Raw genomic sequence first — 55,959 nt, forward strand, 5'->3', positions numbered from 1 at the left:
CATGCTCGGCGCGCGCATGGGCCACCTGAACATCCTGGTGCCCAACCCGCGCGACATCCCCGGCTTCATCGAGACGCTGCGCGGCCACAAGATCCATATATTCCCGGCCGTCAACACGCTGTTCAACGCACTGGCCAACGAGCCGGGCTTCTCGCGCCTGGACTTCTCCGAGCTGGTCATCTCCAACGGCGGCGGCATGGCCGTGCAGCAGGCCACGGCCGAGAAATGGCTCAAGGTCACGGGCTGCCCGGTGGTGGAAGGGTACGGGCTGTCCGAGACCTCGCCTGCCGCGACCATCAACCCGCTGGACCTGCGCGTCTTCAACGGCAGCATCGGCCTGCCGGTGCCGTCCACCGAGATCGCCATCCGTGACGACGACGGCCGCGACGTCCCCCTCGGCGAGCGCGGCGAGATCTGCATCCGCGGCCCGCAGGTCATGGCCGGCTACTGGAAGCGGCCCGACGAAACCGCCAACGTCATGGATGCCGACGGCTTCTTCAAGAGCGGCGACATCGGCATCATGGACGAGCGCGGCTACGTGCGTATCGTCGACCGCAAGAAGGACATGATCCTGGTCAGCGGCTTCAACGTGTACCCGACCGAGATCGAGCAGGTCGTGAACCTGCATCCGGGCGTGCTGGAGTGCGCCGCCGTCGGCGTGCCGGACGCCAAGTCCGGCGAGGCGGTCAAGCTGTTCGTCGTCAAGAGCGACCCGGCGCTGGCGGAGGAGGACCTGAGCAGCTACTGCGCCGCGCAGATGACGGCCTACAAGCGGCCCAAGTTCATCGAGTTCCGCGACGACCTGCCCAAGACCAACGTCGGCAAGATCCTGCGCCGCGAGCTCAGGACCAGTACCGCCTGAATCTTCAGGTCGCCGCAGGCAGGCCACCCCGCCAGCAGCAGCCGTGGAACTGGCTTCGCCAGGCCGCCGGCTGCGCCCCCTTGAGGGTGAGGCGCGTCAAACGCCTCGGGGGTGGGCTGAATTAAAACGGGTTGTTGCGTGCGCGCGAGAGCGCCAGCGTGCCGACGCGCTGCTGCGCGCTCGGGCTCAGTGTCGTGTCGCCGGCCCACAGCCACTGCGTCACGTTCGCGTCGGTCTGCAGCGTGTCGGTCGTGCAGTCCTGGATCGCGACGTCGCTGCGGCAGGCCGCCTGCGTGACGTTGGTGTAGCTGAAGGCGCTCGGGAACCGGACGATCTGCTGGATGTTCTCGTCAACCAGCACCAGGCCGATCAGGCGGCCGTCGTTGAGCAGGTTCAGCCGCATCTCGGTGTTGAACGCCGTGCTCAGGTCGTTCAGGAACAGCGCGCGGTCGATGTCGGTCTGCTGCAGGCGCTCGTTCTGGCCGAAGGGCGTCAGGCCCACGTCGAAGATCGTCGAGACCAGCACGCGGCCGTTGGCGTTGGCGATGCGGTTGGCCTGGCTGGCCAGCAGCTTGCCACGGGCCTTGGCCTCGTTGATCAGTGCGTCGCGGCTCTGCGCCGGGAACTGGCGGTAGAGCTCCAGGATGTCATTGACACCGACGCCGATCGCCACCAGGTCCTTGGGACCGAAGCGGTCGTTAGACAGGAACAGGTCAATCTTGGCCTGCACGTCGGCCACCTTGGCGCCCGCCTCGGCGGACATGATGCCCTGAGGCAGCGCGATGTAGTCCAAGTTGCACTGCTGGAACACCATGTTGAAGCCGCCGGCCAACACCTGACTCCAGACCGGGTTGATCCGGCAGTCCGGCTGCAGCGTCTCAGCGTTCTTGCCATTGATCGTGTACTTCTTGCCGCTCTGCAGGATGACGCCGCTCTCGTCGCCAAAGATGATGGTGCGGGTCGGCGCGAACGGGTCGATCTGCGCGGTACCTCCGCCGCCGCAGCCGGCGATCAGCGCGGCCGCCGCCACCGTGGCCAGGGCCAGGGCGCGTTTGAATTTCTGGGAGACAACACGTTGCATGACGATCAACTCAGGACAGGAAAACTCAATCGGCGAAGGCGGCGGCGGCCCGGCTGAGCCGGTCCCGCACACCATCCCAGGCCGTGTCGCGCGGTGGCGCCTCGACCCAGATCTCATGGGCGCCGGCCGCATCAAAAGCCCGCAGCACCGCAAACAATTCGTGGGCCGCTGCCGCGGGGTCGCCCGGCAGGGCTTGCCATTGGCAAACCAGCCCGGCCGGCGGTTGGGCGCGTGAATATACCGCCAGCCCTTCCAGGCCCCCGCCGGCGGCCACTGTGCCCAAACGTAAAGCCAGGGCGGCTGCGTCCAGCAGGCGCACGCGGGCATGGGGTGCATAGTGTGCCGCCAGCGTGCCCGAAGCCTTGGGCGCGGCGGCGTCCGGCTCGGCCAGCGCCTCACCCAGGGCGGCCTCGATGCGCGCGCGGGGGATGAGCCCGGGGCGCAGCAGCGCAGGACGCTCGCGGCTGCAATCGACGATGCTGGATTCGATGCCCACCTCGCAGGAGCCGCCATCCAGGACCATCAGTTCGGCACCGAATTCCTCCACCACATGGCGGGCCCGCGTCGGGCTGACACGGCCGAAGCGGTTGGCGCTGGGCGCCGCCACGCCCTGCACGCCCAGCGTGCGCGCCGCCGCCAGCACGGCGCGCGCGACCGGGTGTGCGGGCGCGCGCAGCGCCACCGTGACCTGCCCACCCGCCGCGGCCTCGGCCATGCCCGGCTTGCGCGCCACGATGACGGTCAGCGGGCCGGGCCAGAAGGCGTCCATCAGCCGGCGCGCGGCGGCGGGCAGGGGGTCGGCAAACGGCGCGGCGGCGGCGGCGTCCAGCACGTGGACGATCAGCGGGTGGTCACTGGGCCGGCCCTTGGCGGCGAAGACCTTGGCGACGGCGGTGTCGCTGTCGGCCCGCGCGGCCAGGCCGTAGACGGTCTCGGTCGGCAGGCCCAGCAGTTCGCCAGCGGCCAGGCGCTCGGCAGCGGCCTGGACGGCGTCGGGATCGGTGCCGGGCAACAGCATCAGAAATCGGTGGGCAGGCCCAGGATGGCCGCCGCCTGCAGGGCCACGTCGTGCGCGCCCTCGGGCGTGTCGGCCGTGATGTTCAGGTGGCCCATCTTGCGGCCATGGCGGGCGGCGGCCTTGCCGTACAGGTGCAGGTGCGTGCCGGGCAGCGCCAGCACGCGGTCCCAGGCCGGCGTCGTCGGCCCGCCTGCATCGCTGAACCACAGGTCACCCAGCAGGTTCAGCATGACGGACGCCGAATGCTGGCGCGGCTCGGACAGCGGCAGGCCGGTCAACGCCCGCACCTGCAGCTCGAACTGCGACACGTCGCAGCCGTCCATCGTCCAGTGGCCGGAGTTGTGCGGGCGCGGCGCCATCTCGTTGACGACGAGGCGGCCGTCCCCGACCGGCCGGCCGGCCGCGTCGTGCTCGTGAACCCAGAAGAACTCCACGCAGAGTACGCCGACGTAATCCAGCGCCTGCGCCACCTGGCGCGCCGCCGCGACGGCCAGCCGGTCCACCTCGACCGGCACGTCGGGCGCAGGCACTTCGGTGACGGCAAGGATGCCGCCGCGGTGCAGGTTCTGCTGCACCGGGAAGTTGACGATCTGCCCGTCGGCGCCGCGCGCGACGAGCACGCTCAGTTCGGCCTTGAGCGGCAGCAACTGCTCCAGCACGCAGGGCACGCGCCGGAGGTTGTCCCACGCGTCGGCCAGGTCGGCGGCAGTGGCCACGCGCACCTGGCCCTTGCCGTCGTAGCCCATGCGGGACGTCTTCAGGATGCCGGGCAGCAGCGCGGGGTCCACGGCCGCGAGTTCGATGTCGTTCGTGATGACGGCGTGCGGCGCACAGGGCACGCCTGCGGCCTGGAAATGCGCCTTCTCGACCGCACGGTCCTGGCAGACGGCGACGGCGGCGGCCGAGGGCGCCACGACGCGCATGCCGGCCAGCGTCTGCAGCGCCAGCGCCGGCACGTTCTCGAACTCGGTCGTGATCGCGTCGCAGTCGCGCGCCAGCTGCGCCAGCCCGAAGGAGTCCAGGTAGTCGGCCTTGACGTGCTTGTCCGCCACCGCGCCCGCGGGGCTGATGGCGTCCGGGTCCAGCACGACGCAGCGGTAGCCCATCGCCTGGGCCGCGTGCACGAACATGCGGCCGAGCTGGCCGCCGCCCAGCACGCCGAGCGTCGCTTGTCGCGCTTCGCCGATCGTCTCGGCACCGGGGAGCAGCACGGGCATCAGCGCAGCTCCTCGCTCATGGCACGGGCCGCCTCGGTCTGCGTTGCGCGGAAGGCTGCGAGCCTGCCCAGCAGCGCGGCGTCACCCGTGGCCAGCATGGCGACGGCGAACAGCGCGGCATTGGCGGCGCCGGCGCTGCCGATGGCGAACGTCGCGACCGGGATGCCCTTGGGCATCTGCACGATGGAGTGCAGGGAATCGACCCCCATCAGGTGCCGGCTGGCGACCGGCACGCCCAGCACGGGCACCGTCGTCTTGGCGGCCAGCATGCCCGGCAGGTGGGCCGCGCCGCCGGCGCCGGCGATGATGGCCTTCAGCCCGCGGCCGGCAGCGCCCTCGGCATACGCGAACATGTCGTCCGGCATGCGGTGGGCCGACACGACCCTGGCGTCGAAGGCGACACCGAACTCGGTCAGAATCGCGGCCGCCTGCTTCATCGTCTCCCAGTCGCTGCTGGAGCCCATGACGATGCCGATGACGGCATCCGGGTTCTGGGGGGCTGGGGTGGACAAGGTCGCGCTCCGGGGCTCAGAAAAGCCTTGAATTGTAGGTCGCGAGCCTTCACCTGCTTCCCGGTGGCCCCACCCACGCACTCCACGCTCCCGCCATGATCGACATCACCCTCCAGAACTTCGAAGCCGAACTCATCGTTGCCTCCCAGAACCAGCCCGTGCTGCTGGACATCTGGGCGCCATGGTGCGGCCCCTGCCGCACGCTCGGCCCCATGCTGGAGAAGCTGGAGACCGCCTACGCCGGCCGCTTCACGCTCGCCAAGCTCAACAGCGACGACGTGCCCGAGATCGCCACGCAGCTCAGCCAGATGTTCGGCGTGCGCTCCATCCCGTTCTGCGTGATGTTCGTGGGTGGCCAGCCGGTGGACGGCTTCGTCGGCGCCATCCCGGAGGCGCAGATCCGCGAGTTCCTGGACAAGCACGTGCCGGCCGGAGAGGAACTCGAAGCCGAGGCCGACGTGGCCGCGGCGCAGGACCTGATGGCCGAAGGCGACCTGGAGGCCGCACTGACCAAGCTGGCCCACGCGGTGCAGACCGACCCGGCCAATGACGCCGCGCGCTTCGACTACGTGAAGGCGCTGCTGGAGCTGGATCTGGTGGCTGACGCCCGCGCCGCCTTCGCGCCGGTGGCCGCCAAGGCCGCCGACACGCTGACCCCGTCGCCCCGCCTGGCTGCGCTGGCCACCTGGCTGAGCGCTTTCGATGCGGCCGCTGGCGCCGACCCGGCCGCACTGCAGGGCGCGATCGCCGCCAACAAGCGCGACTTCGACGCCCGTTTCGCGCTGGCCCAGCACCATCTCGCGCAGCAGCGCTTCACCGAAGCCATGGACGAGCTGCTGGAAATCATCATGCGCGACAAGGCCTGGAACGGCGAGGCCGCGCGCAAGACCTATGTCGCCATCCTCGAGCTGCTGACCAAGCCGACGCCCAAGCCGGCCGCGGAAGCCCGCACCGGCACCGTCGAGATCGCCGGCAAGGCCGCCGTCCTGCACAGCGACCCGCTGCTCGACCAGTACCGGCGCAAGCTGTCGATGGCGCTGTTCTGACGCTGGCTCAGGGCGACGTGCGGTTGTTGCTGCGGATCTCGCGCAGCTTCATGCACTCGGCGTCGTTCTGGAACGCCGGCTTCTCGCACTGCCGGTCGATGCACCAGGCACGCGCCAGGAACACGCGGCCGCCGCAGGCTTCGGCGGCGGTGCGCGGCTCGCCCGCAGGCGCGGGGGCTGCGGCAGCGCCCGCGGACGACCGACTGGCCGCATTGCCGCCTGCCGACATCGACCCGGTCGGCTCCGGCGTCGCCACGGGTGACGTGCGCGGCATGGCGCGGACCTCCGCGGGCTTGTCGCCCGCGACAGGCTTCAATGCGCCGTCGCGGCGGGCGACGGCGGGTGCCGGCTGCGAGGCTGCGGGCCCGGTCCGCAAAGGGAGGCTGGCAGCGCTGGCGACGGGTGCGGTCTTCACCGGCGCCGGTGCCACGGTGTCGGGCATTGCGGCGACAGGGGTCGGGGCGGAGGACGCTTCGGCCACCGTGACAGCCGGCGCAGGCACGGAGGCGGCGAGTTCAGCCGGGGCCGCTTCGGGCGCCGCGGGCCTGCCGCGCAGTTGGACGATGAACAGCCCCAGCAACAGCAGCGCGGCACCCCCCGCCGCGAGCAGCCCCCAGCGCCGCTTGCCCGCCGCCGCGGGTGCTGCCGATGCAGGCGCAGGCGCGGGCTGCAGTGCAGGGGGCAGGTCAGGCAGTAGGGGCGCGGCGGCGGAACGCGGCGACACGATGGTCGCGTCCGCATCCCCAGGCGCCGTGGCCGGCCCGAAGACGCCGGAGCGCGGGACGACGATGGTGGGCGCGAGCGACGATTGCGGTGGCGCCTCGGCCGGGTCGCTGTCGGCGATGTCGAGGTCCAGCGCCGCCGTGCGTGGCGGCGGCTGCGTCACGCCGGTACGCGGCGGCGCAGGCAGCGGTTCCGGCACGGGCACCCGGCCATCCATCACCTCGCGCCAGGCGGCCGCCGTCTGCGGGCGCTGGTGCGGCGGCATGCGCAAGGCCCAGTCCAGGCCGGCAAGGAATTGCGGCGAATAGCCTTCGACGGCGAGGGGCGCGAAATCGTCCGTCATCGCCCGCGTCGTGGCCGGCGGCGGCGGGCGACCGGTCAGCAGCTCGTGCATGGCCGCGGCCAGCGCGTAGAAGTCGGTCCACGGCCCCTGGCGCAGCGTGTCCGCCTCGGCGTACTGCTCGATGGGCGCGAAGCTGGGCTTGAGGATGGCCGTGAAGACCTGGGTGCGGTCACCGATGGTCTGCCGCGCGGCGCCGAAATCCAGCAGGATGGGCGCGCTGCCGTCGGCGGGCATGAAGATGTTGTCGGGCGCCACGTCGCGGTGCCAGACCTGCTGGGCGTGCAGCACTTCCAGGCCGCCCAGCACCGAGTCGAAGATGCGCCGCGCCCAGGCCTCGGGCGGCGGCGTGGCCCGCGTGCGGCGGGCCTCGCGCAGGTTCTGGCCGACGAGGCGCGGCATGGCCATGTAGGCGGTGCCGTTGGCTTCCCAGAAGCGGTAGACCTTGAGCAGCGACGGGTGGTCGAAGCGGGCCAGCAGGCGGGCTTCATTGACGAAGCTGCGCCGGCCCAGCTCGAAGGTCTCCTTCATGGACACCGAGCGCACGCAGACGAACGACTGCCCGTCGCGCGATGCGAACTGGCTGGGCATGTACTCCTTGATCGCGATCTCGCGCTCCAGCGAGTGGTCGCGTGCGAGGTAGACGATGCCGAAGCCGCCGACGCCCAGCGTGCCCAGGATCTCCAGCTCGCCGAAGCGGGTGCCGGGGGGCAAGGCGGGGATGAAGTCGTCGGAGCGAGCGTCGGCACTCATGGCCAAACGAGAGTACCCCAGGCCGGCCCGGCTGGCAGCCCGGATAAAGCCTGTCAGCGCGGTGGATGTGCCAGCCCGGCAGCGCGCAGGCGCGCGGCCCAGCGCTGCCGCTGCGAGGCGTCGTCGGCCCAGGCCGCCTGGGCGGCATCGGCATGCTGCGCGGACAGCCCCCCCTCATTCAGGCGGGCGTAGACCTGCGCCAGCCGGGCGTGCAGCGCGGCGCGCTCGTCGAGGTCGCAATGGGCCGGGTCCTCGGCCAGCACTTCGACGGCCGCCTGGTCGGCCAGCGCGCGGGCGCGCACCAGCTCGCCGGTGTTGGCCCAGCACCAGGCCAGGTCGGCCAGCAGGCTGCCGCCAGTGCGCGCCAGGCCGGCTGCCACGGCCTCGGGCAGATGCGCCTCCAGCAGCGCCGCGGCGGCGGCGTGGTCGCCCTGCACGGTCAGCAGCTGGGCGCGCAACAGCGGCGTCAGGTCGGCCCGGGGCGAGCCACCGACCGCGTCATCGAAATGGCCGATGGAGTCCACGCCCAGCAGCACCGCAGGCGCCTCGCCGGGCTCGCCGGCCAGCGCCGCATGGCGGATGCGCAGCGCGCGCATCTGCATCTGGTTGTAGAGCAGCGCCGCGAGGCCGGCATCGTCGCCATCCGCGCTGGCGGCACGGCGGCCGAAGGCGTACCAGGCGGACGCGGCAGCCTCGTCCCGGGCCAGGTCCCAGGCCATGCCCAACGCCGAGGCGACGCGGCACGCGGCGGCGTTCGACGCCGCATGTGCAACCCCAGCGGCGTTAGACGCCGCATGCGCGGCGCCAGCGCCGTTGTCCGCCGCGCCAGCCAGCGCAGCCGTGGCGTGGGTGACGAGGCGCTCGATGTCGCGGTCGACGAAGGCCATCAGCGCGAGCCAGGCGTCGCACAGTGCCGTCAGGCCGGACAGCCCGGCGGCGTTTGCCATCACCCGGGCGCGGCCGACGCGCTCCCGGGCGCCGCCACCGAAGGCGCTGAAGTACGCGGTGAGGCCCTCAGCCAGGTGCAGCCAGGCCGCCAGCTCGACGCGCGGATGCACCAGCGCGCGGGCCTGCAGCCGGTCCAACTCCTCGCGGGCCTCGACCGCGCGGCCATGGCGCAGCCACAGGATGGCGCGCTGGGCCTGCAGCACCGCGCAGCGCGCCGGCATGGCGGCGACAGCGGCGATCTCGCCGTCCAGCCGCTGGGCCAGCCGGCTGCGCAGTTTCACCGTCATGCGGTGAGCCGCTGCAGGGCTTCCTCGTACTTCTGCAGCGTGCGGTCGATGACCTCGGCCGGCAGCGCCGGGGCCGGGCCGGTCTTGCCCCAGGGTTGGCCGTCGATGCGCACCGCCTCCAGCCAGTCGCGCACGAACTGCTTGTCGTAGCTGGGCGGGTTGCAGCCCGGCGCATAGCTCTCGACCGGCCAGTAGCGCGAGGAGTCGGGCGTCAGCACCTCGTCCATCAGCGTCAGCGTGCCGTTCTCGTCCAGGCCGAACTCGAACTTGGTGTCGGCAATGATGATGCCCTTGGTCAGCGCGAAGTCGGCAGCGCGCTGGTAGAGCTGGATGGAGATGTCGCGCACGCGGGTGGCGAGGTCCACGCCGATGATCCCGGCCATCGTCTCGAACGAGATGTTCTCGTCGTGGTCGCCCATCTCGGCCTTGGTGGCGGGCGTGAAGATGGGCGCCGGCAGCTTGTCGGCATTGCGCAGGCCGGCGGGCAGCGGCACGCCGCAGACGCTGCCGCTGGCCTGGTATTCGGCCCAGCCGCTGCCGGCCAGGTACCCGCGCACCACGGCCTCCACCGGCAGCGGCTTCAGGCGCTTGACCAGCATGGAGCGGCCCGCCACCTGCTCGCGCTCCTCGGGCGTCACGACGGAGAGCGGGTCGTCCCCGGTGAGGTGGTTGGGCACGAGGCCCTGCAGGCGGTCGAACCAGAACAGCGCCATGCGGGTGAGCAGCGCGCCCTTGCCGGGGATGGGCTCGCCCATGATGACGTCGAAGGCCGACAGGCGGTCGCTGGCGATCATCAGGATGCGGTCGTCGCCGACGGCGTAGTTCTCGCGCACCTTGCCGCGGCCCAGCAGGGGCAGCGACGTGATGGAGGACTGGAGCAGGGCTTGAGACATGGCGGGCAGCGGCGGGCGCGAGGGGCGGCGAAGGCGCGGATTTTAAGAGGGCAGGAAGGCGCGCACCTGCTGGGCGAAGCGGGTCACTTCGATGGGCTTGGCCAGGTAGCCGTCGAAGCCGGCCGCGCAGAAGCGGGTCTCGTCACCGTGCATGGCATGGGCCGTGAAGGCGATGACGGGCAGGCTCGCCAGCCGCGCGTCGGCCTTGAACTCGCGCGCCAGACTCAGGCCGTCGACACCCGGCAGCTGGATGTCCAGCAGGATGAGGTCGGGCCGCTGCGCCGCCAGCACGGCGCGCGCCGTCTCGGCATCCGGCGCACGCAGCACCTGCATGCCGGCGGCCTCCAGCACGCATTCGACGAGCAGCAGGTTCAGCTCGTGGTCGTCGACGACGAGGATGCAGGGGGCCGCCATGTCACACCTCCTGCGCGACGGCACCGGCGCGGGCCCAGCGCAGCAGCGCGTCGCGCACCTGCGCCAGCGAGCCGGCCTCACCCTTGCCCGCGATGACCTGGGCCGAGGCCGCCAGCTGCGCCACGTCTTCAGGGCTCAGGCTCATCGCGGTCCAGACCACCACCGGCAGGGCTGCCAGCGCCGGGTCGCTGCGCAGGCGGTGCAGCACCTGGAAGCCGTCCATGCCGGGCATCATCAGGTCCAGCACCAGCGCCGAAGCGGCGTGGCCGGCCAGCCACGCCAGCGCCGCCACGCCGCCGTCCACCGCCACCGCGTCCACCCCCACCTGGGACAGCGCCGCGCACATCAGGTCGCGCGCCGCGGCCTCGTCGTCGACCACCAGCACCGTGAAGCGGCCGCTGCCGCGTGCGCCCCCGGGCCGCAGTGGCGCCAACACGCGGTCCAGCTCGGCCAGGTCCAGCGGCTTGGCCAGCACGTCGGACACCAGGAAGGTCACCTCGGCCGAGGCATCGGCCCCGAAACCCAGCGCCTTGACCGGCGTGTCGCGCGAGGCGCCGGCTGCGCGCAGGTCGCCCAGCATGGCCAGCCCGCAGGCATCGGGCCAGGCCAGGTCCAGCGCCAGGCCGCTGTAGTGGCGCACGCGGGCCAGCTGCACCAGCTCGGCGGCGCTGGCGGCCGTGTCGGTGTCGATGCCGGCATGGGTCAGCTCGCGGGCCAGGCCGTCGCGCCAGGGATGGTCGCGCAGCGCCACCAACAGGCGGGGGTCGTCGTCCTCGGCCGCGGCGTCGCCCTCGGCATCCAGCAACGCCGCGTGGCGCGGCAGCACGGCGTAGAAACAGCTGCCTTCGCCCGGCCGGCTGTAGACGCCCACGCGCCCTCCCTGCGCCTCGACGAGGCGCCGTGTCAGCGACAGCCCCAGGCCCGTGCCCTGGTGACGCTTGGCCAGGCCGTCGTCGAGTTGCTGGAATTCGACGAACAGGCGGGACAGGTTGGCCGGCTGGATGCCGATGCCGCTGTCCTGCACCTCCAGCCGCCAGCGGCGCGGGCCTTCGCCCAGCGCGCGCACCTCGACGCGGCCGCCGGGCTCCGTGAACTTGATCGCGTTGGACAGGTAGTTCAGCAGCACCTGCTTGAGCCGTGCGGCGTCCAGGTGCACCTCGCGCAGTTCGGGCGCGATGCTGGACACCAGCCTCAGGCCACGCTGCTCGGCCAGCACCGCGACGGTGGCCAGCAGCTCGTCCACCAGCGCGGGCAGGTTCAGCGTCTCGGGGCGGAACGTCAGCTTGCCGGCCTCGATCTTGGACAGGTCTAGCACGTCGTTGATCATCTGCAGCAGGTGTCGCCCGCTGCCGCCGATGTGCTGCAGCGCCGCCGCGTAGCGTGGCGACTGCGGCGCGATGGCGCCCATGGCCAGCAGGTCGGCGAAGCCGATGACGGCGTTCAGCGGCGTGCGCAGCTCGTGCGACATGTTGGCCAGGAACTGGCTCTTGAGCCGGCTGGACTCCTGGGCACGGCGGTTCTCGGCCTCCAGCCAGATGGCCTGCTGGCGGGCCTGCTCGGCGGTGCGCATGGCGGTGACCTCGGCGACGATGCCGACCACGCACGCCGGCCCGTGGTCGTCGCGCGCCACGCGGGCATCCATGCGCAGCCAGTGCAGGCTGGCGTCGGGCCAGACGACGCGGAACTCGGCGTGCCAGGCGACCTTGCCGTCGGCCAGCGCGTCCAGCGCCTGGCGCACGGCGTCGCGGTCCTCGGCATGCACCGCGTCGAGCAACTGCTCGCGGCCCCAGTCCAGCGGCGTCGCGGCGGCCAGGCCGAAGCACTGGTCGAAGCGGCGGGAACGGTGCAGCCGGCCGCTGTCCAGCGCCAGCTCCCAGTCGCCCAGGGAAGCGGATTCGAGCGCGAAGCGCAGCCGCGCCTCGCTCTGGCGCAGCGCGGTCTCGATCTGGCACTGGTGGCTCAGGTCCCGCGCGGCCTTGACGCCGCCGATGACCTGGCCGCTCGCGTCCCGCAGCGGCGACACCTGGGCCGAGATTTCGACGCGCCGGCCGTCCTTGGTGACCCGCACGGTGCGGAAGGGCGGCACCTGCTGGCCATGGGCCAACGCGTCGAGGATGCGCAACTCCTCGGCCTCTCGCTCGGGCGGCACCAGCATCATCACCGGCTGGCCGACAGCCTCGGCGGCGCTGTAGCCGAACATGCGCTCGGCCGCGGCGTTCCAGTTGGTGATGCGGCCCTCGGGGGTCTTGACGATGATGGCGTCCGCCGTGCATTCGACGACCGCCGCCAGCCGCCTGACCTCGGCCTCGGCCTCGGTCAGCGCGCCGATGTCGCGGAAGACGATGCTGACCCCGCGCACGCGGCCATCGGCATGGCGGGTCAGGCCGGCGTGCAGCTCGACCGGCGTGCGCCGGCCGTCTCGCGCGACGCAGACCACCTGCTGGCGGCGCAGGCCCGCGCGCTCGCGCTCGGCCACCACGTCCACGGGGTTGCGCCCGAGCAGTTCGTCCGGGCGATCGACACGGTCGAACACCTGCCACACGCCGCGCCCCAGCGCGTCGGCAGCCGTCCAGCCCGTCAACTGCTCGGCCACCGCGTTGATGCGCGTTACGCGGCCCTCGCCGTCGGTCGTGATGAAGCCGGCATCGATGCTGGCCAGCGTGGTGGCCAGGCTCTGCTCGGCTTCGAGCAGGTCGTCTTCGGCATCGTGGCGGCGGCCCGACTCGGCGCGCAGCCGGGTGAGCGCCTCGCTCAGCTCCTGCGCCGAAGGGATGGCCACGAAGCGCGGCAGCAGCCGCCAGGCCATCCAGGCGGTCAGCACCGAGGCGATGGCGGTGGCGACCTTGCCGGCGGCCTGCACCGCGTAGTCCGGCCGCCAGATGGTCCAGACATCCATCACATGCGTGACGCCGCAGGCCAGGATGAAGGCGCCGAACAACGCTGCCAGGCCACCGAAGTTCAGCTGCGGGCGCTGGCGTGCGTAGGCCAGGATGAGCAGGGGCAGGGAGAAGTAGGCCAGCGCGATCGCGAGATCGGCACCGACCATGGTCCACAGCAGACCGGGCGACCACTGGAAGCAGTAGCCGTGAGGCAGGAACCCCGAGCGGGCGACCAGGCCGGTGAGCGCGTCCATGCTTGTCCTCCTTGGGCGCCCTTCGCTTGGGGCGGCCCTGTCGGGGCATTGTGCGCTCTGCTAACGCGTCAATGACAACGGCGTTCGCTAGCGCACCGACGGCGCGCCAAAGCCGGCGTACTGCACCAGGAAGCGTGCGCGCCCTTCGCGCTCGAAGGCCTGCGGATCCCAGTCGCCGGGCAACAGGCGCCCAGCCTGTTCGACGCGAAAGCAGTAGACGCAGGCCGTCTCGGTGCGCCCATCGGCCAACTGCACCGGCACCGGCACGCGTTCATAGTCCGTGCCCTCGAAGGCATCGAGCCGGGCCCACAGCGCCGCGTCGATACCGCGGTACAGCCGCCCGTCCACGATGCCGCCCGCGGCCGGCCGCAGGCCGGGGTAGTCCTCGCCCCGCACCGGGTGGCGGCGGTGGCCGTGCAGCCGTGCGGGCTCAGACACCAGCGCGCGCCCGCAGACGCGGGCCATGATGTCGGCCCACATCAGCGAGCCGTAGGTGAAGCAGTGCGCCGTCACTGCACCTTCTGGGCGAGTTCGCCGCGCGCGTAGGCAGCGGCGATGTCGACCAGCGTTCGGCCCTTGATCTTGCCGGCCTGGCCTTCGCAGCCGAACTGCAGGTAGCGCTCCTTGGCGATGACCTTGGCGGCTTCGCGGGCCGGCTTGAGCCATTCGCGCGCGTCGAACTTGTCGGGGTTCTCGGCCAGGAACTTGCGGACGGCGCCCGTCATCGCCAGGCGGATGTCGGTGTCGATGTTGATCTTGCGCACGCCGTGCTTGATGGCCTCCTGGATCTCCTCGACCGGCACGCCGAAGGTCTCCTTCATCTTGCCGCCGTACTGGTTGATGATGGCCAGCAGTTCCTGCGGCACGCTGGACGAACCGTGCATGACCAGGTGGGTGTTGGGGATGCGCGCGTGGATCTCCTTCACGCGGCCGATGGCCAGGATATCGCCCGTGGGCTTGCGGCTGAACTTGTAGGCGCCATGGCTGGTGCCGATGGCGATGGCCAGCGCGTCGAGCTGCGTGGCCTTGACGAACACGGCGGCTTCCTCGGGGTCCGTCAGCATCTGTGAGTGATCGAGCTTGCCTTCGGCACCGATGCCGTCTTCCTCGCCGGCCTCACCGGTTTCCAGGTTGCCCAGGCAGCCCAGTTCGCCTTCGACGGTGACGCCGACCTGGTGCGCCATCTCGACGACCTTGCGGGTCACTTCCATGTTGTAGTCGAAGGAGGCCGGGGTCTTGCCGTCTTCCATCAGCGAGCCGTCCATCATGACCGAGCCGAAGCCGAGGGCTATGGCGCCCTGACAGACCTTGGGGCTGGTGCCGTGGTCCTGGTGCATGACCAGCGGGATGTGCGGGTACATCTCGGCGGCGGCCTGGATCAAGTGCTTGATGAAGGGCTCGCCAGCGTACTTGCGGGCGCCCGCGCTGGCCTGCAGGATGACCGGCGCCCCGACCTCGTCGGCCGCGGCCATGACGGCCTGCACCTGCTCCAGGTTGTTGACGTTGAACGCTGGGATGCCGTAGCCGTTGTCGGCGGCGTGGTCCAGCAGCTGGCGCATGGAAACGAGAGGCATGGGGTGTCCCCGGTGGAGTTGAAGATCTTTTCTAGGCCGCGATGCCAAACCGAGCCGGTAACCGCGCCGTAACTGGCGCAGATTCTATGGAAGTCGGTGGCGACCCCAGCCCCTGCGTTCCCGGGAGCACCCACAATCCGCGGCCATGACCCGGCTGATCTTCGACCATCTCACCAACTGGATCACCGCCGCCGCCAGCGAGCATTCGCACGACCTGGCCGCCCATGTCGAGGAACGCACCGGCGCCAGCCGCCGCGCGGCGCTGGCCGCTCTCAAGCGCCTGGTCGATGCCGGCTGGCTGGCGCGCACCGGCACGGCGCGCCGGCCCGTCTACGCACCGGGCGCGCTGCGCCAGGTGGCGCGCAGCTACACGCTCTTCGGGCTGCAGGAGGACCTGCCCTGGCAGCGCGACTTCGCGCCCCACTTCGCGCTGCCCGGGCATGTGCAGCGCATGGTCCGCCACGGCTTCACCGAGCTGGTCAACAACGCGGCCGACCATTCCGGCGGCACCAGCGTCACCGTGTCGCTGCGCCAGACGCCCACGCATGCGCAGCTGCTGGTCAGCGACGACGGCATCGGCGTGTTCGACAAGATCTGCACCGCCTTCCAGCTCGAAGACCCGCAGCACGCGATGCTGGAGCTCAGCAAGGGGCGCCTGACCAGCGCACCCGACGCGCACACGGGCCGCGGCCTGTTCTTCAGCAGCCAGCTGGCCGACGTGTTCGACATCCACGCCAACAACACCGCCTACCAGAAGCGCGCCTGGGAGAGCACGGGCTGGCGCCGCGGCCGCGCGCTGCCGCGCCAGGGCAGCTCCATCTACATGGCCATCGCGCTGAACACGACCCGCACGCTGGACGGCGTCATGCAGGCCTGGAGCACGCAGGGCGACGGCATCGAGTTCGACCAGACCCGCGTGCCCTTGCGGCTGCTGGCCGGCGAAGGCCAGGCGCTGGACTCCCGCGCCCAGGCCCGCCGCGTCGGCGCCCGGCTGACGACCTTCAAGCGCGCCGAAATCGATTTCGACGGCGTCACGGACGTGGGCCACGGCTTCACCGACGAGCTGTTCCGCGTGTTCTCTCGGGCCAACCCGCAGGTGGAGCTGGTGGCGACGAACATGACGCCGCGCATCGCGGCGCTGGTGAACAGCGCTCGGGCCGGCAGCCCCGGCTGACGGCGGGAATGGCCAGGCGCCGCCGAACGTTGCCCCAGCCAGGGCGAGCAGATCGATTCCGGAAAACCGGTCATGCACACGCGGGGGCCGACGACCCATAACCCCGTGACGCGCGAACCTTGCCCCAGCCTCTGCCGGTTCACACAATGCGGCACTTCTTCGACGCTGGAGCTTCCTCATGAAGACCTCGACCCTCATCCGCAGCGCCGCCCTGGCGCTGTCTGCCCTGGCGTTCAGTGCTTCCTCCTGGGCTCAGGTGCCCTTCTCGTCGCTGAAGCTGGCATTCACACAGCCGACCGGCACCGTGCTGGCCACGGATTCCATCGACATCTACGTCACGCTGACCAACACGGACAGCAGCACCTTCAGCTTCGACAGCAGCCTGCCCCTGGGCGGGATGAACGCGGCGGACATCCCCACGTCCGTCTGGATCCAGGACCCCGTCACGCAGATGTACAACGAGGTGCCGTTTGCCAGCTACACGCCGTTCCGCCTCACCGTCGGCGTGTCCTGCAGCGGCTCGTTCACGATCGGCTGCGATCCGGGCGCCTACCGTTTCGACTTCGCGAGTGGCGAGTTCTTCGGCGACACCTTCCAGCTTGGCGCCGGGCAGTCCTACACCTACCTGTTCGGCACCTTCACGCCCGTCGGCGGGACGGCACCTGCCGGCACCTACGAGTTCTACCGCTCGGTGGTCTGGTTGGACGTGAACGGCCTGGACGCCAACGGCGACCCGATCTCCACCGTCGTGTTTCCCGCCTCGACCTGCGAGTACTACAGCATCGCGGAGTGCGCCGCGGTCGGCGCGACGGTCTTCACGCGCGAAGTCATCGCCGTGCCCGAGCCCGCCCACGCGCTGATGCTGGGCGTCGGCCTGGCCGGCATGGCGCTGATGCTGCGCCGCCGCCGCAGCTGAGGTCTCAGCCCGGCTTGCGCAATGCAGGCACGGGCGGCACCGGCAGGCGCGGGCCCGCATAGCCCTGCACGGTGCCGAAACGCCCGCCGTCCTCGCGGGCCCAGTCCAGCGCCCAGGCCTGCATCTCCGCAGGCTCGCGGCCGACGAAGTTCCACCACAGCAGCGGCGGCTGCGCCCAGGGCTCGCCGCCGAGCAGCAGCAGCCGCGACGCCGACGAGCAGCGCAGCTCGACGGCTTCGCAGCCCGCGCCGAGGTAGAGCATGGTGCCCGGCACGATCGTCTCGACCGTGTCATGCCCCGCTGGCGCGACTTCGATCTCGCCTTCCAGCGGCATCACGCCGTGCTCGAAGCCCGGCTGCAAGGCCAGCACCCCATCCGCCGGGCCGTCGGCCACCAGGTCCACGCCCAGCAGCGGCGTGAAGCTGGGCACCGGCGAACGCTGGCCGGCCAGGTTGCCCACCAGCAGCGTCGCGTCGAAGCCGCCCTGACTGAATCGCGGCAGTTCGGAGAAATGCTGGAAGCTCGGCGCGCGTTCGCGCTCGGCGTCCGGCAGTGCGATCCACAGCTGCGCCAGGTGGATGCGGTCGGTCAACGACTCCTCGCTGTGGCTGATGCCGCGGCCCGCCGTCATCAGGTTGACCTGGCCCGGCCGCAGCACCTGCTCGGAGCCCAGGCTGTCGCGGTGCAGGATCTCGCCCTCGATCATCCAGCTGAAGGTGGACAGCCCCGTGTGCGGATGCGGCCCGACGTTCATGCGTTTGTCGGCCGGCAGCGTCGCCGGTCCTGCGTGGTCGGCAAAACACCAGGCGCCGATGACGCGGCGGCCCTTGTTGGGCAGCGAGCGCTGGATGGGCAGGCCGCCGACGTCGCCCAGGTGGCTGGCGATGCGCTCGATGTGCACGCTCATGCCGCCCTCTTCTTCACGAAGTCGGCAAAGCCGTTCACGAAGACTCGCAACTGGTCGCGCACCTTCTCGTCGATGAGCTGCCCGTCGGCGTCGAACACCTGGCCGGCGTGAGACACCATGAGCCGGCCGGCCATCCAGAAGTCGCTGCCGAAGGTGCGCAGCACGGACAGCAGCGCATCCTGCGACTGCACGGTGCCGAAGCCGCCGGGCGTGGCGCCGATGAGGCCGGTGGGCTTGCCGCCGAAGAGCCTGGCGCCCTCGCCGCTGGGGCGCGACAGCCAGTCCAGCCCGTTCTTCAGCACGCCGGGGATGGAGTTGTTGTACTCGGGCGTGCCGATCAGCAGCGCATCGGCGGCGCGGATGGCCTCGCGCAGCGTCGTCACGGCCTCCGGCATGCCTTGCGCCTCCACGTCGCCGTCGTACAGCGGGATGCCGTGCAACGTGCGCAGCTCGATCGTGACGCCCGCGGGTGCCAGGGCGATGGCCGCGCGCAGCAGCGCCGTGTTGTAGGAACCTCGGCGCAGCGCGCCGCTCAGGGCAATGATCTTCATGGCGATGTCTTGGCGGGGACGACGGGGTCATGATGCCAGCGCGCCAGCAGCAGCGCATTGCCAACCACGCTGACGCTGGACAGCGCCATGGCCGCACCCGCCAGCACGGGGCTCAGCATCCCGAACGCGGCGAGCGGAATGCCCACCACGTTGTAGGCAAACGCCCAGAACAGGTTCTGCCGGATCTTGGCCACCGTGCGGCGCGACAGCTCGATGGCGTCGGCCACCAGCGTCGGGTCGCCGCGCATCAGCGTCACGCCCGCCGCGGCCATCGCCACCTCGGTGCCGGTGGACATCGCCAGCCCCACGTCCGCCGCGGCCAGCGCCGGGGCGTCGTTGAGGCCGTCGCCCACCATGCCGACGCGCCCCTGGCTGCGCAGCGCGGCGACGATGCGCGCCTTGTCCTCGGGCAGCACCTCGGCGTGGACCTCGTCGATGCCCAGGCGGCGCGCGACCGACTCGGCCGCGGCGCGGTGGTCGCCGCTGATCAGCACCGTGCGCAGGCCCAGCGCCTGCAGGCGCTCGATCGCCGCCGCGGCCGTCGGCTTGAGTTCGTCGCCGAAGGCCAGCCAGCCCAGCACCGCGGGCCGATCGCCGACGCGGGCCAGCCAGGACAGGCTGTGGCCCTGCGCCTTCTGCGCGTCGGCCGCGGCATCGGCAGGCAGCGTCAGCCCCAGCTCGGCCAGCCAGTGCGCACTGCCCAGCGCCAACAGTTGCCCGTCGACTTCGCCGCGCACGCCGCGGCCTGGCTGCGCCGACAGATCCCGGGCCGGGGCCACGCCAGGCGACGCGTCGCGCACCGCGCGGGCGAGCGGGTGCTCGCTGCCGGCCTGCAACGCCGCAGCCAAGGCCAGCGGCGCGGTGTGGGCCACCAGCCGCGGCCGGCCTTCGGTCAGCGTGCCGGTCTTGTCGAAGGCCACCACCTGCAGGCCGCGCGCCAGCTCCAGCGCCTCGGCGTCCTTGATGAGGATGCCTCGCCGCGCCGCCGCGCCCATGCCCGCCATCAGCGCAGCCGGCGTCGCCAGGCCCAGCGCGCAGGGGCAGGCGATGACGAGCACGGCCACCGCATGCATCAGCGCAGCAACCCAGTCACCACGCGCGACACCCCAGCCCAGCAGCGTGACCAAGGCGATGCCCACGACCACCGGCACGAACACCGCCGCCACGCGGTCCACCAGGCGCTGGATGGGCGGCTTGGCGCCCTGCGCCTGCTCCACCAGCCGCGCGATGCGCGCCAGCCGCGACTCCGCGCCCAGGGCCGTGCAGCGCAGCGTCAGCAGCCCGTCGCCGTTGACGGCGCCGCCGGTCACCACCTCGCCCTCGCCCTTGGGCACGGGCAGGCTCTCGCCGGTGATGAGGGATTCGTCCACCGCGCTGCGGCCTTCGGTGACGACGCCGTCCACCGGCAGCCTCTCACCGGGGCGCACACGCACCAGGTCGCCCACGCGCAGCGACGAGATCGGCAGTTCCTGCTCCGCGCCTGCGCGCAGCACCCGCGCCGTCTCGGGCTGCAGCTTTGCCAGCGCCCGGATCGCCGCGCCCGTGCCGCGCTTGGCGCGCGCCTCCAGCCACTTGCCCAGCAGCACCAGCGTGATGACGACGGCCGACGACTCGAAATACAGCGCATGCTCGCGGCCGTTCAGCCACTCGAACAGCGACAGGCCGAAGGCCGCGCTGGTGCCCAGCGCCACCAGCAGGTCCATGTTGCCGGCGCCGTCACGCAGCGCCCGCCAGCCCGCCGCGTAGAAGCGCGCGCCGAGCACGAACTGCACCGGCGCCGCCAGCGCGAGCTGCCAGACACCACCCAGCATCGCGCCGTGGCCCAGCAGCATGGGCGCTGCCAGCGGCAGGCACAGCAGCACGCCGGCCAGCACCGCCCAGCCGCTCTGCTGCCAGGGTGTCGGCGCCTCGGCGGCGCGGGGCGAATCCAGCGTCGCCGGGTAGCCGGCCCTGGCCAGCGCCGCCAGCAGCGGTGCGGCCTCGGCGCCGTCCAGCAGCACGACGCGTGCCGTTTCGGTGGCCAGGTTGACCTCGGCCGACAGCACGCCCGGCTGCTTCAGCAACGCCTTCTCGGCGCGGCCGACGCAACTCGCGCAAGTCATGCCGGCGATCTTCAGCACCAGCGTCTGGCGCCGCAACCCGTACCCGGCATGCTCGACGGCGGCGGCCAGCGGGGCCAGCGGCACCTCGCCATCCACCTGCGCCGTTTCGCTCGCGAGATTGACGCGGGCATCGGTCACGCCGGGCACGGCCCGCAGGGCGCGCTCCACGCGGGCCACGCAGCTCGCGCAGCTCATGCCGGTCAGGGAAAGGCTCTGGGAAGACATGACGGCATTGTCCGGACTAGGATGCCTGACCGCCTTGACCTTCCACAGGAAGCCCCACGATGTACCGGTTCACCCTGCCCGACATGAGCTGCGGCCACTGCGTCGCCGCCATCACCGAGGCGCTGAAGACGGCCGACGCGCAGGCCGGCGTGCAGATCGACCGCGACGCCAAGACGGCCGACGTCGACAGCACGCTGCCGCGCGAAACGCTGGCCGCCGCGCTGGCCGAAGCCGGCTACCCGCCCGCCGCCCAGGCCTGAACGGCGGCGTCGAGCTCGGCGGGCGCGGCGGTGGCGTCCAGCACCAGCACGCCAGCCTCGCCGATGGGCGGCTCCAGCGTCGCGAACTGATCGTCCACGAGGCCGGCCGAGAAGAAGTGCCCGGGCCGCGCACCCACGCGCGCCAGCGCCGTGTCCCGGTCCAGTTGCAGAAAGACGAAGCCCAGCCCCGGTGCTGCGGCGCGCAGCCGGTCACGGTACGCACGCTTCAATGCGGAGCAGGCCAGCACGGCACCGCCCGGGTGGGCGATGAGCTGCGCCGCCAGGCGGTACAGCCAGCCGGCGCGGTCGGCGTCGGTCAGCGGCTGGCCGGCGCGCATCTTGGCAACGCTCTGCGGCGCATGGAACGCATCCCCCTCGATCAGCGGCAGGCCCAGCGCCTGCGCCGCACGGGCCGCCACGGACGACTTGCCGCAACCGGCCACGCCCATGACGACCACGTGCGCCTTCAAGGCACTCAGGCGAACTTGAACGGCAACTCCCTCTGCCGCTGCCCCGTCAGCCGCGCCACCGCATTCGCCAGCGCGGGCGCCAGCGGCGGCAGGCCGGGCTCGCCCATGCCCTTGGGCGGGTCGTTGCTGGGCACGATGCTGACGGTCATGACCTTGGGCGCATCGGGCATGCGCGGCATGGCCACGTCGTAGAAGTTGCTCTGCTCCACCACGCCGTCCTTCAGCGTGATGCGGTGCGTGGGCAGGGTCGTGGCCAGCGCCATGATCGCGGCGCCCTGCACCTGCGTCTCCACGGCGCGCGGGTTCACGCACAGGTTGCAGTGCACGCCGGCATGCACCTCCTGCAACACCGGCTGGCGATCCTTGCCCTTGCCCTTCATGCTGGCCACGACCACGTAGGCGACGACGGACTCGAAGCTCTCGTGCACCGCCACGCCCCAGGCCTGGCCGGCCTTGAGCTTGCGCTTGCCGTAGCCGCTCTGGTCCACGGCCGCCTGCAGCGCCGCGCGATGGCGGGCCGCCTCGGGCTTGTCGCCCATCAGCTTGAGGCGGTAGGCCACCGGGTCCTGCTTGGTGGTGAAGGCGATCTCGTCGATCAGCGTCTCCATCACGTAGGCCGTGTGCGTGGCGCCCACCGAGCGCCACCACAGCACCGGCACGTTCACGTCCGGATGGTGCACGCTGAGGTTCATCGGGATCTCGTAAGGGTCGCGCATGCCCTCGGTGGTCGTGCCGTCCACGCCGTCCTTGTAGCCGAAGCCCTCCAGCGGCGAGCCCTTCAGGATGCTCTGGCTGACGATGCGGTGCTGCCAGCCGGCGATCTTGCCGGTGGCGTCGAAGCCGATCTCGGCGCGGTGCACGGTCATGGGCCGGTAGTAGCCGGACTTCATGTCGTCCTCGCGGCTCCAGATGACCTTGACCGGCATGCGCTGGCCGGCCTTGGCCAGTGCCACGGCGACCGCCGCGGCCTCACGCGGGTATTCGGACGCGGGCGTGGCGCGACGGCCGAAACCGCCGCCGGCCATCTGCACGTTGATCTGCACCTGTTCAGGCTTCAGGCCCACCAGCTTGGCCAGGTTCATCGCGTCGATGCCGGGCATCTGCGACGCGTAGTAGAGCTCGCAGCGGTCGTCCTTCAGGTCCACCGTGCAGGTCAGCGGCTCCATCTGCGCGTGGTTCAGGTAGGGGAAGACGAAGTCCGCGGTGATCTTCTTCGGCGCCTTGCTCCAGCCGCTGACGTCGGCCTGCAGCTTGGGCGCGGGCGTGCCGGGTTTCTTCGCCAGGGCGAGGTATTGCGCCGTCAGCGCCTGGGTGTCGGGCTTGGCCAGGCCGGCCAGGTCCCAGTCCACCTTGAGCGCATCGCGGCCTTTCTTGGCGGCCCAGTAGCCGCTGGCGACCACCGCCACGCCCTGGCCGCCACGGTCCAGCGGCACGGGCAGCACGGCCTTCACGCCCTTGATCTTCAGCGCCTCGGTGGCATCGAGCTTGCCGATCTTGCCGTTGAACACCGGCGGGCGCTGGATGACGGCCACCGCCATGCCCGGCAACTGCACATCCATGCCGTAGGCCTGGGTACCGGTGGACTTGGCCTTGCTGACGGTCAGCGTGGTCGGCTGGCCGATCAGCTTGAAGGCCTTGGGGTCCTTCAGCGTGACGGCCTCGGGCACCGGCAGCTTCATGGCGGCGTCGAAAAGCTCGCCGTAGCCGGCACTCTTGCCGCCGCCCGAGATGACACCGTTCTCGGCTTTCAGCGACGACGCGGGCACGCCCCAGGCCTGCGCCGCCGAAGCGACCAGCATGGCGCGGGTGCGCGCGCCCAGCTCGCGGTACTGCTGGTAGCTGTTCTTCACCGAGTTGGAGCCGCCGGTGATGTGCATGCCGAACAGCGGGTCCACGTACTGGCCCTGCTGGTCGCCGAAGCCGGTGCGCACCTTGCGCCAGTCGGCGTCCAGCTCCTCCGCGCAGATCATCGCCAGGCCGGTCTCGATGCCCTGGCCCATGTCCATGCGGTTGCACAGGATGGTGGTGGTGCCGTCCGGCGCGATGGAGACGAAGGCCAGCGGCTGCTCGGTGGGCTTGCTGCCGCCCTTGGGCGCCTGCGCGCCGGCCATGCCAGGCAGCAAGGCCAGGCCGACGGCGCCGCCGACGGTGGTGGTGACGAAGGCGCGGCGGGACAGGCCGGCGCGGCCGCTGACCAGGTGGTCGATGCGTTGGGGGTTCAGCATGGCGGCGTCCTCAGGCGAGTTGGGCCGCGGCCGCATGGATGGCGGCGCGGATGCGGTGATAGGTGCCACAGCGGCAGAGATTGCCGGCCATGGCTTCGTCGATCTGCGCGTCGCTGGGCTTCTTGTTGCCCTTGAGCAGCGCCACGGCGCTCATGACCTGGCCGCTCTGGCAATAGCCGCACTGCGCCACGTCGTGAGCCACCCAGGCCGCCTGCACCGCCTGGCCGACCTTGTCGTTGGCGATGCCCTCGATGGTGGTCACCGGGCCTTGCACCGACGAGATCGGCGTCAGGCAGCTGCGCACGGGCGCACCGGCCACGTGCATGGTGCAGGCGCCGCACTGGGCCGCGCCGCAGCCGAACTTGGTGCCGGTGAGCTGCAGTTCCTCTCGCACGGCCCACAGCAGAGGCATGTCGGGCTCGGCGTCCAGCGCCACGGCTCGACCATTGACGGTCAGGTTGATCATGGTTCCTCCTGGGGATGGCTAGCCGCGGACTCTAGCCAGAAGCAGCGCCCCAGTGCATTCGTCGGGCTTTGCGGCTGATCAGCGGCTCAGCGCGCCGGTGAGGGCGCCCATGTCGACCGGCTTGACCAGGTGGGCGTCGAAGCCTGCGGCGGCCGAGCGCCGGATGTCGTCGGGCTGGCCGTAGCCCGTCAGCGCCACCAGCCGCATGGACGCCAGCGCCGGCTGGGCGCGCAGGCGCCGGGCGACCTCGTAGCCGTCCATGCCGGGCAGGCCGATGTCCAGCAGCATGATGTCGGGCTGCCAGGCGGCGGCCATCTCGAGGGCGGCCGTGGCGCTGAAGCCGGTGCGCACCTCATGCCCGTCGGCGCCCAGCATCAGCGCGAGCGACTCGGCCGCGTCCTCGTTGTCGTCGATCAGCAGCACGCGGCGTGGCGGCAGGCCGCGGGGGGCCGGCTCGGCCTCGGCCTCGGCCTCGGCGGCCGGCATCGGGATGAGGGGCAGCCGGATCTCGAAGGTGGCGCCCTGCCCCACGCCACCGCTGCGCGCGGTGACGCGCCCGCCGTGCATCTCCACGAGCCGCTTCACCACCGACAGGCCGATGCCCAGGCCGCCCTGCGCGCGGTCCAGCGTGCGCGCGCTCTGCACGAACAGGTCGAACACCACGGGCAGCACCTCGGGCGCGATGCCGGCGCCGCGGTCCGTCACCGCCACGACCGCCTCGTGCCTGTCCAGCGCCAGCGACACCAGGATCTCGCCGCCCGCGTCGGTGTACTTGGCGGCGTTGGACAGCAGGTTGACCAGGCATTGCTGCAGACGCGCCGCGTCGCCCCGCACCGACAGGGGCAGGTCCGAGACGACCGTCAGCCGGTGCCGGCGCTCCAGCACCATGGGCGCGGTGGCCTCCACGGCCGCGGCGATCACCGCGGACAAGTCCACGGGCTTGCGCTCCAGCTCGATGCGGCCGTGCGTGATGCGCGACACGTCCAGCAGGTCGTCCACCATGCGCGCCATCTGCGTCGCCTGGCGGTTGATGATCTCCACCATGCGGCGCGCGGGCGCGCCGGCCGGCGTGGTGCGCATCATCAGCTCGGCGGAGTTGCGGATGGGCGCCAGCGGGTTGCGCAGCTCATGGGCCAGCATGGCGAGGAACTCGTCCTTGCGCCGGTCCGATTCGAGCAAGGCCTGCTCCATGCCCTTGCGCTCGGTGATGTCGAAGGAGATGCCGCTCAAGCCGACGACATGGTCGGCGTCGTCCCGCACCGCCACGGCGCGCACTTCCAGCCAGCGCACGTCGCCCGTGCCGGCACGCAGGATGCGCAGTTCCTCCGTGAAGCCCACACCATGGCGCGCCGAGCCGTCCATGCCGCTGCGCAGCCGCGCCACATCGTCGGGGTGGACGAGCCGGTAGCCCGCCTCCAGATCGCCCGGCGCCATGCCCAGCACGTCGACGGCGTTCTCCGACAGCGTCAGCTTGCGCGTCTGCACGTCCACGTCCCACGTGAACATGCGGGCGTTGGACAGGAACAGCCGCAACTGCTCCTCACCGGCGCGGCGCAGGCGGTCCAGCTCGATGAGCGCCGCCACGCGCGCCAGCAGCTCGCGCGCCGTGAAGGGCTTGACGAGGTAGTCGTCCGCCCCCGCGCTCAGGCCCTCGATCTGCGCCTCCTCGCCGGCCCGCGCGGACAGCAGCACGACAGGCAAGGTGCGCAGCGCCGTGTCCTCGCGCAGCGACGCCAGCACCTGGAAGCCGTCGAGCCTGGGCATCATCACGTCGGACAGCAGCAGCGCCGGGCGCTCGCGGCGCACGGCGGCCAGCGCCTGCTCGCCGTCCGCCGCCTCCTCGACGCGGTACCAGGGCGACAGCAGCCCGCGCAGGTACTGGCGCATGTCCGCGTTGTCGTCCGCCACCACCACCCGCGCGCCCACCGTGCCGCGGTAGCGCTCGCCGATCTCCGGCAGGCCATTGCCAGGCCTGCCGATTTCCGCCGCGCGGCTGTCCGATGCATCGGGCAGCCAGCGCAGCGCCTCCTGCACATAGGACGGCGCCAGGTCCGCCGCCGGCGCACCGGCGGCGGCGTGCCGCACCTGCTCCAGCGGCAGGTGGGCGTGGCCCAGCGGCAGGCGCAGCGTGAAGCGCGTGCCCACGCCCGGCTGGCTGTCCACCTCGATGCGGCCGTGGTGCAGCCGCATCAGCTCCTGCACCAGCGCCAGGCCGATGCCGCTGCCCTCGTGCGTGCGCGCCTGCACGCCCTCGATGCGGTGAAAGCGCTCGAAGAGCCGGGGCAGCTCGTCCGCCGCCACGCCGATGCCGGTGTCCTGCACCTCCACGATGGCGCTGCCATCGCCCGCCCGCACCCGCACGGCCACCCGGCCCTTCAGCGTGTACTTCAGCGCGTTGGACAGCAGGTTCAGCAGGATGCGCTCCCAATGGTCGCGGTCCACGTAGACCGGCTCGGGCAGCGGCTGGCAGTCGACGTCGAAGTCCAGCCCCGCGCGCTCCATGGCCGAGCGGAACGCGCTGGCCAGCTCGGCCGTCAGCCGCGCGAGATCGGTCGGCCGGAAGGACGACGACACGCGGCCGGCCTCGATGCGCGAGAACTCCAGCAGCGCGTTGACGAGCTTGCCCAGCCGCAGCGCATTGCGCTCCACCATGGCCAGCCGCGTGCGCACCGGCACGGGCAGGCGGTCGTCGTCCAGCGCGTCCTGCAGCGGCCCCATCATCAGCGTCAGCGGCGTGCGGAACTCGTGGCTGATGTTGGAGAAGAACTGCGTCTTCGCGCGGTCCAGCTGCGCCAGCTCCTCGGCCTTGTGCCGCTGCGTCTCGTAGGCCTCGGCATTGCCGATGGCCGCGGCCACCTGCTGCGCGACCAGTTGCAGGAAGTCGCTGTAGCGCCCCTCGGGCAGGCGGTGCGGGCTGAGGCCCACGACGAGCACGCCCTCCTGGCCCGCGTCGCCCGACGGCCGGATGGGCAGCACCATGGCCTGGCGCGGCGCGTCCTTCCAGCCGCCGCAGGGCCAGGCAATGCCCGCCGGCAGCGGGGCGACGACGCGCGGCTGCTGCGACGCCAGCACGTCGTCCGCGAACCAGGGCGCCTGCCGCACGTCGAAGCCGCGCACCGCCTCGGCCCAGGCACCGGTCCCGCCGGTGGCACCGGCCAGCGCCGGGGCGGCCGCGTCGCCATGCGCCCGCAGGTAGACCAGCGCGAACGGCACATCCTTGCCGCCGGTCTCCAGCGCCTGGGCGCATTGCGCCACCGCCAGCGCCACCGTGCGCGCGTCGGCGGCGCGGGTGGCCAGCTCGCGCAGCAACGCGAGCTGGCGCTCGCCGATGACGCGCTGCGTCTCGTCGGAGTTGGCGCAGATGATGCCGGCGGCCACGCCGTCGTCGCCGGGGATGGGGCTGTACGAGAACGTGTAGTAGGTTTCCTCGGGATAGCCGTTGCGCTCCATGAGCAGCAGCTGGCTCTCCACGAACGTGCCGTCGCCGCTCATCGCGCTGTCCAGCAGCGGCCCGATGTCGCCCCAGATCTCGCGCCACACGATCGATGCGGGCTGGCCGAGCGCCCCCGGGTGCTTGCCGCCGATGATGGACAGGTAGGCGTCGTTGTAGAGCTTGACGAGCTGCGGCCCCCAGCCGATCCAGATCGGCTGGCGCGAGGTCAGCATGATGCGCACGACGGTCTTCAGGCTGCGCGGCCAGTCCGCGACCGGGCCCAGCGGCGTGGCGGCCCAGTCGTGCTCGCGCATCAGCCGGCCCAGCTCCCCACCTCCCGCCATAAACGAGGTGTCGAAGTCGCGCTGCGAGCCGGGCTGTGCCGTCATGCCACAAGGGAGAGTGGAGGCCGGACGCGACGATACCGCCCCTGCGCCGCCGCGACATCCCCGCAACGGCCCGACCGGCTCAAAGGCGCAAAAAAAACGTAACGGGTCGCAGCGTGGCGTCAGGCGCGCGCGTACCGGGCCAGCGCCTGCAGCAGCGCGGCCAGGCTCAGCGGCTTGGTCAGGTGGGCGTCGCAGCCGGCGGCGAGCGACTGCTGCACGTCGGTGTCGAAGGCATTGGCCGTCAGCGCGACGATGGGCGTGCGCGGCAGGCCTTGCGCCGCTTCGATGGCGCGCCACTGCCGCGTCGCGCCCAGGCCGTCCAGGCCGGGCATCAGCATGTCCATCAGCACCAGGTCGAAATCGCCGCTGCGCAGCGCGGCGACCGCCTGCGCGCCGTCGGGCACGCGGGTGATGCGGTGGCCCAGCGGCGCCAGCATGCCGTCGATGACCAGCGCGTTGACGTCGTTGTCCTCGGCCAGCAGCAGCGCCAGCGGCCGCGTGGGCGCCACCCGCTCGGCGCGCAGCGCGTGCAGCTCCATCTGCGCAGGGCGCGCGTCCGGCAGGTCCAGCTGCACCTCGAAGCGGCTGCCTTCGCCCACGCGGCTGTGCACCGACACGTCGCCGCCCATCAGCCGCGCCAGGCTGCGCGTGATGGACAGGCCCAGTCCCGTGCCGCCGAACTCGCGGCTGATGGCGGCATTCGCCTGCGCGAACGGCTGGAAGATGCGTTCGAGCTGCTCGGGCGCGATGCCGATGCCCGTGTCCAGCACGGCGATGCGCACGCGGCCTTCGGCGTCGCGCGCCAGCTCCACGGTGACGCCACCGGTCTTCGTGAACTTGAGCGCGTTGCCGACCAGGTTGGTGACGATCTGCGCCACACGCTGCTGGTCGCCCAGCACCCAGCCCGTGGCCTCGGTGCGGGCGAAGACGCGCAGCCACAGGCCGCGGCCCTGCGCCTTGGTGCGCAGCAGCTCCAGCTGCAGCTCCACGAGGTCCACGAGGTTGAAGGGGTGCGACGCCAGCTCCAGCCGGCCGCTCTCGATGCGGGCGTTGTCCAGCAGGTCGTTGATGAGGGCGAACACCTGGCGGCCGGCGTGTCCCAGCACCTCGACGTAGTGCGCCTGGTCGGGCTTCATCGGCGAGCGGGCCAGGATGTCGGACAAGCCCAGCACCGCGTTCATCGGCGTGCGCATCTCGTGGCTGACCTGGGCCAGCAGCTCGGTCTTGGCGCGGCTGCGCGCCTCGGCCAGCTCGCGCTGGCGCGTCAGCTCCCGTTCGCGGGCGCGTTGCCGGCGCTGGTGCTCGATGGCCGTCAGCCCCAGCGCCAGCGCCAGCAGGTACAGCGCGGGCGCCGGCACGGGCAGCAGGCCGGCCATCGCAGAACCCCAGGTCACCAGCGTGATGGCCGCCACGCCCAAGCCCGCTGCCAGCGCCTGCCGGCGCAGCAGCAGCGGCAGCGCGGCGAACGCCAGCAGCAGCGCGTCCAGCGCCCAGACCACGGGGCCGCTGTCGCGCAGCAGCGGCACGGGCTCGGTGCCCAGCGCCTCGAACACGGCCGCGTTCAGCACCGTGCCGGACAGGCGGCCCTGCGGCGTCATGACCTCGTCGGCAAAGAAGGCGCTGCTGCCGACGAACACGCTGCGCCCGGCGAGCTGGCCGGCCAGCTCGGCGTCGTCCGTCTCGCCGAGCGCGGCGCGCATCAACCGCTGCCAGGACACATGCGGCAGCTCGCCGCCGTTCAGCGGCAGCCGCAGCCGCAGGCGCAGGCGGCCGTCGGCGTCCACGGGCCAGCGGCGCGCGCCGGCCACCAGCTCGCCGCCCTCGACGCGCCAGCCGGGCGCGCCGTCGGCACGCAGCCGCGCCGCGAGCGCCAGGCTGGGCAGGCTGCGGCCCTGCACGCGATGCAGCAGCGGCACCCGGCGCAGCAGCCCGTCGTCGTCCAGAGGCACCGAGATCACACCCAGGCTGCCGCGCACGGCGAGCGCGTCCAGCAGCGCGTCGGCCGGCGCCGTCAGCGCGCCCCAATCCTCGCCGGGCGCCTGCGGCACGCCCAGTCGCGCCAGCGCGCGCTGCTCGGCGGCGCTGGCCGGCGCCAGCTCCACGCCGGCACGCTGGCGCGGCGCCAGGCCGGCGGCGGCCAGCACCGTGGGCGGCTGCCCGGCCAGCGCCGTGGCCAGCCGGTCATCGCCGTCGCGCGGGCCGGCCAGCACGATGTCGATGACGACCAGCCGCGCGCCGGCCTGGGCCAGGTAGTCCAGCAGCAGCGCATACACCTCGCGCGAATACGGCCACTCGCCCAGCGGCTGGCGCAGCGCGCGCAGCGAGGCGTCGTCGATGTCGACGATGACGGCACCGGGCTGCGCGGCCGGGCGCGGTGGGGCAGCGCGCACCAGCAGGTCGGCCAGCGCGCGGTCGATGCGCGGCTGCGCGCCGGTCAGGCTCAGCAGCGCCCACAGCAACAGCGCCGCGGGCAGGGCAAGCCAGGGCCAGCGCATCAAAGCAGGGGGACCAGCAAGAGCGGCAGCAGCCACAGCCAGCGCGGGTACGGCTGCTCGATGCGCTGCGGCTGACTCCACGGGCCGGCGGCACCCGCGGCGTTGACCCCCCGGGCGCGCAGGAAATAGCGGCCGGGCGACGGCTTGGGCATCACCAGCTCGGCCTTGTCGGTGCTGAAGCGCTGCATGTGGGGGCCGTCGAAGGCCTCGTTGCGCGCCCACTGCAATTCATAGCGCACGACGCCCGTGTCCGCGCGCCAGCGCAGCTTGAGCTGGTCGCCGCTGACCTCCGGTTCGGCCGGCGGCGGCGCGGGCGGCGGCGGCTGGAGCTCGAAGGTCTGCGCGTCGCCGAACGGGCCGGCGCGGCCATCGGCCTGCACCGAGGCGATGCGCCAGTGGTACAGGCCATCGGGCAGGCGGGCATCGAAGCCCGCGCCGGCGATGGGCGGCGGCTGCAGCACGAGGTCCTGGAAGCCGGCGTCGCGCGCGACCTGCAGGCGCACATCCGGTGCTGCCGTGTTGCGCGTCCAGGCCAGCGCCACGGCGCCGGTGTAGCTGACGGCGCCGGGCGCGGGCGACTGGATGAAGGGCGGCTCGGGGCGCGCCTGCAGGCGGATGTCCAGGTCCGCCGCCAGGCCCTCCTGGCCGCGGGCATCGATGGCGCGCACGCGCAGCGTGTAGTCGCCGTCGGGCAGCTCGCGCGCCTCGGGCCAGTCGGCCACCGGCTCGCCGACGACCGCGTCCAGCAGCAGGCGCTCGAAGTCGCCGCGCGCGTAGAGCTGCGCCCGCCAGGTGGCCGCGCCCGTGGGGCCACCGGCCCAGGCCAGCCGCAGCGGCAGCCGCTCGGCAAGCGGCGCCAGGCCGCTCAGGTCCGGCGCCGGCAGCAGCGGCGCCACGCTGCGCGCCGCGCCGTCGGCCAGCAGGCCCTGCCCGGCCGACACGTCGGGGCCCAGGCCGTCGGCATGCACGGCGCCGTGCAGCACCTGCATGCGGCTGCGGCCCCCGGCCGTCTGCACACGGAACTCGGTGCCGCGCACGCCCAGGTTCACATGCGGCGTGCGCACCTCGTACAGCGGCACGCGCTGGGCATTGGGCGCCACGCGGCTGTCCGCGCCGCCCTGCTGGATGGCCACGCGAACGGCGGGCAGCGCGCCGCGGCCCAGCACCAGCAGCTGTTCCAGCGTGATCTCGCTGCCGGGCGGAATCAGCAGCCGCGAACCGTCCGCGAAGCGCAGGCTGGCGCTGGACTGCTCTGCGGTGGTGATGCGGTCGCCGCTGTGCAGCGTGGCGCCGGCGGTGAGCGCTTCGCTGGCACCGGCGCGCAGGCGCGTGACCTGGCCGCGGGCGAACACCGCTTCGGCCACGCTGGCCTCGCTTCTCAGCCAGGCGACCGGCATGCGCAGCGTGCTGCCGGGCACCAGCCGCAGCGGGTCGGGCACGCGGTTGAGCGCCTGCAGGTCGCGCCAGGTGCGCGGCGGCGCGAGCCAGGCGTCGGTGAGCGAGATCAGCGTGTCGCCCGGCTGGATGCGGTAGCGCCAGTCGGCACCGGCGTCCGCCGGCTGGGCCTGCACCATGGCCGCGCCCAGCAGCAGAACTGCTGCAAGCCAGACCCTGAATCCGTTCATCGCTGCCCTCCCCTGCGCTTGACGTCGCATCGTAGCGAGCGCCGCCCGGGACGCGAGCCGGTCAGCCTCGGGCGAGCGCGTCCTGCAACTGGCTGCGCAGCCGGCGCAGCCGCTGCAACTCCTCGTCGGGCGCCTGCAGCGCCGGCCACAGCAGCGCGACGAGATCGCGTGCGCTGGCCTCCACGTCGAGCTGGCGGCCGGTGATGACCACCTCCCACAGCATGTGCTCCATGGGCCCGAAGACGAGCGAGCGCAGCAGCCGCAGCGGGATGTCGCGCCGCACCTCGCCGGCCGCCTGGCCGCGCGCCAGCAGGTCCATCAGCGGCGCGGTGTAGCGGCGCTGCAGTTCGACGAAGCCTTCGCCGAGGTCCTGCCCCTTGGTCCGGCCTTCGGACAGGACCAGCGCGCACAGCCCGGTGCCCTGGATGAGGAACAGCCGCAGGTGCGTCAGCACGACGAACTCCAGCTGCTCGCGCACCGACGCCGCACGCGGCAGGCCGGCCTCGATGGCCGCGATGATCTCGTCGTACCAGTCCTGGATGACGCGCATGCACAGCTCGCGCTTGCCGCGGAAGTAGGTGAACACCGTGGCCTCGGAGATGCCCAGGCGCTGCGCGATCTCGGTCGTCGTGGCGCGCTCGTAGCCGCGCTCGGCGAACACCTCGCGGCCCACGCGCAGGATGTCGCGCACGCGCTGTTCGGCCTTGGGGCCGGCGGGCGAGCGGCGTTGCGGAACAGCGGTGGCGGCGGTCATCGAGGGCGCATTCTGCGCAATTCTTGAGGATCACTCAAGTCACCATTGCATCCGCATTCACGCTGATTTATTCTGCCGTCCTTCGCCAGCCCCGCCGGGCCGGATCCGAATAAATTGAGTCACGCTTAAGAAGCGGGATTCGCCAGGAGACTCCATGCCGGTCCTGAACACGCAGCTCAATGCCCGCTCGGCCGATTTCAAGGCCAACGCCGCGGCGATGCGCGGCCACCTCGATGACCTGAACGCCAAGCTGGCCCGGATCGCCCAGGGCGGCGGCGAGGCCGCGCGCGCCAAGCACACGGCCCGCGGCAAGCTGCTGCCGCGCGACCGCGTGGAGATGCTGCTGGACCCGGGCACGCCGTTCCTCGAACTGGCGCCGCTGGCCGGCCTCAACCTGTACCTGGATAAGGAGGGTGTAGGCGCCGCGCCGGGCGGCGGCGTCATCGCCGGCATCGGCCGCGTCTCGGGCGTGGACTGCATGATCGTGTGCAACGACGCGACGGTGAAGGGCGGCACCTACTACCCCATAACCGTCAAAAAGCATCTGCGCGCGCAGGAGATCGCGGCGCAGAACCGACTGCCCTGCATCTATCTCGTGGACAGCGGCGGCGCCAACCTGCCCAACCAGGACGAGGTCTTCCCCGACCGCGACCACTTCGGCCGCATCTTCTTCAACCAGGCCAACCTGTCGGCAGCCGGCATCCCGCAGATCGCCGTCGTCATGGGCTCGTGCACGGCCGGCGGCGCCTACGTGCCGGCGATGAGCGACGAGACCATCATCGTCAAGAACCAGGGCACCATCTTCCTGGGCGGCCCGCCGCTGGTGAAGGCCGCGACCGGCGAGGTCGTCACGGCTGAAGACCTGGGCGGCGGCGACGTGCACACGCGGCTGTCCGGCGTGGCCGACCACCTCGCCAACAACGACACCCACGCGCTGGCCATCGCGCGCCAGTCGGTCGCGCGGCTGAACTGGACCAAGGCGAACCCGCTGGCGATGCAGGAACCCAAGGCGCCGGCCTTCGACCCCGCCGAGCTGCACGGCGTGATCCCGACTGACACGCGCAAGCCCTTCGACATCCGCGAGATCATCGCCCGCATCGTCGACGCCAGCGAGTTCGACGAGTTCAAGGCCCGCTACGGCGCCACGCTGGTCTGCGGCTTCGCGCACATCGAGGGCATGCCGGTGGGCATCGTGGCCAACAACGGCATCCTGTTCGCCGAGAGCGCCAACAAGGGCGCCCACTTCATCGAGCTGTGCTGCCAGCGCAAGATCCCGCTGGTGTTCCTGCAGAACATCACCGGCTTCATGGTGGGCCGCAAGTACGAGAACGACGGCATCGCCCGCGCCGGCGCCAAGATGGTGACGGCGGTGGCCTGCGCGCAGGTGCCCAAGTTCACCGTCATCATTGGCGGCTCGTTCGGCGCCGGCAACTACGGCATGTGCGGCCGCGCCTACTCGCCGCGTTTCCTGTGGATGTGGCCCAACGCACGCATCTCCGTGATGGGCGGCGAGCAGGCGGCCAGCGTGCTGAGCACCCTCAAGCGCGACGGCATCGAGGCCAAGGGCGGCGCCTGGAGCGCCGAGGAAGAGGAAGCCTTCAAGGCGCCCATCCGCCAGCAGTACGAGGACCAGGGCCACCCCTACTACGCCTCCGCACGCCTGTGGGACGACGGCGTCATCGACCCCGCCGACACGCGCCGCGTGCTGGCGCTGGGGCTGAGCGCCTCGCTGAATGCGCCCATCCCGGAGACGAAGTTCGGCGTGTTCCGGATGTGATGCAAGCACGCCCCGTCTTCATTGCAACGCCGGCGGCCACCCTCGGAGACGCGGCAGGCGGAGTGACTCGACGCCCACATGGCACCTGCGGCGTCGCCTTGATACACTCTTTGCACAAAGAACGCCAACTTCATACACATCATGCGCACCAACATCGAAATCGATGACGAGTTGATGGCCGATGCCATGGCGGCCGGGCGCTTCAAGACCAAGCGTGAGGCGGTGGAAGCGGGGCTGGCGCTGGTGAAACGGCAGGCGGCGTACCAAGAGATCCTCAAGCACGCGGGCAAGCTGCCGTGGGGCTGGCCGGGTGACGAGCGCCTGAGTGGCCGGCCGAACTGGCACCGTGTCGATGACGAAGGTCGTGAACTGCCCGATGCCGAACCGCCCGCCGGCGGCACCTCGGGGGGGGCGAATGGTCGTCGTTGATACCGGCGTCTGGATCGACCTGTTCAACGGCAACCCCAGCCCGGCAGGCGTGCAACTCAAGCGCTTGCTGGACGAAGCGCGAACGCCCGTCGTGGCGCCCGACCTGGTGGTGTTCGAAGTCCTGCGCGGCTTTCGCCATGAGCGCCAGCACCGCATGGCGATGAAGCTGTTCGAACAAATCCGCGTGCCCTCCGTCGTGGACGCCGCTGGCGCCGAACGCGCCGCGAGCCGCTACCGGCGCTTGCGCGAGATGGGCATCACCGTCCACAGCCCGATCGACGTGCTGCTGGCCTCGCATTGCATCGACGAGGACCTGCTGCTGCTGCAACGAGACCGCGACTTCCTGCCCTTCGAGCAGCATTTCGGACTGCGCCTGCTGCAGCCGTCCCACGGATATCAGGACCCGACATGACCGCCCTCAACATCACCACCGACGGCCCTCACGGCCATGTCGCCCGCGTCACGCTGAACCGCCCCGAGGTGCGCAACGCGTTCAACGCCGAGCTGATCGCGGAACTCACCGCTGCCTTCACCGAGCTGGGCCAGCGCGGCGACCTGCGTGCCATCGTCCTCGCCGCCGAGGGCAAGGCCTTCTGCGCCGGCGCGGACCTGAACTGGATGAAGGCCATGGCGGGCTACTCGTGGGACGAGAACCACGCCGACGCGACCAAGCTGGCCGACATGCTGTGGGCGATCTGGTCCTGCCCGGTGCCGGTCATCGCGCGGGTGCAGGGCGACGTCTATGCCGGTGGCGTGGGGCTGGTGGCGTGCGCGGACATCGTCGTCGCGGTCGACACGGCGGGTTTCTGCCTCAGCGAGGCCAAGCTGGGCTTGCTCCCGGCCACCATCGGCCCCTATGTCGTCAAGGCGCTGGGCGAGCAGGCGTCGCGGCGCTACTTCGTGACGGCCGAACGCTTCGCGGCCGACGAGGCACGCCGGCTGGGCCTGGTGCACGAGGTCGTGGCGGCCGATGCGCTGGACGCCAAGGTCGATGAACTCGCCGCCGCCATCACCGCCAACGGCCCCGCTGCGGTGCGCGCCTGCAAGCAGCTCGTCAAGGACGTGGCCAGCCGCGAGATCACGCCCGCGCTGCGTGACGACACGGCACGCCGCATCGCCGACATCCGCGCCAGCGCCGAGGGGCGCGAGGGTGTGCAGAGCTTCCTGGGCAAGCGCAAGCCCGGCTGGCTGGCCGGCTGACGCGGCCGCATGAAGCTCGACGCCATCCAACTGCTCGCGCTGGCCGCCGCCCTCGGCTGGGCCAGCGGCCTGCGGCTGTACCTGACGGTGCTGCTGGTGGGCATCGCCGGGCACTGGGGCTGGATCGCGCTGCCGCCTGGGCTGCAGGTGCTGGCCTCGCCGCTGGTGATGGGCTGCGCGGGCGTGCTCGCGTTCATCGAGTTCCTGGCTGACAAGGTGCCGCTCGTCGACAGCGCCTGGGACGCGCTGCACACGCTGATCCGCATCCCCGCCGGTGCGGCGCTGGTCGCCGGTCTCGTCAGCGGCTGGGCGGGCGACCACGGCAACGCGTGGGGCGTGATGGCCGCGCTGTTGGGCGGCGGGCTTGCTACCACGGCCCACGCGGCCAAAGCCAGCACGCGTGCGGCGGCGAACACATCGCCCGAGCCCTTCTCCAACATCGGCCTGTCGCTGTTCGGCGACCTGGCTGTACCCACGATGCTGTGGCTGGCCTGGGCGCATCCGTTCGTCTTCTTCCCGCTGCTGGCGCTGGCGCTCGCCGTCATGGCTGCGCTGATCTGGTTCTGCTTCAAATTCCTGCGCGCGCTGGTCCGCCGCGTGCGCCGCCCTGCTTCCGTATGACTTCCTCGACTCAAGACCTGGCCACGCGCAGCCGCGCCGCCGTCTGGCATCCCTGCACGCAGATGGCGCGCCTCGCCGACGTGCCGCCGCTGCCCATCGCCCGCGGCGACGGCGCCTGGCTGTTCGGCACCGACGGCCGGCGCTACTTCGACGCCAACTCGTCGTGGTGGGTGAACCTGTTCGGCCACAGCGACAAGCCGCTGATAGCCGCCATCAAGCACCAGCTCGACACGCTGCCGCACGTGATGCTGGCCGGCTGCACGCACGAGCCCGCCGTGCGGCTGGGCGAGCGCCTGTCCGCGCGCACCGGCGGTGCGCTGGGCCATGTGTTCTTCGGCAGCGACGGCGCCAGCGCCGTCGAGATCGCGCTGAAGCAGAGCTTCCACACCTGGAAGAACCGTGGCCAGCCGGACAAGCGCGAGTTCGTCTGCCTGCAGAACAGCTACCACGGCGAGACGCTGGGCGCGCTCAGCGTGACCGACGTGCAGGTCTTCCGCGACGCCTACGACCCGCTGCTGATGCGCGCCCACATCGTGCCCTCGCCCGACGCGCGGCGGGGCAACGAGGCCGAGGCGCTGGCCGCGATGCGCGCGCTGCTGGCCGAGCGCCACGCGCAGATCGCCTGCGTCATCGTCGAGCCGCTGATCCAGGGCGCGGCCGGCATGGTCATGTACGCGCCCGAGTACCTGACCGGCCTGCGCGAGCTGACGCGCGAGTTCAACGTCCACCTGATCGCCGACGAGATCGCCGTGGGCTGCGGTAGAACCGGCACCTTCTTCGCTTGGGAACAAACCCAAGCCGAGTGGCCAGACTTCGTGCTGCTGTCCAAGGGCATCACCGGCGGCACCATGCCGCTGTCGCTGGTGCTGACGACGGACGACGTGTTCGCCGCGTTCTGGAGCGAGGACGTCACGCGCGGCTTCCTGCATTCGCACTCGTACACCGGCAACCCGCTGGCCTGCGCGGCGGCGAACGCGGTGCTGGACCGCTTCGATGCCGGCCAACTCGACGACAACCGCGCGCAGGCCGACCGGCTCGCCCGCGCCTTCGCGCCGCTGGCGGAACACCCACGCCTGCGCCACCTGCGCCAGCGCGGCATGATCCTGGCCTTCGACGTGGCCGACGCGCCACCGCGCTTCGCCGAACGCTTCCACCTGGCGGCCCGCGAACACGAACTGCTGATCCGCCCGATCGGATCAACCGTCTACCTGATGCCTCCCTACCTGATCGCCGACGACACCGCCGCCTTCCTGGCCGACGGCGTGGCGAAGACCTTGAACGATGTCCTTGCTTGATCACCTGAGCGCCAAGCTCGCCGCCATCGGCGCGCAGAGCCTGACGCGCAAGCTGCGCACCGCCGACGACGGCACCGCGCCGCGCCAGACCCTCAACGGCCGCCAGCTGCTGATGTTCTGTTCCAACGACTACCTGGGCTTGGCCGCCGAGCCGGCCATCGCCGACGCTATCGCCGAAGGCGCGCGGCTGTGGGGTGGCGGCTCGGGCGCATCGCCGTTGGTCAGCGGCCACAGCGCCGCGCACGAGGCCGTCACCGACACGCTGGCCCGCTGGTACGTGCCGCACATCCCGCAGGCGCGCGCGCTGGGCTTTTGCACCGGCTACATGGCCAACCTGGCCGTCGTCACAGCGCTGGGCGACGAACACACCGAGATCTTCTCGGAGCAGTTGAACCACGCCTCGCTGATCGACGCCGCGCGGCTCGCCAAGGCCAAGGTCACGCGCTACGGCCATGCCGACGTGACTGGCCTGCGCGCGCTGCTGGCGGCCAGCACGGCCAAGGTCAAGCTCATCGTCACGGACGCCGTGTTCAGCATGGACGGCGACCTCGCGCCTTTGCCCGAGTTGCTGGCGCTGGCCGAAGCGTTCGACGCCTGGCTGGTCGTGGACGACGCGCACGGCTTCGGCGTGCTGGGCGCCACCGGCCGCGGCTCGCTGGAGCATTTCGGCCTGACGAGCGAACGGCTGATCCTCGTCGGCACGCTGGGCAAGGCCGCGGGCCTGGCCGGCGCCTTCGTCGCCGCGCACGCGACCATCGTGGAATACCTGCTGCAGGCGGCGCGCAACTTCGTCTTCTCGACCGCGTCGCCGCCGGCCATCGAGCATGCGCTGCTGACCAGCTTCGAACTGATCGACGGCCCGCTCGGCGCGGCGCGGCGCGCCAACCTCGTCGCGCTGCAGGCGCAGCTGCGCGACGGCCTGCTGGCGCTGATCGACCGGCATCCGCGCCTGGGCTGGACGCTCACCGACTCCGCCACGCCCATCCAGCCGCTGATCGTCGGCGGCAACGCCGCGGTGATGGCACTGGCCGCCGCGCTGGAGACGGCCGGCCTGCGCGTGCCGGGCATCCGCCCGCCCACCGTCGAGGCCGGCACGGCGCGGCTGCGCATCACGCTGTGCGGCACGCACACGGCCGCCGATGTCGACACGTTGCTGGCGGCGCTGGACCGCGCCGCCGCCGCCCAGGAGCAGGCCGCATGAATGGTTTCTTCATCACCGGCACCGACACCGAGATCGGCAAGACCTTCGTCACCGCCGCGCTGACGCGTGCGCTGGCGGCGGGCGGCCGGCGCGTCGCGCCGATCAAGTCGTTGGCGGCGGGCCAGACCTGGCGCAACAGCCGCTGGATCAACGAGGACGTCGCCGAGCTGCTGGAAGCGCAAAACCTGGGTCTCAGCGACGCCGAGGTCGGCCCGCTGCAGTTCCGCGAGCCCTGTGCGCCGCACATCGCCGCACGGCTGGAAGGTGGCACGATCGACCGCAACGCGCTGCTGAAAGCCATCCGCGCCACGGCGGCCAAGGCCGACATCGCACTGGTCGAAGGCGTCGGCGGCTTCCGCGTGCCGCTGATCGACGGCTGGGACACGGCCGACATGGCCGTGGACCTCGGCCTGCCCGTCATCCTCGTCGTGGGCCTGCGGCTGGGCTGCATCAACCACGCGCTGCTGACGGCCGAAGCCATCCGCGCCCGCGGGCTGCCGCTGGCCGCCTGGGTGGCCAACACCGTGGACCCCGACCAGCCGCACGTGGCCGACAATCTCGCCGCACTGCAGGCGGGCCTGAACGCGCCTTGCCTCGGGCACCTGCCCCGACTCTCCGACCCGCTGGCCGCGCCGGCGCGTCTCGACATCTCTCCCTTGGTGGCTTTCGCATGAACCAGATCCAGACCCTCACCCCCACGACCGACGCCGAACGCCGCCAGGCCAAGCCCTGGACCGTGGCCGACGTGGCCGCGCTGTTCGAGCTGCCCTTCAACGACCTGCTGTTCCGCGCACAGCAGGTGCACCGCGAGCACTTCGACGCCAACGCGGTGCAGCTGTCCACGCTGCTGTCCATCAAGACCGGCGGCTGCGAGGAGGACTGCGCCTACTGCCCGCAGTCGGCCCACTTCGACACGGGCCTGAAGGCCGAGAAGCTCATCCCGCTGCAGGAGGTCATGGAAGCCGCCCGCGCGGCCAAGGCCAACGGCGCGACGCGCTTCTGCATGGGTGCGGCCTGGCGCTCGCCCAAGCCCCGCCACCTGGAAGCCATTGGCGAGATGATTTCCGAGGTCAAGGCGCTGGGCCTGGAGACGTGTCTCACCGCCGGCATGCTGGAAGACGGCCAGGCCGAGCAGCTCGCAGCGGCTGGCCTGGACTACTACAACCACAACCTCGACACCGCGCCCGAGTTCTACGGTCAGATCATCACGACCCGCACCTACCAGGACCGCCTGGACACGCTGGACCGCGTGCGCCAGCAAGGCCTCAAGGTCTGCTCGGGCGGCATCGTGGGCATGGGCGAGACGCGCCGCCAGCGCGCCGGCCTCATCGTGCAGCTCGCCAACCTCGACCCCTACCCCGAGAGCGTGCCCATCAACAACCTCGTGCAGGTGGAAGGCACGCCGCTGGCCGGCACCGCGCCGCTGGACCCGCTGGAGTTCATCCGCACCATCGCGGTGGCCCGCATCACGATGCCGCGCGCCATGGTGCGCCTGTCCGCCGGCCGCGAGGAAATGCCCGAGACCATGCAGGCGCTGTGCTTCCTCGCGGGCGCCAACTCCATGTTCTACGGCGACAAGCTGCTGACCACCAGCAACCCGCAGGCCGAGAAGGACCGCGCGCTGCTGGACCGGCTGGGCATGCGCTGTTCGACGGAGGCCGAACTGACCCCGTCCGACGCAGCGACCAAGGTTCAAGTCTGCACGCACTGAATCTCGGCACATGCTGAACTTCCTGACTTCGAACGCCGCCGCCCTAGGCATCTTGGGTGCCGCGATTGCGTTCGCGTGGTCGGTCGTTCAGTTCATGCTGGTACGGATGCGTGACGAGAAGCACCGCGAGTTCGAGATCTATCACCGGCTTATCAAAGAGCTGGTTGCGCTAGACCCCGAAAGCAAGGTGATGTGGATCGACCGCCAGTGCGCGGTGATCTTTGAACTGCGTCAGTTTCGGAGGTATCACGAGCTGACTTTGCGAACACTGAATGGCTTGCGCGCGAAGTGGAGCGGTGATCCTGACTTCACGTTCCCAAGAATGATCGAAGAACTCGATCTCACAGTGGACTACATCAAGTCCCGATCGCGCTGAATTTGAGGAGGCTCCGAATGTTCAAAAAGATCCTGATCGCCAACCGCGGTGAAATCGCCTGCCGGGTGGCCGCAACGGCGAAACGCCTGGGCATCCAGACCGTCGCCGTCTACTCCGAAGCCGACGCGGACGCTCAGCACGTCAAGGCCTGCGACGAGGCCATCCTCATCGGCGGCCCGGCGCCGCGCGATTCCTACCTGCAGTGGGAGCGCATCCTGGCGGCCGCCAAGGCCACTGGCGCCGAAGCCGTGCACCCCGGCTACGGCTTCCTGAGCGAAAACGAAGCCTTTGCCCAGGCGTGCGCCGACGCCGGCGTCGCCTTCATCGGCCCGCCGCCCAGCGCCATCCAGGCCATGGGCCTGAAGGCCGAGTCCAAGCGGCTGATGGAAGCCGCCCAGGTGCCGCTGGTGCCGGGCTACCACGGCGCCGACCAAGACCCCGCGCTGCTCAAGCGCGAAGCCGAGCGCATCGGCTTCCCGGTGCTCATCAAGGCCAGCGCTGGCGGCGGCGGCAAGGGCATGCGCGCCGTCTACAGCGCCGATGAGTTCGACGCGGCGCTGGCCTCGTGCAAGCGCGAGGCCATCAACAGCTTCGGCGACGACGCGGTGCTGATCGAGCGCTATGTGCAGCGCCCGCGCCACATCGAGATCCAGGTCTTTGGCGACTCACAGGGCGACTGCGTCTACCTGTTCGAGCGCGACTGCTCCGTGCAGCGCCGCCACCAGAAGGTGCTGGAGGAAGCCCCGGCACCGGGCATGACGCCGGAGCGCCGCGCGCAGATGGGCGAGGCCGCCGTGGCCGCGGCCAAGGCTGTGGGCTATGTGGGCGCGGGGACCGTCGAGTTCATTGCAGAACAGGACGGCCGCTTCTACTTCATGGAGATGAACACACGGCTGCAGGTGGAGCATCCGGTCACCGAAGCGATCACCGGGCAAGACCTGGTGGAGTGGCAGCTGCGCGTCGCGGCCGGCGAGCCGCTGCCGCTCAAGCAATCGGAGCTGCGCATGCGGGGCCACGCGATCGAGGCCCGCATCTGCGCCGAGAACCCCGACGGCGGCTTCCTGCCCGCCACCGGTTCGCTGGACGTGGCACGCTGGCCTTCGCACGTCGCCTTCCAGCGGGGCAACGTCCGCATCGATGCCGGCGTTCGCGAGGGCGACGCCATCAGCCCGTACTACGACTCCATGATCGCCAAGCTCATCGTCTGGGGCGAGGACCGCGCCCAGGCGCTGGCCCGGCTGGACGCCGCGCTGCGCGACACGCACATCGTCGGCCTGCACACCAACGTCGCCTTCCTGCGCCGCTGCGCGGCGACGGCCTCGTTCGCTGGCGCGGACCTGGACACCGGCCTCATCGAGCGCGAGAAGGCCACGCTGTTCGACCAGCCGGGCCTGCCGCTGCGCATTGCTGCCGCCGCCGTCGTCGCCCACACGCTGGCCGTGGAAGCAGCGACCCAGGGCACCGACCCCTGGAGCGCGCGCGACGGCTTCCGCCTGTTCGGCGCGGCCACGCGGCGCTTCGATCTCGAATCCGGCGGCACGCATCACGAGGTGCTGCTGTCCCGCCACCACCGTGGCGGCATGACGCTGACGGTCGCCGGCGAGGCCATAGCCTTCGCCGTGCAGTCGCAGGATGCCGAGACGCATGAACTCTTCCTCGGCGCCGAACGCGTTCGCGTGAAGACCTATGCCCAGGGCGAGCGCGTCGCCGTGTTTGCCGCGAACGGCTCGGCCGTGCTGACCGAGGTGGACCTCATCGCCCACGCCGGCGACGGCGGGGCCGAGGGCGGGCGCCTCACCGCGCCCATGCCGGGCAAGCTGGTGGCCTTCCTGGCCCAGGCCGGCGACAGCGTCACCAAGGGCCAGCCGCTGGCCGTCATGGAGGCGATGAAGATGGAGCACACCATCTCCTCGCCGCGCGACGGAAAGGTCGCCGAGCTGCTGTTCGCCGTCGGCGACCAGGTCGGCGACGGTGCCGAACTGCTCAAGCTGGAGGCTTGAAATGAGGCGCCCCTCGCCCAGCCTCACCCTGCTGAACGCAGGCGAACCTGGTCGGTCCCCCGAGGGGACGACGATGCTTGCGGCATCGAGCCGCAAGCACATCGCCTGGGCGGGCCGGCTCGGGAGCGGCCCAGCGCTCGGCCCGCTACCCGCTGGATTCAAATGTGGAACGGACAACTGACATGACCACGCTTCCCACCCACGTCAAGATCCTCGACGTCGGCCCGCGCGACGGGCTGCAGAACGAGAAGGCCAACGTCGCCACCGAGCACAAGGCGCGGCTCGTCGCGATGCTGCAGGACGCCGGCCTGACCGAGATCGAGGTCACCAGCTTCGTCAGCCCGAAGTGGGTGCCGCAGATGGGCGACAACACGGCCGTCATGGCGGCCATAGCCCGCAAGCCTGGCGTGCGCTATTCGGTGCTGGTGCCCAACCTGAAGGGGCTGGAGCCGGCGCTGGCCTCCAGGCCCGACGAGATCCTGGTCTTCACGGCCGCCAGCGAGGCCTTCACGCAGAAGAACATCAACTGCTCCATCGCCGAGAGCCTGGAGCGCTTCGCGCCCGTCATCGCGGGCGCGCATGCGGCCGGCGTGAAGGTGCGCGCGGCGCTGTCGTGTGCTTTGGGCTGCCCCTACGAGGGCGAGATCAGCGCCGATCAGGTCGAGGCCGTCGTGAAGCCGCTGCGCGCGCTGGGCGTGGACGCCATCGACATCGCCGACACCATCGGCGTGGGCACGCCGCGCAAGGTGCAGGCGGCGATGGAGCGGGCGCTGAAGCATTTCCCGCTGCAGGAGGTGTCGGGCCATTTCCACGACACCTACGGCCAGGCGCTGACCAACATCTACGCCAGCCTGGCGCTGGGCGTGCACAACTTCCACGCCAGCGTGGCCGGCCTGGGCGGCTGCCCCTATGCCAAGGGCGCGACGGGCAATGTGGCGACCGAGGATGTCGTCTTCATGCTCAACGGCTTGGGGCTGGAAACGGGCATCGACCTGGACAAACTGGTCGATGCCGGCGCCTTCATCTCCGACGTGCTGGGCCGCCCGCCGGTGTCACGCGTGGCGCGGGCCATGCTGGCCAAACGCGCCGGCTGACCCCCAGACCTCAGCCCAGGCGGTCGAGCGCGTTCTCGATCTGGCCGCGCTCATGGTCGCCCAGGCCGCGCCCGGCGCGGCGGATGCGCTCGACGAGGGCCGCATCCACCGGCTTGGCCTCACCCAGCCTGCTCACCACACGCAGCAGCACCTGCAGGCGCTCGAAGCCGCCGTCCATGCGCTCCGCGCTCGCCAGCACCTGGGCCACGCCGGCCGCGTTGAGCCTGGGCCGGTCGAGCAACTGAGTCAGCGCCTCCTTTCGCTCGAAGCCGCCCGCAATGCCGCTGGCGACCTGCGCGTAGGACTGCACCAGCGCGGCCTCGTCGCCCTGCAGGCGCCGCGCGATGGCGGCCAGCGCCTCGCGCTTCTCGAAGTCGCCCTGCAGCCGTGTGGCCGCCTGCAGCGCCGCGGCGAGCACGTCGGGCTGCGGCGTGGCGCTGACCTGCGCGTCGATGGCGGTGCGCAGCTCGAAGTCGCCGTCGATGTGGCCCAGCGCCTCGCGCCACGCCGCGAGCACGGCCGGCGTGCCCAGCAGCCGCGGCGCAAGCGACGCCAGCGCCTCGCGACGCTCGAAATTGCCGTCGATGCCACCGGCCGCGTTCAGCCACGCCTGTTGCTGCGGCTCGGCCAACGGCTGACGGGCGATGGCGCTCAGCGCCTGGCGGCGCTCGAACGCGCCCTGCAGCCCGGCGGCTGCGGCGATCAGGCGGTCCTGCGCAGTCGCAGGCAGCGGCGCGTCGAGCTGGAGCGCGGCCTCGATGCGGCGGCGGCGCGCGTAGTCCTCGCTGGCGCGCTCCACGTCGGCCAGCACGGCGTCCATGCCGCCCTTGGCGAACAGGCGCTTCGCGCGCACGGCCGGGTCGGTCAGGTTCTCGGCCATGCGCTGCACGGCCTTGGCCCACCACTGGTGCGCGGCGGCGTCCATGGGCCGGATGTCACGGCCGACGCGGTACTGCTGCTCGATGCGGCCTTCGCCCATGGACGTCAGCACCATCTCGCGCGTCAGCCCGCCTTCGCGCTCGCGCACCGTGAGCCGGCCGGTCAAGGTCTTCACATCGTCCTCGGTGTCGTTGAAATCGACCTTGCCGTCCAGCGTCACCGAGAAGCTGCCACCGGGATAGCGGCTGAGCATGCGGGTGTTGCCGACGTGAAGCAGGCCGCCTGCATCGAAGCGGTCCAGCAGCTCGCCGGCGTCGGTGCGGCTGACCACCACGGCCGGCAGCGCAACGAGCAGCGCCAGCATGCCGGCCACCAGCCCCCAGCGCACGCCGCGGCGCTCGCGCGGGGCGTCGTCGCCCTCGGCGTTGAGCAGGCGGCGCACGCGGGCGAACAGCGGCGAGCCGGCGCTGGCGGCGCCGCAGGCCAGCGCAGGGCCATGGCGGCCCCCCTGCGCCTTCAGCGCCTCGGCGCAACGCAGCAGGCTTTGCGCCAGGGCCAGGCGCTGGCCCTGCGGCGCGGCCGCGGCGGCGTCGCAGGCCAGCTCGGCCAGCAGGTCCAGCCGCTGCAGCGCGATGCGGTTCAGCGCCTGCGGCCACAGCAGTGCCTTCATGGCCGCGGCCATCAGCCGCCAGGCCGGGTCGCGCCGGCGCAGGTGGGCCAGCTCGTGGCCCAGCACGGCGCGGGCTTCGTCGTCGGGCAGGTCCAGGCACCAGGCGGGCAGGCACAGCACGCGGCCCGGCGCCAGCAGCGGGCTGGCCCAGCCCGGGCGGGCGTGGCGCAGCGCGGGCAAAGGCACGCGGAGCTCGGCAGCCAGTTGCCGGACGAGGCGCTGCCAGCGCGCATCGCTCACCGCGGGCAGGCGGCGCACGGCGCGGCGCAGCCAGGCCCACTGCAGCGCCAGCACGGCCAGCATCGCCACCGCGCCTGCCAGCCACAGCGCGGCGAAGCCCAGCGCCAGCTGTTGCGCCGCGGGCGCGATGGCAGCCGCCAGCGGCAACACACCGAGCTGCGCGCGGGGCTGCGGCGTGGCCCTGGGTGCCGGTTCGACCCTGAGCGGCCGCACGTCGGCCACCACCGCCACCGGCGCGACGGCCTGCAGCTGCACGACGGCGCCGGCATGGCCATCGGCCGGTGTGCCCGGCGCCGCGAGCGTCGCCAGGGTCGGCATGGCCGGCAGCAGCGGCAGGCTGGCGCTGACGACACCACCCAGCAGCGCCAGCCGCCACAACAGTTCCTGCGTGGCTGTGGCCAGGCGCCCGAGCAGGCCCGCGCGTTCGGCCGCCCACAGCGCGCCGATCAGCAGGCTGCTGTGCAGCAGGTAGCTGCAGCCCCACGTCAACAAGGCGTCAGTCATGGCGGGTGTCTCCCTTGCGTTGTTTCAGCAGTGCCTGCAGCTCGGCAAGCTCGTTCGCGTTGACGCCACGCGCGTCCAGCAGGTGCGACACCAGCGCGCTGGCACGCCCCGCGAACAGGCTGTCGACCAGGCTGCCCACCATGGAGCGCTGCACGTCGGCCTGCGTCACGCGCGGCGTGTACAGCAGCGCGCGGCCGTCGCGCCGGCTGGCGAGCAGTCCGCGCTTCTCCAGCCGCGTCAGCAGCGTGGCCACCGTCGTGTGCGCCAGGTCGCGCTCGCCGCGCAAGGCCTCGGCCACCTCGGCCGTGCTGGCCTCGCCGCGCGCCCACAGCACGCGCATCAGGCTGAGCTGCAGCTCGCTCAGCGACACGTCTCCGCTGCCGGTGTCGTCGTCCATGTCGAATCTTCTACAGTTGTCGTACTACAAATGTAGAAGATAAGACGCCCACGGCGCAAGTGGCTTTTGGCAGGCCGCGGGACAACCTCAGGGGAAGGTGATGCGATACACGCGCTTGCCTTCGCGCCAATACGACGGCGAATGGGTCACACGGATGTCCATCGCGGGCGAGTCGCCAAGGGTGTCGCCATCCTTGATGACGGCGCCCTTGTGGATCAGGTAGGACGCGGTGTCGGCCACCATGCCGAACACGTCGGCGCCCGGCCTCCTGGCGTCGCGCGTTTCGATCTCCATCAGGCCGAAGGCGTCCAGGCCCTCGGTCGAGAGCGACCAGCCTTGCGCCCGGCTGCCGCTGAGCCGGAAGTTCACCCACAGCCACACCGGCGGCGACTCGCGCGAGATGTGCCGGCTCTGATCGAGCACGGCCTGGCGCGACTGCAGGCTGGCAAGCCAGTAGCTGGCGATGGCGTTGTCGTCATCGTCCATCAGCGCAGCCACCATGTCGGTCAGCAGCAAGGCGGTGTCGAGCCGATCCAGGTCAAGGCCCATCAGCATCACCACCGCGTGCGCGCGGTGACGCCCGACGGCAGCACAGGCGTCTTGCCAGTACCACGCACTGCGGCACAGGTCGTCCACCTGCCCTTTCGGCAGCGGTGCATCGATCAATCCGACCATCGCCGTACCACCGCGCGTGCGCAGCAGGATGGCTTGGCCATCGCCGCCCTCCATGCCGTCGATGCGCACGCGCCCCTTCAGCCGCGCCTCGAGAGCCGCGCGGTAGGCGTCCGCCGCGGGCAGGCGAGGCTGCGCCAGCAACACGAACGACAGCTTGTTGACCGCGTCAGGCGCGGCATGGCCGCTGACCGCCACACACAGCGCAATCAGGAAGGCAATGAATTGACGCATCGTCACGCCAGCCTACACGGGCGGGTTGCGCAACCGCTGGCTGAACCACCACAGGTGGCCGTCCGGGTCGATGCAGCCATAGCTGCGGTCGCACCAGTAGTCGGCGCCATAGTCGTTGTCGGCCAGTTCGCAGGTCACGCGCGCGCCTTCAGCGCGGGCCCGGGCGCAGTGCGCGTCCACGTCGTCAACGTACAGGAACAGGCTCTGCGTGTTGGCGCCGCCAACGGTCGCCGGCGCGCGCCCCGGCACGCCGAAGCGCACCTCGCGCGCCGCGCTGCCCTCGGTGACCATGACGATGGCCTCGCCATAGCGGATCTCGCTGTGCATGACGCTGCCGTCCGGCGCGTCGACGACGATCTCCACCGTGAAGCCGAACGCGCGCTGGTACCAGGCGATGGCCTTGCGCGCGTCCTCGCAGTACAGCGCCGACGACAGGCGCGGCCAGCCGGGTGGGGTGGGTTTCATCGCGGTCTCCCAGGAGCTTCGGTGCGGTGCCATCGTCGCACCGCCCAGCGTGCGCCGCCACACGAACCGGCTCGCGGCCTGCGCCCCGCTTGCGCACGCGGCCCGAAGACCCGAGCCGGCGGCGGGCCCCGGACGGCTGCGGACCTGCGCGCGTCACGCCGGCCCTGACGGGGGCTCACCTCTTGTGCAACACCTTCGCCACCGGGTTGGGTCGCAGCCGGTACGCATCCGGCATGCCCGAACCCAGCAGCGGGCGCAGGTACAGGCGGAAGGCGTCGGTCACGTCGGTGCCGGCGTCGTTGATGAAGTGGCTCTCCATCGTGCGCGTCTTGCCGGCGACGGTCGCCAGCGGCAGCAGTTCGTAGTCCACCGAGTAGTGGCCCACGCGCTGGATGGACACCGAGCCATCGCGGTCGCCGTGGAAGGCGTATTGCACGGCTTTCTCGCCGACCTCGCGGGCCTCGCGCGCGTCCACGTCGCTGACGCAGCCGAGGAAGCTGCGCTGCAGGTAGCCGAAGGTGTCGCCGCGCACGCGCTTGATGCCGAGCTTGGCCTTGATCTCCTCGCACAGCAGGTCGGCCAGCGCGCCGGTGCCGCTGAGCTGCACGTTGCCGTGCGAGTCGCGCTCCAGGTCACCGGCGAGTTTGGACAGCATGGGCGTGCCGGCCGCGTCGTGGATGCCCTCGCTGACGGCGATGACGCAGCGGCCGTAGCGCTCGTGCGTGGCCTTCACGTCGTGCAGGAAGCGCGCGGTGTCGAAGGCGCGCTCGGGCAGGTAGATGAGGTGCGGGCCGTCGTCGTCGAACTTCTTGCCCAGCGCTGCCGCGGCGGTCAGGAAACCGGCGTGGCGGCCCATGACGACGCCGACGTAGACGCCGGGCAGCGCCGCGTTGTCGAGGTTGGCGCCGGCAAAGGCCTGGGCCACGAAGCGCGCCGCGGAGGCGTAGCCCGGCGTGTGGTCGTTGCCGACGAGGTCGTTGTCGATGGTCTTGGGGATGTGGATGCAGCGCAGCGGGAAGCCCGCCGCGGCGGCCTCTTCCGACACGATGCGCACCACGTCGGACGAGTCGTTGCCGCCGATGTTGAAGAAGTGCGTGATGCCGTGCGCCTGCAGCACCTTGAAGATCTCGCGGCAGTAGGCGGCGTCGGGCTTGTCGCGCGTGGAGCCCAGCGCGGACGACGGCGTGCCCGCCACCAGTTCCAGGTTGTGGCTGGTTTCCTGCGTCAGGTCGACGAAGTCCTCGCCCACGATGCCGCGCACGCCGTGGCGCGCGCCATAGACCTTGCCCACACCGGCCTGGCGGCGCGCTTCGAGCACGACGCCGACGAGGCTCTGGTTGATGACGGCGGTGGGGCCGCCACCCTGGGCGACGAGGATCTTGGCGAGGCTCATGGGCGCTCCTGGCTGGCGACTCGGACGGGCAGTTTAGGGTCAGCCGCAGGGCGACGCGGGCGCCAGCGACGCCAGCAGCGAAGCCGCGCCCGGCGTGAGGTCGTCAACACTGCCGAAGCAGACCAGCAGCTGCCGCGCGGCCCAATCCTGCGCCAGCGGCCGCACGCGCACGCCCGGGCTGGCCAGGCGCTCGGCCGCCAGCGCCGGCACGACGGCCACGCCGACGCCGCAGGCGACCAGGCGCAGCAGCGCGCCGAAGCCCTGCACCTGCACGCGGTGGTGCAGGCCGCGGCCCTGCTGCATCGCCTGCGCATGCAGGAAACGGCTGAGCCCGGCCTCCGCCGGCAGGCCCACGAAGGGCTGCTGCAGCAGGTCGGCGAAGGCGATGCCACCCCGGCCCCCACCGAAGCGCCGGGACCATGCGGCGGGCAACGCGGCCACGAGACGGTCCTCCCGGAACGGCCGCGTCTGCAGGCCGGTGGTGGCGACGTAGTCCGCCACGATGCCGAGATCAGCCCGCTCCTGGCGCATCGCGAACAGCACGTCGGGGCTCTGCAGCTCGCGCAGTTCGACGTCGATGTCCGGGTGGGCGGCCAGGAACGGCCCCAGCAGCGGCGGCAGATGCTCGCTGATCGCGGCCGTGTTGCCCAGCACGCGCACGGTGCTGCGCACACCGTGGGCGTGGGCCGCCATGCTGGCGTGCAAAGCCTCCATCTCGCGCTGCAACCGGCCGGCGTGGCGCAGCAGCGTGCGGCCGGCGTCGGTCAGCGTGATGCCGGTCTTGGCGCGCTGCATCAGCGCAGCGCCGACGGCGCGCTCCAGGCCCTGCAGGCGCTCGCTGGCCGCCGCCAGCGACAGGTGCACCGCGCGTGCGCCGGCCGTGATCGTGCCGCCCTCGGCCACGGCGGCGAACAGGCGCAGGTCGAAAGGATCGATGCGGTAGTGCGGATTCATGCTTCGCAAGCCCCGAAGGATATCCACGGCCCTGCGTGATGGACGGCATGCCTGCGGGCACCGACGATGGCCGGCATGGATCACATCGAATGGCTGTCGGCCGGCGTGCTGGGCTGGGTGGCGCTGACGTTCGCGCTGGCCGGCATCGTCAAGGGCGTGTCCGGCATGGGGCTGCCCACGCTGGCGATGGCGCTGCTGAGCCTGCGCCTGCCCGCGGCGCAGTCGGCCGCGCTGATGCTGCTGCCGGCGCTGCTGACGAACGTGGCGCAGTGCATGGGTTCGCACGGCGGCGAGCTGCTGCGCCGGCTGTGGCCGCTGTGGACCGGGCTGGTGCTGGGCACGCTGTTCGGGCCGCTGCCAGGGCTGGCCTCGGGCAGCGGCAGCGTGCGCGCGGCGCTGGGCGTCGTGCTGGTGGGCTACGGCCTGTTCGGGCTGGCACGGCCGGCGCTGCCGCAGCCCGGGCGGCACGAGGCTTGGCTGGGCGCGCTGGCCGGCCTGCTGGGCGGCATGCTGAGCGCGGCCACCGGCGTGTTCGTCGTGCCGCTGGTGCCCTTCCTGCAGTCGCTGCAACTGCGGCGGCCGGCGCTGATCCAGGCGCTGGGCATCAGCTTCATGCTCGCATCAATGTCGCTGGCCGCGCGCCTCGGCGGCCTGGATGCGGCGGCACCGCCGGATGCCCTGGCAGCCGGCGTCGCGCTGCTCGCGGCCTTTGCCGGCATGGGGCTGGGCGCCCGGCTGCGGGACCGGCTGCCGGCGCTGGTGTTCCAGCGGGCGCTGTACGCGGTCTTCCTGCTGCTGGGCGTGCTGATGCTCGCGCGTTACTTCGCCATCGCCGCCTTGTAGATGGACTGGCGCGGCTGCGCCATCAGGCGGCGCAGCATGGGCTCGAAGAAGGCCAGCGGCAGCGCCTCGGCCTCGGGGTCGAACGCGGGGTTGTCATAGCGCTCGACGAACTCGGCCGTGCGCGCGTAGTGCGGGTGGCCCTCGAACTGGTCGCGCAGGTGGCGGTCCAGGCCGATGTGGTGGAAGAAGTTGTGGCCCTGGAAGATGCCGTGCTGCTGCACCATCCACAGGTTGGCCTCGGTCACGAAGGGCTTGAGGATGGCCGCGGCGATGTCCGGGTGGTTGAAGCTGCCCAGCGTGTCGCCGATGTCGTGCAGCAGCGCGCAGCAGACGTACTCCTCGTCGCGGCCGTCGCGGTGCGCCAGCGTGGCGGTCTGCAGGCAGTGGGTCAGCCGGTCCACGGGGAAGCCGCCGAAGTCGCCGTCCAGCAACCGCAGATGGGCCAGCACGCGGTCGGGCAGCGTGTGGGCCATGCGCATGGCCTCGGGCACGATGGCCGCCCAGTCCTCGCGGCTGCTCTCGTCCATGCGGGTGAAGGTGGCGCGTGCGTTCATGGCGGTCTCCGGCGTCTGGTTTTGCGCCGATTCTGCGACCCGCCGCAGCGCGGCGCTGTCGCGTCGGGCACTCCCTTCAACCGCGCAGCGCCGCCACCGGCGCCAGCCGCGCGGCGCGGCGGGCCGGCACCCAGACGGCCACCTGACCCAGCAGCCACAGCGCCACGGCGCTGACGGGCAGGTAGATCCACGGCAGGCGGGGCAGCTCATAGCTTTGCATCAGCAGGTGGCTCAGGCCCATGGCGCCGGCCAGGCCGATGGCGATGCCAGTGGTGGTCAGCAGCAGGTTCTCGAGCTGGAAGTAGCGCAGGATCTGGCCCTGGGTCGCGCCCAGCGCGCGGCGCGTGCCGATCATGCGGGTGCGTTGCTGCACCCAGAAGCTTGCCAGGCCGACGATGCCCATGGCCGTGACCAGCAGCAGCGCCGCGCAGACGCCGGCCATCAGCCAGGCCATCGCGCGATCCTGCGCGTAGAAGGCATCGCGCATCTCGGTCAGCGTGCGGGCGCGCGTGACGACACGCGTGGCATCCACGGCTTCGAGCGCGGCGGTCGCCGCCTTGATCAGCGCCTCGCGTTGCGCGGCGTCGGTGCGCACCAGGTAGACGTTACCGCCGCGTACCGGCAGCATCATCGCGTAGCCCCCCTCGGGCTGCGCGCGGTGCAGGCGGGGGTGGGTCAGCGTCTCGACGATGCCGACGACCGTGGCCGGCGACGAGCCGAACACGTAGATCGTGCGGCCCAGCGCCGACGCGCCGGGGAAGAACTTGTCCGCCAGCGTCTTGTTGATGATGACCTGGCCGATGTGCGGGTCAGGCTCGCTGAAAACCTTGTTGCTGTCGAGAATCTCATTGGCCGTGAAGTTGCGGCCCTCGACAAGCTTGAGGCCGAGGGTGGGCAGCATCTGCTCGTCGGCCAGGTACTGCGACACGTTGACGCGCAGGCCCCGGTCATCGGGCTCCTGCGACACGTTGCTGTTGCTGCTGTTGTCGTAGTAGACGAGCTGGTTGACCTTGGTGGCCGCCTTCACGCCGGGCAGGGCGCGCAGCAGCGCCAGGTCCGCACTGGCGATGCCGGCCGCGCGCTCGGGCGGCACGGCCTTGCTGCCGCGCAGTTCCAGCATGACGATCTCGGGCTCGGCCAGCCCGCTGCGGGCGTTGAGGAAGTCGGCCCGGGTCTGGATCAGGTGCAGCGCGTTGGTGACGATGGTGCAGGTCAGCGCCACCTCCAGCACGATGAGGCCGGCCGCGATGCGGTGGCGGCGCAGCGTGGACAGGATGGGCCGCAGGTCCAGCAGCATCACGTGCAGGGCTGCGAGCAGGCCGCCGCGTGAGGGCGAGGACGCAAGCGCCGGGGAAGCGAGGGAAGTAGACATCACTGCACCTTCAGTTGGACGGCGGGGGTGACGAGGGCCGCGCGCCAGGCCGGCAGCAGGCCGGCGAACAAGCTGGCCAGCAGGGCCAGGCCCAGCGTCAGTGCGAGCATGGCGGCGTCGAGTTCGGCCAGGCGGGCGTAATCGTTGGGGCTGTGGCGCACCAGCCAGAGGCCGCCGTGCGCGAACACCAGCCCCAGCAGCGCGCCGACCAGGCCCAGCAGCCCGGCCTCGACGACGAACTGCGCAAAGATCGCACCGCGCGTGGCGCCCAGCGCCCGGCGCACGCCGATCTCGCCGGCGCGGCGCAGCGTCTTGGCCAGCAGCAGGCCCACCATGTTGACGACGCACACCAGCAGGAAGCCGAAGGCCAGCCAGGTCTGCAGCCGCACGTCGGCCGGCAACACCTTCTGCGAATCCAGCCATTCCATGACGTTGCGCAGCCGCACGTTGCTCGGCCGCTCGAACCGGCCGGCGGCGCGCTGCGCATCGGAGTACTGGACGAGGTAGTTGCGATAGGCCGCGGCGTCCTCGGGCTTGTCGAGTTCGACCCAGTACTGGATGAACGAGCATTTCGCGTTCATGTCGAACGGCGTGCCGCCGTCGCCCTTGCCCCAGCACTCCATGTTGCCCCAGTGGCCCACCTTGAGCGCCATGGCCGTCGAGAACGGCAGGAAGAAATCCTCGGCCTCGGCGAAGCCGCCCAGCGTCATGTCGTAGAAGTGCGGCTGGAACTTCCAGGGCTTGAGCACGCCGACGATGCGCAGCGGCTGGCCGCGCACGATGATCTCGCGGCCGACGCTGTCGACCCCGCCGAAGAGCTTCTCGTTCAACGCCGACGAGATGACCGCCACGCGCGCCTCGCCCTCGTCATCCGCCGCGCTCCAGCCGCCGCCGTGCTGCCAGGGCGCGTCGAACATGGCGAAGAAGTCCGCCGACGTGTAGCGCATGCTGGAGAAGATGGGCTTCACATGGGCGTCCGCGATGCCCACCGCCACGTTGCCGCCGCTCATCATGGCCTGGCGCTTGGCCTTCCTGTCGCGCAGCAGCGCCGTCGAATCGAAGCGTGTCAGGTCGAAGGTAGGCTCTTCACCCGCCTTGTAGCCGACCTTGCTGCCGGCATCGAGCTGCACGTTGAACAGGCGCGAACTCTTGTTCGGGATCGGGTCGCCCGACAGCACGTGATAGACCGTCAGCGTGGTCATGCAGGCGCCGATGCCCAGCGCCAGCGCCAGCACCATCAGCGTGCTGAGGCCCTTGGACGCCCGCGCACTGCGGGCCGCGAGTTCGAGGTAGTGAAGCAGCATCAGGGAGTCTCCAGCAGGGCATTGACGGCGGCGAGTTCGGCGTCGCCGAGCGAGCCGGCGGCCTGGTTCAGGGCCAGCAGCGCGAGCACGTGGCGGTGGCGGGCCTGGGTCTGCGCGTTCTGTGCGGAGGCCAGGGTCTGGATGGCGAGCAGCAGGTCGGTGGTGCTGCGGGTGCCCAGCGTCAGGCCGGTGCGGGTGGCCTCCAGCGCACGCTCGGCGGCCTCCACGGCGATCTGCGCGGACTGCAGTTGCGCGGCGCCCTGCCCCACGGACAGGTACTGGCCACGCACCTCGCGCACGACGGCGCGCCGGCCGGCTTCCAGTTGCTCTCGTGCAGCGTCACGCTGGAAACCGGCGCGGTCCGCCGCAGCGGCCACGGCGCCACCGGCGAACAGCGGCACCGTCAGCCGCAGCGCCACCTGCGTGGGCGTGCGGCCGGCGTCGAACGCCGACACGCCGTCGCCACGCAGGCGCTGCGTGTCCACGCCCACGCTCAGCGTGGGCAGGTGGCCGGCGCGGGCGCTGGCGATGCGCTGCTCGCTGGCCTGCACGTCGAGCTGCAAGGCGCGCAGCTCGGGGTTGGCCTGCAGCGCACGCTGCGCCCAGGCGTCGGCATCGTCGGGCAGCGGCTGGGCGGCCAGCGTGCGGCGCAGCGGCTGCAGCACGGGCGCCTCGGCGCCGGTCAGCTGGGCCAGCGCCTCGCGCGCATCGGCCACGGCCAGCTCGGCGGCCAGCGTGCCAGCGCGCGCCAGCTCGCGGTAGGCGCGCGACTGATCGGCCTCGACCTGGGCGGACAGGCCGGACTTGAAGCGCACATCGGCCTCGCTGACCTGGCGGGCGAACGCCTCCTCGTTGGCCCGCGCGGTGGCGAGCTGCGCCTGCGCCGACAGCAGGCCGAAGTAGGCCTCGGCCACGCGCTGGCGTGCCGCCTGCTCGGTGGCGACCAGGCGCGACGCCTGGGCGGACGCCTGGCTGCGGCTG

The 55,959-nt window shown here is 71.6% G+C and carries 49 protein-coding genes (2 of these 49 only partly in view); 18 read left to right on the forward strand and 31 right to left on the reverse strand.

Annotation, left to right across the window (positions count from 1 at the left end; all coding sequences use genetic code 11):
- Window positions 1-862, forward strand: the final stretch of a protein-coding gene (locus tag ACO07H_RS22065; RefSeq protein WP_422018184.1) for a long-chain-fatty-acid--CoA ligase. 872 nt of this gene lie to the left of the window's left edge; the window shows 862 of its 1,734 coding nt (coding positions 873-1,734); its start codon lies off the left edge, out of view; the stop codon is at window positions 860-862.
- A gap of 121 nt (window positions 863-983) precedes the next feature.
- On the opposite strand, the gene ACO07H_RS22070 is transcribed toward ACO07H_RS22065, so the two are convergent.
- The 4 genes from ACO07H_RS22070 to purE are packed head-to-tail and all read right to left on the reverse strand — an operon-like array spanning window position 984 to window position 4,642.
- The gene (locus ACO07H_RS22070) at window positions 984-1,943 is read right to left on the reverse strand and encodes an esterase (RefSeq protein ID WP_422018186.1); all 960 of its coding nucleotides are present in this window, start codon (window positions 1,941-1,943) and stop codon (window positions 984-986) included.
- Between the two features lie 25 nt (window positions 1,944-1,968).
- The gene (locus tag ACO07H_RS22075) at window positions 1,969-2,961 is read right to left on the reverse strand and encodes an L-threonylcarbamoyladenylate synthase (protein ID WP_422018188.1); all 993 of its coding nucleotides are present in this window, start codon (window positions 2,959-2,961) and stop codon (window positions 1,969-1,971) included.
- The gene (locus ACO07H_RS22080) at window positions 2,961-4,178 is read right to left on the reverse strand and encodes a 5-(carboxyamino)imidazole ribonucleotide synthase (RefSeq protein ID WP_422018190.1); all 1,218 of its coding nucleotides are present in this window, start codon (window positions 4,176-4,178) and stop codon (window positions 2,961-2,963) included. Before ACO07H_RS22080 ends, ACO07H_RS22075 begins: the two co-directional genes overlap by 1 nt.
- Window positions 4,178-4,642 (reverse strand): 5-(carboxyamino)imidazole ribonucleotide mutase, encoded by a 465-nt coding sequence (purE, locus tag ACO07H_RS22085; protein WP_422018675.1) that lies wholly within the window; start codon window positions 4,640-4,642, stop codon window positions 4,178-4,180. The genes ACO07H_RS22080 and purE overlap by 1 nt, the downstream gene beginning before the upstream one ends.
- 143 nt (window positions 4,643-4,785) lie before the next feature.
- Between purE and ACO07H_RS22090 the strand changes: the two genes are divergently transcribed.
- Window positions 4,786-5,736: a tetratricopeptide repeat protein gene (locus tag ACO07H_RS22090; protein ID WP_422018192.1), complete on the forward strand. Its 951-nt coding sequence runs from the start codon at window positions 4,786-4,788 to the stop codon at window positions 5,734-5,736.
- Between the two features lie 7 nt (window positions 5,737-5,743).
- Here ACO07H_RS22090 and ACO07H_RS22095 read toward each other — a convergent pair whose 3' ends face one another.
- From ACO07H_RS22095 to fba, 7 genes are all read right to left on the reverse strand, one after another.
- Window positions 5,744-7,552, reverse strand: a complete 1,809-nt coding sequence (locus tag ACO07H_RS22095) for a serine/threonine protein kinase (RefSeq protein WP_422018194.1) — start codon at window positions 7,550-7,552, stop codon at window positions 5,744-5,746.
- Between the two features lie 53 nt (window positions 7,553-7,605).
- Window positions 7,606-8,787, reverse strand: a complete 1,182-nt coding sequence (locus ACO07H_RS22100; protein ID WP_422018196.1) for a hypothetical protein — start codon at window positions 8,785-8,787, stop codon at window positions 7,606-7,608.
- Entirely contained in the window at window positions 8,784-9,680 is an 897-nt protein-coding gene (locus ACO07H_RS22105) for a phosphoribosylaminoimidazolesuccinocarboxamide synthase (protein ID WP_422018198.1), read from the reverse strand. Before ACO07H_RS22105 ends, ACO07H_RS22100 begins: the two co-directional genes overlap by 4 nt.
- Before the next feature lie 42 nt (window positions 9,681-9,722).
- Window positions 9,723-10,094, reverse strand: coding sequence for a response regulator (locus tag ACO07H_RS22110; RefSeq protein ID WP_422018200.1), 372 nt, complete (start codon window positions 10,092-10,094; stop codon window positions 9,723-9,725).
- 1 nt (window position 10,095) lies between these two features.
- A complete protein-coding gene (locus ACO07H_RS22115; protein ID WP_422018202.1) occupies window positions 10,096-13,227 on the reverse strand; it encodes a PAS domain S-box protein in 3,132 nt (1,043 codons plus the stop codon).
- An 87-nt stretch (window positions 13,228-13,314) separates the two neighbouring features.
- Window positions 13,315-13,740: a gamma-glutamylcyclotransferase family protein gene (locus ACO07H_RS22120; protein ID WP_422018204.1), complete on the reverse strand. Its 426-nt coding sequence runs from the start codon at window positions 13,738-13,740 to the stop codon at window positions 13,315-13,317.
- Window positions 13,737-14,801: a class II fructose-bisphosphate aldolase gene (gene fba / locus ACO07H_RS22125; protein WP_422018206.1), complete on the reverse strand. Its 1,065-nt coding sequence runs from the start codon at window positions 14,799-14,801 to the stop codon at window positions 13,737-13,739. The genes ACO07H_RS22120 and fba overlap by 4 nt, the downstream gene beginning before the upstream one ends.
- A gap of 145 nt (window positions 14,802-14,946) precedes the next feature.
- On the opposite strand from fba, the gene ACO07H_RS22130 reads away from it, so the two are divergent.
- Together ACO07H_RS22130 and ACO07H_RS22135 are read left to right on the forward strand one after the other, a co-directional pair.
- A complete protein-coding gene (locus ACO07H_RS22130; protein ID WP_422018208.1) occupies window positions 14,947-15,975 on the forward strand; it encodes an STAS-like domain-containing protein in 1,029 nt (342 codons plus the stop codon).
- A 178-nt stretch (window positions 15,976-16,153) separates the two neighbouring features.
- Window positions 16,154-16,891: a PEP-CTERM sorting domain-containing protein gene (locus ACO07H_RS22135; RefSeq protein ID WP_422018210.1), complete on the forward strand. Its 738-nt coding sequence runs from the start codon at window positions 16,154-16,156 to the stop codon at window positions 16,889-16,891.
- Between the two features lie 4 nt (window positions 16,892-16,895).
- Here the strand turns inward: ACO07H_RS22135 and ACO07H_RS22140 are convergent, their stop codons facing one another.
- The 3 genes from ACO07H_RS22140 to ACO07H_RS22150 are packed head-to-tail and all read right to left on the reverse strand — an operon-like array spanning window position 16,896 to window position 20,676.
- Window positions 16,896-17,798 carry a pirin family protein gene (locus tag ACO07H_RS22140; RefSeq protein ID WP_422018212.1) on the reverse strand — a complete coding sequence of 301 codons (903 nt, stop codon included), beginning with the start codon at window positions 17,796-17,798 and terminating at the stop codon, window positions 16,896-16,898.
- The gene (locus tag ACO07H_RS22145; RefSeq protein ID WP_422018214.1) at window positions 17,795-18,349 is read right to left on the reverse strand and encodes an NADPH-dependent FMN reductase; all 555 of its coding nucleotides are present in this window, start codon (window positions 18,347-18,349) and stop codon (window positions 17,795-17,797) included. The genes ACO07H_RS22140 and ACO07H_RS22145 overlap by 4 nt, the downstream gene beginning before the upstream one ends.
- A complete protein-coding gene (locus ACO07H_RS22150) occupies window positions 18,346-20,676 on the reverse strand; it encodes a heavy metal translocating P-type ATPase (protein ID WP_422018216.1) in 2,331 nt (776 codons plus the stop codon). Before ACO07H_RS22150 ends, ACO07H_RS22145 begins: the two co-directional genes overlap by 4 nt.
- A gap of 59 nt (window positions 20,677-20,735) precedes the next feature.
- On the opposite strand from ACO07H_RS22150, the gene ACO07H_RS22155 reads away from it, so the two are divergent.
- Window positions 20,736-20,936, forward strand: coding sequence for a heavy-metal-associated domain-containing protein (locus tag ACO07H_RS22155; protein WP_422018218.1), 201 nt, complete (start codon window positions 20,736-20,738; stop codon window positions 20,934-20,936).
- On the opposite strand, the gene ACO07H_RS22160 is transcribed toward ACO07H_RS22155, so the two are convergent.
- The 7 genes from ACO07H_RS22160 to ACO07H_RS22190 form a co-directional block, all read right to left on the reverse strand.
- A complete protein-coding gene (locus ACO07H_RS22160) occupies window positions 20,912-21,385 on the reverse strand; it encodes a gluconokinase (RefSeq protein WP_422018676.1) in 474 nt (157 codons plus the stop codon). The two genes, ACO07H_RS22155 and ACO07H_RS22160, sit on opposite strands and share 25 nt — an antisense overlap.
- A 26-nt stretch (window positions 21,386-21,411) precedes the next feature.
- Window positions 21,412-23,631 (reverse strand): molybdopterin cofactor-binding domain-containing protein, encoded by a 2,220-nt coding sequence (locus ACO07H_RS22165; RefSeq protein ID WP_422018220.1) that lies wholly within the window; start codon window positions 23,629-23,631, stop codon window positions 21,412-21,414.
- A 10-nt stretch (window positions 23,632-23,641) separates the two neighbouring features.
- Window positions 23,642-24,097: a (2Fe-2S)-binding protein gene (locus ACO07H_RS22170; RefSeq protein WP_422018222.1), complete on the reverse strand. Its 456-nt coding sequence runs from the start codon at window positions 24,095-24,097 to the stop codon at window positions 23,642-23,644.
- 78 nt (window positions 24,098-24,175) lie between these two features.
- Window positions 24,176-27,919 (reverse strand): ATP-binding protein, encoded by a 3,744-nt coding sequence (locus ACO07H_RS22175; protein WP_422018224.1) that lies wholly within the window; start codon window positions 27,917-27,919, stop codon window positions 24,176-24,178.
- 119 nt (window positions 27,920-28,038) lie between these two features.
- Window positions 28,039-30,414: a CHASE2 domain-containing protein gene (locus tag ACO07H_RS22180; RefSeq protein ID WP_422018226.1), complete on the reverse strand. Its 2,376-nt coding sequence runs from the start codon at window positions 30,412-30,414 to the stop codon at window positions 28,039-28,041.
- Complete coding sequence (locus ACO07H_RS22185) at window positions 30,414-32,039, reverse strand: FecR domain-containing protein (protein ID WP_422018228.1); 1,626 nt, start codon at window positions 32,037-32,039, stop codon at window positions 30,414-30,416. The genes ACO07H_RS22180 and ACO07H_RS22185 overlap by 1 nt, the downstream gene beginning before the upstream one ends.
- Before the next feature lie 61 nt (window positions 32,040-32,100).
- Complete coding sequence (locus ACO07H_RS22190) at window positions 32,101-32,793, reverse strand: TetR/AcrR family transcriptional regulator (RefSeq protein WP_422018230.1); 693 nt, start codon at window positions 32,791-32,793, stop codon at window positions 32,101-32,103.
- A gap of 154 nt (window positions 32,794-32,947) precedes the next feature.
- Here ACO07H_RS22190 and ACO07H_RS22195 point away from each other — a divergent pair, with 154 nt between their 5' ends.
- The 12 genes from ACO07H_RS22195 (at window position 32,948) to ACO07H_RS22250 (ending at window position 44,497) form a co-directional block, all read left to right on the forward strand.
- The gene (locus tag ACO07H_RS22195) at window positions 32,948-34,570 is read left to right on the forward strand and encodes a carboxyl transferase domain-containing protein (RefSeq protein WP_422018232.1); all 1,623 of its coding nucleotides are present in this window, start codon (window positions 32,948-32,950) and stop codon (window positions 34,568-34,570) included.
- Between the two features lie 141 nt (window positions 34,571-34,711).
- The gene (locus ACO07H_RS22200) at window positions 34,712-34,999 is read left to right on the forward strand and encodes a type II toxin-antitoxin system VapB family antitoxin (RefSeq protein WP_422018234.1); all 288 of its coding nucleotides are present in this window, start codon (window positions 34,712-34,714) and stop codon (window positions 34,997-34,999) included.
- Window positions 34,986-35,411, forward strand: a complete 426-nt coding sequence (gene vapC, locus ACO07H_RS22205; RefSeq protein ID WP_422018236.1) for a type II toxin-antitoxin system VapC family toxin — start codon at window positions 34,986-34,988, stop codon at window positions 35,409-35,411. Before ACO07H_RS22200 ends, vapC begins: the two co-directional genes overlap by 14 nt.
- A complete protein-coding gene (locus tag ACO07H_RS22210) occupies window positions 35,408-36,199 on the forward strand; it encodes an enoyl-CoA hydratase/isomerase family protein (RefSeq protein WP_422018238.1) in 792 nt (263 codons plus the stop codon). The genes vapC and ACO07H_RS22210 overlap by 4 nt, the downstream gene beginning before the upstream one ends.
- A 9-nt stretch (window positions 36,200-36,208) precedes the next feature.
- On the forward strand, window positions 36,209-36,820 hold the full coding sequence (locus tag ACO07H_RS22215; RefSeq protein WP_422018240.1) for a DUF4126 domain-containing protein: 612 nt from the start codon (window positions 36,209-36,211) through the stop codon (window positions 36,818-36,820).
- Window positions 36,817-38,115, forward strand: coding sequence for an adenosylmethionine--8-amino-7-oxononanoate transaminase (gene bioA, locus ACO07H_RS22220; RefSeq protein WP_422018242.1), 1,299 nt, complete (start codon window positions 36,817-36,819; stop codon window positions 38,113-38,115). The genes ACO07H_RS22215 and bioA overlap by 4 nt, the downstream gene beginning before the upstream one ends.
- A complete protein-coding gene (locus ACO07H_RS22225) occupies window positions 38,102-39,316 on the forward strand; it encodes an 8-amino-7-oxononanoate synthase (protein WP_422018244.1) in 1,215 nt (404 codons plus the stop codon). Before bioA ends, ACO07H_RS22225 begins: the two co-directional genes overlap by 14 nt.
- Window positions 39,313-39,990, forward strand: a complete 678-nt coding sequence (gene bioD, locus ACO07H_RS22230; protein WP_422018246.1) for a dethiobiotin synthase — start codon at window positions 39,313-39,315, stop codon at window positions 39,988-39,990. The genes ACO07H_RS22225 and bioD overlap by 4 nt, the downstream gene beginning before the upstream one ends.
- Complete coding sequence (gene bioB / locus ACO07H_RS22235; RefSeq protein ID WP_422018248.1) at window positions 39,987-41,027, forward strand: biotin synthase BioB; 1,041 nt, start codon at window positions 39,987-39,989, stop codon at window positions 41,025-41,027. The genes bioD and bioB overlap by 4 nt, the downstream gene beginning before the upstream one ends.
- Before the next feature lie 10 nt (window positions 41,028-41,037).
- Complete coding sequence (locus ACO07H_RS22240) at window positions 41,038-41,403, forward strand: hypothetical protein (RefSeq protein WP_422018250.1); 366 nt, start codon at window positions 41,038-41,040, stop codon at window positions 41,401-41,403.
- Window positions 41,404-41,420: 17 nt separating this feature from the next.
- Window positions 41,421-43,403, forward strand: a complete 1,983-nt coding sequence (locus tag ACO07H_RS22245; RefSeq protein WP_422018252.1) for a biotin carboxylase N-terminal domain-containing protein — start codon at window positions 41,421-41,423, stop codon at window positions 43,401-43,403.
- A gap of 182 nt (window positions 43,404-43,585) precedes the next feature.
- Window positions 43,586-44,497 (forward strand): hydroxymethylglutaryl-CoA lyase, encoded by a 912-nt coding sequence (locus tag ACO07H_RS22250; protein WP_422018254.1) that lies wholly within the window; start codon window positions 43,586-43,588, stop codon window positions 44,495-44,497.
- A gap of 10 nt (window positions 44,498-44,507) precedes the next feature.
- On the opposite strand, the gene ACO07H_RS22255 is transcribed toward ACO07H_RS22250, so the two are convergent.
- The 6 genes from ACO07H_RS22255 to ACO07H_RS22280 form a co-directional block, all read right to left on the reverse strand.
- The gene (locus ACO07H_RS22255) at window positions 44,508-46,790 is read right to left on the reverse strand and encodes a M56 family metallopeptidase (RefSeq protein ID WP_422018256.1); all 2,283 of its coding nucleotides are present in this window, start codon (window positions 46,788-46,790) and stop codon (window positions 44,508-44,510) included.
- Complete coding sequence (locus ACO07H_RS22260; protein WP_422018258.1) at window positions 46,783-47,187, reverse strand: BlaI/MecI/CopY family transcriptional regulator; 405 nt, start codon at window positions 47,185-47,187, stop codon at window positions 46,783-46,785. The genes ACO07H_RS22255 and ACO07H_RS22260 overlap by 8 nt, the downstream gene beginning before the upstream one ends.
- An 87-nt stretch (window positions 47,188-47,274) precedes the next feature.
- Window positions 47,275-48,093: a DUF4261 domain-containing protein gene (locus tag ACO07H_RS22265; protein ID WP_422018260.1), complete on the reverse strand. Its 819-nt coding sequence runs from the start codon at window positions 48,091-48,093 to the stop codon at window positions 47,275-47,277.
- A 12-nt stretch (window positions 48,094-48,105) separates the two neighbouring features.
- The gene (locus ACO07H_RS22270; RefSeq protein ID WP_422018262.1) at window positions 48,106-48,558 is read right to left on the reverse strand and encodes a VOC family protein; all 453 of its coding nucleotides are present in this window, start codon (window positions 48,556-48,558) and stop codon (window positions 48,106-48,108) included.
- A 175-nt stretch (window positions 48,559-48,733) separates the two neighbouring features.
- Window positions 48,734-49,951, reverse strand: coding sequence for a 6-phosphofructokinase (locus ACO07H_RS22275; RefSeq protein WP_422018264.1), 1,218 nt, complete (start codon window positions 49,949-49,951; stop codon window positions 48,734-48,736).
- 39 nt (window positions 49,952-49,990) lie between these two features.
- Window positions 49,991-50,905, reverse strand: coding sequence for a LysR family transcriptional regulator (locus ACO07H_RS22280; protein ID WP_422018266.1), 915 nt, complete (start codon window positions 50,903-50,905; stop codon window positions 49,991-49,993).
- A 75-nt stretch (window positions 50,906-50,980) separates the two neighbouring features.
- Between ACO07H_RS22280 and ACO07H_RS22285 the strand changes: the two genes are divergently transcribed.
- A complete protein-coding gene (locus ACO07H_RS22285; RefSeq protein ID WP_422018268.1) occupies window positions 50,981-51,748 on the forward strand; it encodes a sulfite exporter TauE/SafE family protein in 768 nt (255 codons plus the stop codon).
- Here ACO07H_RS22285 and ACO07H_RS22290 read toward each other — a convergent pair.
- The 4 genes from ACO07H_RS22290 to ACO07H_RS22305 form a co-directional block, all read right to left on the reverse strand.
- A complete protein-coding gene (locus ACO07H_RS22290; protein ID WP_422018270.1) occupies window positions 51,724-52,302 on the reverse strand; it encodes an HD domain-containing protein in 579 nt (192 codons plus the stop codon). The two genes, ACO07H_RS22285 and ACO07H_RS22290, sit on opposite strands and share 25 nt — an antisense overlap.
- 76 nt (window positions 52,303-52,378) lie before the next feature.
- The gene (locus ACO07H_RS22295) at window positions 52,379-53,674 is read right to left on the reverse strand and encodes an ABC transporter permease (RefSeq protein WP_422018272.1); all 1,296 of its coding nucleotides are present in this window, start codon (window positions 53,672-53,674) and stop codon (window positions 52,379-52,381) included.
- Entirely contained in the window at window positions 53,674-54,978 is a 1,305-nt protein-coding gene (locus ACO07H_RS22300; RefSeq protein ID WP_422018274.1) for an ABC transporter permease, read from the reverse strand. The genes ACO07H_RS22295 and ACO07H_RS22300 overlap by 1 nt, the downstream gene beginning before the upstream one ends.
- A protein-coding gene (locus ACO07H_RS22305) for a TolC family outer membrane protein (protein WP_422018276.1) crosses the window boundary here: on the reverse strand, window positions 54,978-55,959 show its 3' portion. Its footprint extends 299 nt past the window's final position; the window shows 982 of its 1,281 coding nt (coding positions 300-1,281); the start codon falls outside the window, past its right edge; it ends in the stop codon at window positions 54,978-54,980. Before ACO07H_RS22305 ends, ACO07H_RS22300 begins: the two co-directional genes overlap by 1 nt.

Origin of the sequence: Roseateles sp. (assembly GCF_965229315.1) — a bacterium.
Lineage (GTDB): Bacteria > Pseudomonadota > Gammaproteobacteria > Burkholderiales > Burkholderiaceae_C > Pelomonas.

Coding starts and splice junctions, on each gene's coding strand:
- ACO07H_RS22140 (WP_422018212.1), bottom strand. CDS start 17,798: ATGAGCGTGCACATCGAGCGCATCGCCAGCCACCTGGGCGACGTCGGC.
- ACO07H_RS22280 (WP_422018266.1), bottom strand. CDS start 50,905: ATGAATCCGCACTACCGCATCGATCCTTTCGACCTGCGCCTGTTCGCC.
- ACO07H_RS22210 (WP_422018238.1), top strand. CDS start 35,408: ATGACCGCCCTCAACATCACCACCGACGGCCCTCACGGCCATGTCGCC.
- ACO07H_RS22300 (WP_422018274.1), bottom strand. CDS start 54,978: ATGCTGCTTCACTACCTCGAACTCGCGGCCCGCAGTGCGCGGGCGTCC.
- ACO07H_RS22250 (WP_422018254.1), top strand. CDS start 43,586: ATGACCACGCTTCCCACCCACGTCAAGATCCTCGACGTCGGCCCGCGC.
- ACO07H_RS22155 (WP_422018218.1), top strand. CDS start 20,736: ATGTACCGGTTCACCCTGCCCGACATGAGCTGCGGCCACTGCGTCGCC.
- ACO07H_RS22185 (WP_422018228.1), bottom strand. CDS start 32,039: ATGAACGGATTCAGGGTCTGGCTTGCAGCAGTTCTGCTGCTGGGCGCG.
- ACO07H_RS22195 (WP_422018232.1), top strand. CDS start 32,948: ATGCCGGTCCTGAACACGCAGCTCAATGCCCGCTCGGCCGATTTCAAG.
- ACO07H_RS22290 (WP_422018270.1), bottom strand. CDS start 52,302: ATGAACGCACGCGCCACCTTCACCCGCATGGACGAGAGCAGCCGCGAG.
- ACO07H_RS22265 (WP_422018260.1), bottom strand. CDS start 48,093: ATGCGTCAATTCATTGCCTTCCTGATTGCGCTGTGTGTGGCGGTCAGC.
- ACO07H_RS22100 (WP_422018196.1), bottom strand. CDS start 8,787: ATGACGGTGAAACTGCGCAGCCGGCTGGCCCAGCGGCTGGACGGCGAG.
- fba (WP_422018206.1), bottom strand. CDS start 14,801: ATGCCTCTCGTTTCCATGCGCCAGCTGCTGGACCACGCCGCCGACAAC.
- ACO07H_RS22095 (WP_422018194.1), bottom strand. CDS start 7,552: ATGAGTGCCGACGCTCGCTCCGACGACTTCATCCCCGCCTTGCCCCCC.
- bioD (WP_422018246.1), top strand. CDS start 39,313: ATGAATGGTTTCTTCATCACCGGCACCGACACCGAGATCGGCAAGACC.
- ACO07H_RS22170 (WP_422018222.1), bottom strand. CDS start 24,097: ATGATCAACCTGACCGTCAATGGTCGAGCCGTGGCGCTGGACGCCGAG.
- vapC (WP_422018236.1), top strand. CDS start 34,986: ATGGTCGTCGTTGATACCGGCGTCTGGATCGACCTGTTCAACGGCAAC.
- ACO07H_RS22215 (WP_422018240.1), top strand. CDS start 36,209: ATGAAGCTCGACGCCATCCAACTGCTCGCGCTGGCCGCCGCCCTCGGC.
- bioA (WP_422018242.1), top strand. CDS start 36,817: ATGACTTCCTCGACTCAAGACCTGGCCACGCGCAGCCGCGCCGCCGTC.
- ACO07H_RS22115 (WP_422018202.1), bottom strand. CDS start 13,227: ATGGACGCGCTCACCGGCCTGGTCGCCCGCTCGGGGTTCCTGCCTCAC.
- ACO07H_RS22225 (WP_422018244.1), top strand. CDS start 38,102: ATGTCCTTGCTTGATCACCTGAGCGCCAAGCTCGCCGCCATCGGCGCG.
- ACO07H_RS22130 (WP_422018208.1), top strand. CDS start 14,947: ATGACCCGGCTGATCTTCGACCATCTCACCAACTGGATCACCGCCGCC.
- ACO07H_RS22200 (WP_422018234.1), top strand. CDS start 34,712: ATGCGCACCAACATCGAAATCGATGACGAGTTGATGGCCGATGCCATG.
- ACO07H_RS22160 (WP_422018676.1), bottom strand. CDS start 21,385: ATGGGCGTGGCCGGTTGCGGCAAGTCGTCCGTGGCGGCCCGTGCGGCG.
- ACO07H_RS22090 (WP_422018192.1), top strand. CDS start 4,786: ATGATCGACATCACCCTCCAGAACTTCGAAGCCGAACTCATCGTTGCC.
- ACO07H_RS22255 (WP_422018256.1), bottom strand. CDS start 46,790: ATGACTGACGCCTTGTTGACGTGGGGCTGCAGCTACCTGCTGCACAGC.
- ACO07H_RS22285 (WP_422018268.1), top strand. CDS start 50,981: ATGGATCACATCGAATGGCTGTCGGCCGGCGTGCTGGGCTGGGTGGCG.
- ACO07H_RS22080 (WP_422018190.1), bottom strand. CDS start 4,178: ATGCCCGTGCTGCTCCCCGGTGCCGAGACGATCGGCGAAGCGCGACAA.
- ACO07H_RS22070 (WP_422018186.1), bottom strand. CDS start 1,943: ATGCAACGTGTTGTCTCCCAGAAATTCAAACGCGCCCTGGCCCTGGCC.
- ACO07H_RS22105 (WP_422018198.1), bottom strand. CDS start 9,680: ATGTCTCAAGCCCTGCTCCAGTCCTCCATCACGTCGCTGCCCCTGCTG.
- ACO07H_RS22075 (WP_422018188.1), bottom strand. CDS start 2,961: ATGCTGTTGCCCGGCACCGATCCCGACGCCGTCCAGGCCGCTGCCGAG.
- purE (WP_422018675.1), bottom strand. CDS start 4,642: ATGGGCTCCAGCAGCGACTGGGAGACGATGAAGCAGGCGGCCGCGATT.
- ACO07H_RS22240 (WP_422018250.1), top strand. CDS start 41,038: ATGCTGAACTTCCTGACTTCGAACGCCGCCGCCCTAGGCATCTTGGGT.
- ACO07H_RS22270 (WP_422018262.1), bottom strand. CDS start 48,558: ATGAAACCCACCCCACCCGGCTGGCCGCGCCTGTCGTCGGCGCTGTAC.
- ACO07H_RS22190 (WP_422018230.1), bottom strand. CDS start 32,793: ATGACCGCCGCCACCGCTGTTCCGCAACGCCGCTCGCCCGCCGGCCCC.
- bioB (WP_422018248.1), top strand. CDS start 39,987: ATGAACCAGATCCAGACCCTCACCCCCACGACCGACGCCGAACGCCGC.
- ACO07H_RS22260 (WP_422018258.1), bottom strand. CDS start 47,187: ATGGACGACGACACCGGCAGCGGAGACGTGTCGCTGAGCGAGCTGCAG.
- ACO07H_RS22180 (WP_422018226.1), bottom strand. CDS start 30,414: ATGCGCTGGCCCTGGCTTGCCCTGCCCGCGGCGCTGTTGCTGTGGGCG.
- ACO07H_RS22175 (WP_422018224.1), bottom strand. CDS start 27,919: ATGACGGCACAGCCCGGCTCGCAGCGCGACTTCGACACCTCGTTTATG.
- ACO07H_RS22275 (WP_422018264.1), bottom strand. CDS start 49,951: ATGAGCCTCGCCAAGATCCTCGTCGCCCAGGGTGGCGGCCCCACCGCC.
- ACO07H_RS22110 (WP_422018200.1), bottom strand. CDS start 10,094: ATGGCGGCCCCCTGCATCCTCGTCGTCGACGACCACGAGCTGAACCTG.
- ACO07H_RS22165 (WP_422018220.1), bottom strand. CDS start 23,631: ATGCTGAACCCCCAACGCATCGACCACCTGGTCAGCGGCCGCGCCGGC.
- ACO07H_RS22145 (WP_422018214.1), bottom strand. CDS start 18,349: ATGAAGATCATTGCCCTGAGCGGCGCGCTGCGCCGAGGTTCCTACAAC.
- ACO07H_RS22295 (WP_422018272.1), bottom strand. CDS start 53,674: ATGTCTACTTCCCTCGCTTCCCCGGCGCTTGCGTCCTCGCCCTCACGC.
- ACO07H_RS22245 (WP_422018252.1), top strand. CDS start 41,421: ATGTTCAAAAAGATCCTGATCGCCAACCGCGGTGAAATCGCCTGCCGG.
- ACO07H_RS22135 (WP_422018210.1), top strand. CDS start 16,154: ATGAAGACCTCGACCCTCATCCGCAGCGCCGCCCTGGCGCTGTCTGCC.
- ACO07H_RS22150 (WP_422018216.1), bottom strand. CDS start 20,676: ATGTCTTCCCAGAGCCTTTCCCTGACCGGCATGAGCTGCGCGAGCTGC.